This window comes from Neiella holothuriorum (assembly GCF_019457915.1).
Classification (GTDB): domain Bacteria; phylum Pseudomonadota; class Gammaproteobacteria; order Enterobacterales; family Neiellaceae; genus Neiella; species Neiella holothuriorum.
On sequence record NZ_JAHZSS010000007.1, the window covers coordinates 1 to 57671 of the forward strand.

Genomic DNA, 57671 nt, shown 5'->3' on the forward strand with positions numbered 1-57671 from the left:
GTGCGCTTTCTTATTGAAGAAATTCGCTTTTCCATCATAGGTCTCCAATGTGTAAACCTATTTCAGGACGGGACACTGTCTACCTCCTAAAAAGCCACCTCATCAGGTGGCTTTTTTGTTGGAACAACAACTGAGCGCTATTAAGCTGTTGTGCTAGGTTTTCTTTTCCGTATCTATGCCAAAGCTCTTAGCTTACCGATCCGCTAAACATCCCCCCTCAGCGACTCCCCCTTACATCCGCGGATCCCCTTACATCTCAACTCCTGCGCATCCATGCGCCCGTGGCATACCGTCCATCCCTAACATCGCCACTCCTCTGCATCCATGCGCCCGTGGCATACCGTCCATCCCTGGACATAAAAAAAGCCGCTCAGTGAGCGGCTTAACAAGGGAAGTACTACAGCAGATAATTAGAAAGCGTAGCGAGCGCCTACTGCGTAGCGAGCATCGTTTTGTTGAGCGCGTAGCATTTGCTCTTCGTAACGACCGTGGATACGTACGTCTTCTTCCAGTACGTTGATACCTTCGAAGAATACCGACACATTGTCGTTAAACTCGTAGCTTACGCTGAGATCCAACTGACCATAATCTTCAGTGAACTGTGGTGCTGGACCACCCGACTCAGCTTGACCTGTGGCAGACAAGAAGTCATCACGCCAGTTGTAAGCTAAACGAGCTTGCAGACCATCTTTTTCGTAGAACACAGAGAAGTTGGCTGAATCGCTCAAGCCTGGCAGTGCAAACTGCTCTTCTGTGTTTTCAACGTCGTAGTCAGTATCACCGCTAGTGATGGTGGCATTGGCAGAGAAACCGAAGCCGGTATCCCACAACCAGTGTTGCCATGCCAATTCCCAACCGTGAACGCGCAAGTCTTCAACGTTGTTTGGACGAGAAACGGCCCACTCAATGACTGGGTCACCGTCAGATTGCTCGATAAAGCCATCAGCATTGCCGTAGCCTTCTTTGATCATCCAGCTAAAGATGTATTCATCACTGGCAACTTCGCCTTCAGCTGCAGCGGCGGCACGAGCTAAGTCAGCACCTTCGCTGTAGTAAGGGTCGCGTAAGTTGTCGTACTCCAAGTATGACGTGGTGGTCATGGTGAAGTTTTCTACGTCTTTGTTAAACCAACCCACAGACACATAGCTGGCGTCGCCATAGTAGTACTCAAGTGACAAGTCGAGGTTGTCTGAGCTGAATGGTTCCAGTGATGGGTTACCGGCAAAACCAGTACGTGAGCCAACTTTTGGTTGGTTAGTCAGCGAAGTTGTCGCCTTCATGTCACCCAATGATGGACGAGTCAACGTTTTGCTCAAAGATACACGTGCAATCAAGTCATCTACGATTTCCAATTGCAAATCTAAGTTTGGCAAGAATTCGCTGTAATCAGCTTTTTCATTGGTATACGTGAAGTCATCAGATTTTTGCGTTAACCATTCGGTTGCCGTCATCCAGATGACCGACTCAGCTTCTTGTTGCAAGCTGCTGGCAGTAACATCTGTTTCTTCGTAGCGAGCACCTAAAGTAACCGAGAATGGCATTTCAGCAATCTCAGTTTCTGTATTGAACTGCAGGTAAACACTCTTAGTTTCTTCTTGAATGGTGTGGTCATCTGACCAATCGCCAGGCACATACGATTGCTCATAGCGCTCTTCAGCTTTTGCCATTGCGGCAGTTTGATTGTAGGTGTAGTAGTAAGGAATGACCATGTCATTGCCGCCACCAGAGAAATCACCTAAGAAATCATTACCCAACATGACCAGCTCAAGATCATCTTCCCAAATACCTGTTTCAGAATACCAACCGGCACTATATTGGGCGTAGCTTGAGAATGCGCGCGTTTCCATATCGGTGTAAGCCACACCAAAATCAATGCTATCAAGCACATCTGGAATATCTACAAAGTAACTACCGCTCAACTGAACCTGAGTCACATCAGAATCATTTTTACCAGCTACAACACCGGTGAACAGTGATGCATAGTGCTCTGGCAACATGTGAATGTCGCTGTTTGGCGTTTCTTCGGTAAAGTTTGCTGACAACAGTGGAATTTCAGTGCTGCGGGCATCATAAGTTTTATCGGAAACGTTCAGTGCACCTAAGATGAAGAAGGTGCTGCTAGCGCCGTCATCGGTACCTTCAGAAACAGCATTTGAATCGTGAGCGTCAAGCTCAAGCTCAAGGTTGTCTGTTACTTGCCACGCAATATTCAAACCGAGCGACTTGTTCTCGTTCTCAGTTGAACCCTGAGTCATGGTGCCAGAGTAGTCACCACCAACTTCAGTTGCGTAATCAAAAGTACCATTCTCATTGACGTGGGCATTGGTGATGTTACCCAAACCTGAGAACCATAGGCCCCAGCTATCTACGTGAGATTCGTCTTCTAATTTGGAGTAGGTGTAGTCAACGGTAACTTCCATATCGTCCATTGGCGCCCACTGAGCTACCAATTGAGCATTGATACGTTCACGTTCTACATCAGTTGAACCAAAACCAACGTTACGAGCATAAAAGTAGTTGCCGTATGGGTTTTCGTTATTGTCGTCCAGCGTAGCAAAGCCACTTTCAACGTTGCTCATCAACGTTTGGAATTCTGAACTTTCTTCATTGAACTGACGCCAGCCATCAATGGTCGCAGCAGTAATTGTAGTGTGACGTTTCTTATAAGAAGCCGTCAGACCCAAACCAAAAGTCTTGTCCATGAAGGTGTCGCTAACGATGGCTGATAATTCTGGCGTGATGTTATCGCCATCGCCATCAACGCTATTGTCAACACTGGTGTCGTGGTGGGCTTTACCGCTAAATGTTGCAACAAGACCGTCGGCATCAAATGGGCGTGACGTGCGAATGTTAATGGTAGAGCCGATACCACCTGAAGACAGATCTGCTTTACCTGTTTTCGCAACTTCAATACCACTTACACTTTCAGAGGCGATGTTTGCAAAATCAAACGAGCGAGTTGAGGTGCCGCTAACCTGAGCGGTTGGCATGATGCGGTCATTAAAGAGCACCAGGTTATATTCTGGACCAAAACCACGTACGGTGACTTTACTACCTTCACCGTTTTGGCGGTCAATCGATACACCGGTAATACGCTGCAGTGATTCCGCTAAGTTAGAATCTGGGAACTTACCAATATCTTCAGCTGAAATGGCGTCAACCACACCAGCAGAAGTACGTTTTAAATCCATAGCCTTGGCTTGCGAGCTACGAATACCGGTTACTTGAATAACTTCGGTGTCATCAGCTGGTACTTCTTCAGCAGCCTGCACAGGAAAGAGTGCGGCGGCGCCGAGCACCAAAGACAAGCTAGTGGCGAGCTTGGTTTTAGTAAAAATTGTGTGTTTCATGAACGATCTCCGTAATACATTTATTTATTCATGACTGAGCAGAGAAATCTCACTCATGTGTTTTATAACGGGCTAAAAATCCTACTCCCCATGCCAACGCCCAAATTCAAGACTAATTAACCGACTCAAGTAAGCGCTTTCATGATGATGTAAGTCTAATGCCGTAAAACCACACAAATCAACGTACAAACACCTTTCGAGATCACAGAAACAACAAAGACAAAACAAAGTTAAAATAATCTAGTTACAGCACTGCGCCAGCGAATTAACACAAACAACAAAAATGAATCAAAACACATTAAAACAATAACTTAAACTCGAACAAGCCCACATCATAAAACACCTTCGCTGATAATCACGAAGGCAAAACTTGTTAAATAGCAGTGCTAATGTGATCTAGAACACTAAATTTTGTTAGATAAATGAGAGCTAGATCGCTACATGAAAACCAAGTGTAAGCGCTTACCCGAGGCTCATTTGAGCTTGTTAGCTTCGATACCAACACACTAGCAATTAGCGATATCGCTTTAACTAACTCCAGAGATTGACGATCACGTCACGCAACTTGTTAGGCTGGCATGACTTTATCGGCAATAAAAAAGGCCACTGTTACCAGTGGCCAAATAACGGAGTAGCGTTATAAAACGCGGTTAGAAAGTATATCGAGCGCCTACGGCGTAACGAGCACTCGATTCCTCTGCAAGTAGCATTTGCTCTTTGTAACGTCCATGAATACGACGCTCTTCTTCAAGAATGTTAATGCCTTCAGCAAATACGGTTAGTTCTTTGGTTACGTCATAGCTGACGCTGAAATCCCATTGACCGTAAGACTCAGTAAACTGAGGCGCTGGGCCACCAGCTTCGTCCTGACCAGTTGATGACAAGAAATCATCGCGCCAGTTATAAGCAATACGTGCTTGCAAGCCGTCCTTATCATAGAAGGCTGCGAAGTTTGCTGAATCACTTAAACCAGGTAGCGCGAACTGCTCATCGGTTCGTTCAACATCGTATTCGGTATCCCCTGTCACCAAGGTTGCGTTTGCCGACATACCAAAGCCGGTGTCCCAGAACCAATGCTGTGCTGCAATTTCCCAACCGTGGATGTTCAAATCTTCCACATTGTTAGGCTGGCTGATTTGCCATGAAATCACTGGATCATCGGCCGACTGTGGCACGCGGTTATCTGCATCGCCATAGCCATTGTCGACTAACCAACCATGAACGGCTTCATCACTTGGCACACCGCCTTCGGCTGTGATTTCACTGCGAGCTTGTTCTGCCGCAGGGCCAATGTATGGGTCGCGCAGGTGATCAAACTCTTGTTCAACAATGGTATTCATTAAGAAGTTTTCTACTTCTTTGTTAAACCAGCCAGCAGATACGTAACTCGCTTCGCCGTAATAATACTCAACGGAGAAATCGAGGTTGTCGGAGCTATAAGGTTTTAACGCTGGGTTACCCGCAAAGCCAGAGCGGCCACCTACTTTTGGCGTAGCAGTCAACGCCGTGGTTGCGCGCATAGATCCTAACGTCGAGCGTGTGATCGTGTTGCTGTAACTAAAGCGAACTTTCAGATCTTCGATGACTTCGAGATCGATATCTAAGCTAGGTAAAAACTCTTTGTAATCATGAGTTTCATTGCTGTAGGTCGACGTATCCGAGAACTCGGTGATCCATTCGGTAGGGTTTAACCAAACCACACGCTCAGCATCTTGCTGTAAGCTTTTTGCCGTAACATCGGTTTGTTCATAGCGAATACCCGCCAACACGTTAAGCGGCATTTCATTAAATTCGCTTTCGAAGTTGAACTGCACGTATGCCGACTTGGTTTCTTCTTCAATGTTGTGATCATCGGTAAATGGAATCGCTTCATACGCAACGTCATAAAGCTCTTCAGCGCGCGCCATCGCTTCATCTTGATCGTAGGTGTAATAATATGGAATCAACATATCACTACCACCACCCGAGAAGTCGCTCAGGAAGTTATTGCCCAAGCCAACATAAGTCATGTAGTCGGCCCACTCCCCTTTGTTGCCATACCAGCCAGCGTTAATTGGCCCGGTATAACTGCCACCCGCATGGGTTTCCATATTCAAATAAGCAACGCCAAAGTCGATGGAGCCTAGCGAGTCATTGCTGTCATTCATCCAAGTTCCGCTGAACTGAACCTGAGTCACATCAGTTTCGTTCTTTCCGGCCCGAACACCGGCAAACAATGTCGCATAATCTTCAGGCTGCATGTGAGGCTCACCGGCAGGATTCAGATCTACATAGTTAGCGCCCAGTAATGGAATGTCGGTATTGCGCGCGTCATATGTTTTGTCGGCAATGTTCAACGCTCCGGCAATAAAGAATTTGTTATCGGCACTATCACCCAGCGTACCTTCAGCTGTCGCTTCTGAGTCGTGAGCATCAAGGCGAAGCTCAAGCAGATCATTCACCAACCAAACGATATTCAAGCCAAGGGATTTGTTTTCATTCTCGGAGCCGTTTTGGTTCATGGTGCCAGAATAGTCACCACCAACTTCAGTGGCGTAAACGAAGGTGCCGTTTTCATCAACTTCGGCAGCAGTCAGGTTGCCCATACCGGAGAACCATAGGCCGAACGTATCAACTTCACTTTCATCTTCTAGCTTGGAGTAGGTGTAATCAACCGTCACTTCGATGTCATCGGTTGGCGCATACTGCACAACGAGTTGTCCATTCACCCGTTCGCGCTCAGCATTGATAATGCCCCACCCCATGTTACGGGCATAAAAATAGTTACCATATGGATTTTGGTTGTTATCAACTAAATCAACGGTACCTGCGTCGGCACGCGCCTTCAGATCAATGACATCTTGCGATTCATCGTCAAATTGACGCCAACCACTGATCGTGGCCTGTTTGGTTGTGCTATCACGCTTAACATAAGAGCCAGAGAAGCCAACACCCAGCTTGCCATCCATAAAGGTGTTGCTGATCAGGCCGGAGATTTCCGGCGTGTAATCATCGCCGTCTTCAACACCTGTATCGTGATGGACTTTGGCACCGACTGTGGCAACCAGACCATCATTATCAAATGGGCGAGCGGTTTGAATGTTAATAGTGGCGCCAATACCACCAGAAGACACATCTGCCTTACCCGTTTTAAAAACTTCTACACCACTAACGCTGTCTGATGACAGGTTGGCAAATTCAAACGATCGCGTGGACTCACCAGAGACCTGAGCCGTTGGCATGACACGGTTGTTCAGTAAAACCAAGTTAAAGTCGGGACCAAAACCACGAACCGTTACCTTACTTCCTTCACCATTAACTCGGTCGATGGAAACACCGGTAATTCGTTGCAATGACTCGGCTAAGTTAGTATCTGGAAACTTACCGATATCCTCTGCTGAAATGGCATCAACGACACCAGCTGAGGTGCGTTTAACATCCATAGCTTTCGCTTGAGAACTGCGAATACCAGTGACTTGAATAACTTCAGTTTCATCTGCAGGGGCTTCTTCAGCCGCTTGCAGAGGGAAAAATGTTGCTACGCCTAAAACCAAGGATAAGCTGGTGGCCAACTTGGTCTTTGTAAACATAGTGTGTTGCATTGACGTGCTCCGTATTATTTATGTAGTCGCGCAGCCTTGCTTAAATGAGCGGCTGAGCGCTTGAACGGTTTTATTTAAGTGTCACTTCAATGAAAACCCTCCCCCTACCACGTTGCCATCCAATAGCAACGAGACAGCCCAAGAAAGCGCTTTCACAGAGCGCAGTCTAGAGCCAAAAACATCAGCCTATCAATACGCTAACCCTCTGCTGGATCACAGATTTAACAAAGTTAAAATAATTCAATAACATGTGATTCGGAGCACGTAACCCAAAACGGATTATGCAGAAAACGTGGAGAAACAATGCAATCAGACATGATTCTAACTAACTGTATTTAATGCACTTATGCTCGCAACACCATTAGTGAATGCACATTTACATGTGGATTTACAATGACGTAAAATTACAACATATAGAGGGATTAATGCCCCCTAAAGCACAACTTTCCGGCAGCGACGATCAAAAAATTACATCGTAAAAACCATTCATGTAAGGGCTTTCTTTTGAGGTGTTTTTCATTGCCAATGAAAATATTTTCATTATTCGTGTAACTAGTTAGATTCATCACGCTTCGAGGGGGTTAGTTAGGCTCAGATTCGACCTAAATCAACAATGCGTCATTTCGTTGGGATCAATGCTTCATCATCGACCATACTTGTAGCACGTTCGAAATACCTTCAAGCAATAATTTGATTAACTTGGATTTTTTTATAACTTATGCGTTTTAGGAAAACCACATCGCCACAACAGCCGCTCGCTCAATCAGCCCTTGTATTGACCGGTGGTGGTGCCCGAGCCGCTTACCAGGTCGGTGTTGTTAAGGCGATCTCGGAATGGTTTCCGCGTAATAAAGGTATTCCCTTTGACATCATCAGTGGCACATCCGCCGGAGCCATCAACGGAACAGCCCTAGCCTGCTATGCCGCTAATTTCCGTTTAGGGGTAAAAAAAATAGAGTGGGTTTGGCGTCATTTTGAAACGAATAAGGTGTATCAATCTAACCTTTTGCGGATCTGTCAGCAGTTGGCCATCAATCTGCTGCCAAGCCGTTTGACCAATGCATCGCAACTGCCACTAGCCATTCTCGACAACAGCCCGCTGCAGCAACTGTTAGCCAGTCTCTTGGACTTGAGCCGGATAGAACGAAATATTGACCGAGGGTTTATCAAAGCGATGTCGGTTAGTGCATCGAGTTATGCGACGGGCAATTCCGTTTGTTTTTTCCAAGCAGAGCCAGAAATCAGTGATTGGTATCGCGTCAGGAGACGCGGCATAAGAACTAAAATAGGTTTTGAGCATTTGATGGCGTCCAGCGCACTGCCGATGGTCTTCCCCGCTAGCCGAATTGGCAAACGTTTTTACGGTGACGGCTCAATACACCAATTGGCGCCACTGAGCCCAGCCATTCATTTAGGCGCACGGCGGATCTTGGTCATTGGCACCAGCGATTTACCTGCAGCGCCACCAGAGCGTATGCTCGCGCCACCTTCTGCGGCGGATATTGCAGGTCATTTGCTAGACACCATCTTTAGCGACAGTTTAAGAGCCGATTTGGAGCGGCTTCAGCGCATCAACAATACCTTGGCGTTATTGTCCAAAGGTGAGCAGCAAAAAATTGACTTGTACCCGATTCAAACCCATGTCATAAATCCGACAGAAGATTTAAAGCACCTGGCTTCCCCGCACTATCACCGGCTGCCGCGCTCAGTTCGTGGTTTGTTGAAATTAATGGGGGTTAATCCTGCAGCCAATACCGCCCTACTCAGTTACTTGTTGTTTGAAAAGGAATATTGTCAGGAGCTAATCGACTTAGGGTATCGCGACTGTATGCAGCAAAAAGAAGCTATCCTTCAATTTCTTCTAGCCAGCTAACCACCTTGGCATAACATCTGCTTTATCCAGTTTATTGTGACAACTTTACGTCGGAGTGAGCCCGTATTATGGATACCATGCAGATGTCTTCATCAGCGTTCGATGCCAACATGGACCAGGCGCGCGCCCCTGTTTTTAGCGTGTACTACAATGAGCGACCTTCGTCGCTATTGAGTATTCTGCAAACAGAAATTGAGCTAAAACCACTATTACGATTGTACTTAGAGCAAGCTCGTCAACGAGTCAGTCTCGACGGCATCAGTTTGTTCTGGAATAACCAACAATTCCACGTTGGCGATACCTCTAGCAGCTATCGCCTAACGGTTGAGTGGACCATTGACGATCACGAGCCAGTTAAACTGGCCTATAGCAGCCGTCATTCGTTTAGCAATCATAAACACCAGCAATTGGATTGGTTGCAGCGTCAATTGCACTTCCCGCTGCGCAATGCGTTACGTTATGAAAGCATGCGTCAGCAGGCTCGTACCGATCACTTAACGAACCTCGGCAATCGTGCCTCTTTTGATGATCATGCTTGCCGCTACCTGTCGCAGGCTCGCCGCAGCCGGCAACATCTTGCCATTGTGTTGCTCGATTTAGACCGCTTTAAACAAGTGAATGATGATTATGGTCACTTGATGGGTGATCGAGTACTGCAAGCTGCCGCAGAATGCCTGCAAGAAGCCATTCGCGGCTCTGACATCGCATTTCGCTTTGGTGGCGATGAGTATGCAGCATTACTGGTAGATTGCAGCGAAGAAGCTTGTATGCTGGTTCAGAAACGAATTTTGGAGCACTTCCAGCAACACCCGTTACTGAAGAAGCTCGGCGTAGGTGTTAGTGTTGGCGCCGCATTAAGCTCACCAGCTGATAACATCGAGAGTTGGTTAGCCCGAGCTGATGAAGCCATGTACGCCATGAAACGTAACGACGCGTCGCTATCAGCTTAGTCTGTCAGTGATCGAACCTTGCCAGCCTGATTCTCCGGGCTGGCGCCTAAACTCCTTTGACACCCAATACCCTAGCGCTGCCACACATTCATCATTAAAAAACACCAGCGGAATGCGATTGCGCAGCCAAGGTGGTACACCCAACTCTTGCCATACTTTTTTCAACGATCGAGAGCCAGCTCGATCGGCGGGTCTGACGCGTGTTTTGAGTTGACCAAAGCGCACCGACACCACTTCGCTGGCCAATGGCAAGCGAATAGCATCCGAAGCGTCACTCGGTTGCATCGTTAGTTGGCCGATAGTCGCCAACATGACAGGGTCTGGCCAATGCCAAACCTGATCATTTGGCGCTGATTCGTCTAACTGTTTAAACAGCATCAATTGGTCGCGGTAACGTCTCAGTTGCCAATCACCCCAGCACAATTGCGGCTCGCCATCGGCTTGAGCACACGCCACACTCTGCCATGCTTGCAACTGCTGAGCATGGGACCAAAGAGGGGCATGATTTAACCGTAACCAATGACGAAAGACACGATGACGGCGAGCCAGCGTTAAGTCCGTTAACGCGCTAATTGAGAGGTTGTTGTTATGCTGGCAATGCTCATAGTCTTGCGCCGTAATCTCTTCGAGTAATTGCCTATCTTGTGCCACTAACGACATGCTGCGCGCGGCAGTCGCGACAAAGGCAGGCCAACGCTGTTGGCATAGCGGGATCAATTGATGACGAATAAAGTTGCGGTCAAAACCTTCATCCTGATTGCTTTCATCTTCAATCCAATGCAATTGCTCCTGCTCAGCATAAGCTTCTAGCTCAGCACGTGATAACGGGAGCATTGGCCGAGCGAGCCAACCTTTAGCCAATGGCATCACGGCCGGCATACCCGACAGACCATCTAAGCCGCTACCTCGTTTGAGAGACAACAATAACGTTTCGACCTGATCGTCTTGATGGTGCCCCGTTAGCAGGGCATGGCTTGAGTCGGTCAGGTACTTTGCCAGTTCGCCATAGCGAGCTTCACGCGCAACAGCTTCCAAACTTTGGCGAGGCTTAGATTCGATCTGAACCCGAGCGCTGTGAAACGTCACACCAAGCTGATGACATAGCTGTTTGCAATGCGCTTGCCATGCATCGGCATTGTCCGATAAGCCATGATGCACATGACAGGCTTGTAGTGTTAATTGAGAGTATTGTTGACGGTAGCGGACGCAACCATGCAGTAAGGCCGTGGAATCGAGGCCGCCACTAAATCCGATAAGGAAGTGGTTAACACCACGCTGCCGTAAGTCATCAAGCTCAGAGAACAGCGTGGTTAACATCATGATGGGATTAGCAGTAGCCGTAGCCCATTAGGCGCTGATAGCGGCGCTCTTTCAACGCATCACCATCAAGACCTTGCAACTCTTTTAAATCGCTTAAGATTTGTTGCTTCAGTGAATCAGCCATCAACTGAGGATTGCGATGAGCACCACCTAAAGGTTCTTCAACCACATTATCAACGAGCTCTAGTTCTTTCAAACGCGGCGCAGTGATCCCCATGGCTTCAGCTGCAGTCGAGGCTTTTTCTGCGCTCTTCCACAAAATAGATGCACAGCCTTCTGGCGAAATCACCGAGTACGTGCTGTATTGCAGCATGTTGACTTTGTCGCCCACCCCAATCGCCAAGGCACCACCTGAGCCGCCTTCACCAATAACCGTACAAACCACAGGAACGGTTAATTGAGCCATTTCCTTTAGGTTGCGAGCAATGGCTTCACTTTGACCGCGCTCTTCAGCACCAACGCCAGGATATGCACCAGGCGTGTCAATAAACGTGATAATCGGCATGTTGAAACGTTCAGCCATTTTCATCAGGCGCAACGCTTTGCGATAACCTTCTGGCCGTGGCATGCCGAAGTTACGCTTAATTTTTTCTTTTGTCTCACGACCTTTTTGATGACCAATAACCATCACTGGCAGCCCATCTAAACGGGCGGTACCGCCAATCAACGACTGGTCATCGGCATAGGCGCGATCACCACATTGTTCATCAAATTCGGTGAACATGTTGTTGATGTAGTCTTGGGTATACGGGCGCTGTGGGTGGCGCGCCACCTGAGCGACTTGCCAAGAACTCAAATCTGAAAAGATTTTTTTAGTGAGTTCAAAGCTCTTGCCTCTCAAGCGCTCTAATTCTTCGTCTAAGTTCACGTCAACAGCATTCTCGGTTGAGACATGCTGTAGTTCTTCAATTTGAGCTTCGAGCTCCGCAATTGGTTGCTCAAAATCCAGAAAATTCAGGTGCATAGCCATTCAATGCAGTCCTATTTGTAATTTTTATGAGAAGGCCAGAGAGACCTCTTCAGGGCCCATTAAACTTTTCAATTCATTGATCAAGCGATCCGTTGGCGTTACCCGCCATTGAGTGCCTAATTCTAGCTCAGCCTTGGCTGTGCCGGCATCATAACAGATCCTGACCGGAGTCGTCCCATGCTGCCATTCACTAAGTACAGCCTGTAAACGATTAAGCGAATCGCCGCTAACCGATTGTTTTGCCATGTTAATCGTTAAACTATGGCAATGTCTTTCTCGTGCTTGTTCGATATCCAGAATGGAATCGGCCGACATTTTAAGGCCACCGCTGAAGTCATCAAAGCTGACCTCTCCTTCAACAATCAATATCTTATCTTTGACACAGACTTCTTCAAAGCGTTCAACGGAGTCGCCAAACAAGCCAACATCGAGGCGCCCAGAGCGATCATCCAAGCTTAGAATACAGATACGCTTTCCGGACTTTTTACTGACCATCATTCTGACGCCAATCACCAATCCTGCCGCTTTGGACTTTTGGCCACGGTTAGTCGGGGTAATATCTTTCAGGCGATTCGACGTATAGTTTTTCAATTCCGATAGGTACTGGTTGATCGGGTGACCGGTTAAATACAGCCCAAGCGTTTCGCGCTCGTAGTCTAACCAAACAGACTCAGGCCACCGATTAACCGAAGCAAATGCCTGCTGCACCTCTTCTGGCTCGGTGGTAAGCAAACCAAACATATCGCCTTGTCCTAATGCTTCGGCTTTATGATGTTGATCGGCAGCCCGCATTGCTTCTTCTAGTGTGGCCATCAATGCGGCGCGATGCGGGCCTAACTTGTCCATGGCACCTGACTGAATCAATTTTTCCAAGATCCGGCGGTTTACTTTTTTCAAATCGATACGAGCGCAAAAATCAAACAAGTCGCGGAACGGGCCATTTGCCTCACGCTCTTCAATGATGGCTTCCACGGGGCCTTCGCCAACACCTTTGATAGCACCAATGCCGTAGACGATTTCGTCTTGCTCATTAACCGAGAACTTGTAATAGCCGGAATTTAAATCTGGCGGACTCAGCGGCAACTTCATGCGTTGGCATTCATCGACCAAAGTCACGATTTTATCGGTGTTATCCATATCTGCGGACATCACTGCCGCCATAAAATAGGATGGATAGTGAGTTTTTAACCAAAGCGTCTGATAAGACACTAAGGCATACGCTGCTGAGTGCGATTTGTTAAAGCCGTAACCTGCGAACTTTTCCACCAGATCGAAGATTTTCATTGCCAGTTCAGCATCAATCCCGTTGTCCTTGGCTCCTTCAGCAAACACCGTACGCTGCTTGGCCATTTCTTCTGGCTTTTTCTTACCCATCGCACGACGCAACAAATCCGCGCCACCGAGCGAGTAGCCCGCCAAGACCTGGGCAATCTGCATCACCTGCTCTTGGTAGAGGATAACGCCGTAGGTCGGCTCTAGAATTGGCTTTAATGAGTCATGCTGGTATTGCGCATCGGGATAAGACACTTCTTCTCGGCCGTGTTTTCGGTCAATAAAGTTGTCCACCATGCCCGAGCCCAATGGCCCCGGCCGGAACAGCGCTACCAATGCAATAATGTCTTCAAAACAGTCAGGCTGCAGTCGCTTAATGAGCTCTTTCATACCGCGCGATTCAAGCTGGAAGACCGCGGTGGTTTCAGCGCGTTTAAGCAGATCGAAGCTCTTTTTGTCTTCAATTGGAATCGATTCAATAGCAATCGTATTTTTACCCGCTGCTTGCAAACGCGGGTTGAGCATATCCAACGCCCACTGAATAATGGTCAGTGTACGCAAGCCTAAGAAGTCGAATTTAACCAGACCGGCTTCTTCAACATCGTTTTTGTCGAACTGAGTAACTGGGTTGTTACCTTCATCATCACAATACAATGGTGAAAAATCGGTGATCTTGGTTGGTGAGATAACAACACCACCCGCGTGCTTACCGGCGTTTCGCGTAACCCCTTCCAACGTACGCGCCATGTCGATAATTTCGCGAACGTCTTCATCGGCATCATATAGTTCTGGTAACTTCGGCTCGGCTTCAAACGCTTTGCTGAGCGTCATACCAGGATCAGGCGGCACCAACTTAGAGATCCGATCGACAAAGCCATACGGTTGACCCAACACGCGGCCAACATCTCGAATTGCAGCCTTTGCCGCCATGGTGCCGAACGTGATGATCTGACTCACCGCATCGCGACCGTAAAGCTCGGCAACGTGGTCAATCACTTCGTCTCGACGATCCATACAAAAATCAACGTCGAAGTCGGGCATGGAAACCCGCTCGGGGTTGAGGAATCGTTCGAATAGCAGATCAAATTCCAGCGGATCCAGGTCGGTAATCTTTTGTGCATAAGCCACGAGCGAGCCCGCACCCGAGCCACGTCCTGGCCCAACGGGAATACCGTTATCTTTAGACCACTGGATAAACTCCATAACGATCAGGAAGTAACCTGGGAATCCCATTTGGTTAATCACTTCGAGCTCGATTCTCAACCGCTCGTCATACTCTGGCCGCAAACGTGCGCGCTCTTCAGGATCAGGGAAAAGGAATTCCAAACGCTCTTCGAGCCCTTCTTCGGACACTTTGACGAGAAAATCTTCGATCGACAAATCGCCAGTCGGGAAGTTCGGCAAGAAGTATTCGCCTAAGCGCACTGATACGTTACACCGCTTGGCAATTTCAACGGTGTTACTCAGCGCCGACGGAATATCGGCGAAGAGCTCGCACATCTCTTGCTCAGAGCGTAAATATTGTTGTGGCGAATAGCGTTTCGGTCGGCGTTTATCGCCAATGGCATAGCCGTCGTGAATGGCTACGCGTACTTCGTGCGCATCAAAATCATCCGCACTAAGAAAACAGACTTCGTTGGTCGCCACAACTGGCAACTGCTGTTGAGCAGCTAAATCGACCGCTAAGTGAAGATACTTTTCTTCTTGCGGCCGGCCAGTGCGCAGCAGTTCTAGATAATAGCGATTGGGGAAATATTGGTTGTAAAAATCGACCAGCTCCGCCACTAAGTGATGGTTATTGCGCAGCAGCGCAATTCCCATGTCGCCTTCTCGGCCACCGGACAAAATCAACAAACCTTCGTTGAGTTCAGCCAACCATTCTTTTTCTATCACCGGGCGGTGCTGAATATGGCCGCGCTCATAGGCGCGAGAAATAAGCAGGGTAATGTTTTGGTAACCGGTGTTATCAAGGCATAGCACAGTGAGACGCGTGAGCTCATCAGCAAATTCGGCGGACTGCATCCACATGTCCGCACCAATAACCGGCTTGATGCCTGCGCCTTGGGCTTTGCCATAAAACCGCACTAAGCCACAAAGGTTGCCCTGATCGGTAATCGCCATGGCGGGCATTTTGTGGTCTGCAACGGCTTTGGCCAGCGCCGGTATTTTTTTCATACCGTCGACCATGGAAAAATCAGAGTGAATGCGTAGGTGGATGAACTTCGGATCCGTCATGGCTTGGTTAGATTCCTTACCCTTTCAATGTTCTTGCAAAACGCGTTGGACCGGCTTAAAACTGCGGCGATGCTGCGGGCTAGCGCCGTGTTCAAGCAACTTCTCCATGTGGAGCTTGGTTGGATACCCTTTATGACGCGCAAATTGATACTGCGGGTATTGGCTATCGAGCTGCGCCATTTCACCATCGCGGGCAACTTTTGCCAAAATCGATGCGGCACTGATCGCTGGCTCTAGGCCATCACCACCAACAATTGCTTTTGCTGGCATTGGTAAATCGGGGCAACGATTACCATCAATCAATGCCATGCCGGGCTGTGTCGAAAGGCCAGCTACCGCTCGTTGCATTGCTAACATGGTTGCGTGCAGGATGTTGATGTCATCAATTTCATGAGCTTCAGCACGCCCTAACGACCAGCATAGGGCTTTCGATTTTATTTCTTCCGCCAGCAACTGACGCTTTTTTTCCGATAGCTTTTTCGAGTCGTTTAAACCTGCTATGGGCTGCGCGGGATCGAGGATCACTGCGGCTGTGACGACGGCACCAACTAATGGGCCTCGGCCAACTTCATCAACACCAGCAATCAAGGTCATTTCGAAGTCCCTTTTGAGTCTATTTGGTTCGCACGTTTTTTCTTAATTAAAACATCAATGGCATCAGCTGCGCGGACACTCGCATCCTGTCGAATCAACTTATGCAGTTGCTCAAATTGATGTTGCAGTCGGTTGTCCGGTGCGTCGAGTTGGCGCCCTAATTCAGCGGCTAAATTGTCAACCGTCATATCGTATTGTAAAAACTCAGGCACCAGCGGTTTATCGGCGAGCAAGTTCGGCAACGATGCATACTTTACTTTGACCATGCGCCGGGCAATTTGATAGGTCAGCCAGTGAACTTTGTAAGCCACCACCATCGGCCGTTTAACCAACATGGCTTCAAGCGCCACAGTACCGGAAGCCAGCAGCACCACATCAGCCGCGGCCATAGCGTCACGCGCGTTGCCATCGATGACCGTGACAGGCAATTGCGGGAACTGCTCCAACAGGGTTTCAATTTGTTGACGGCGTTTATCATTAGCAGCAGGAATCACAAACTGGAGCTGCGGTCGCTCTTCGTAGAGCCGCGCCGCTGTTTGTAAAAATGTTTCGCCCAATTGGGCAACTTCACCACCACGGCTGCCTGGTAAAATGGCCATCACTTGGTTGGCATTCGCCAAACCAATACGCTGGCGCGCGTCCGATTGAGCCAGTGTTAACGGAATTTCATCGGCCAACGGGTGACCTACAAATTCACACGCTACACGGTGCTGATCGTAGAATTGTTTCTCGAAAGGCAGCAACGCCAGCACTAAATCGGTGGCGCGATCAATTTTGAAAATGCGTTTTTGGCGCCATGCCCATACTGACGGGCTGACATAATGCACCGTGGTAATACCGGCATCTTTTAGTCGCTGCTCGACGCCCAGATTAAAATCCGGAGCATCAATTCCCACGAAGACGTCAGGTTGCCAGTCAATGATTTTAGCCACGACTTCTTTTCGAAGTTTGAGTAACTCTGGCAAGCGACCAAGGACTTCAAACAATCCCATGACCGACAATGTTTCCATATCGAACCAAGAATGGAAGCCGGCCTTGAGCATTTTAGGGCCACCGATGCCGGCAAATTCGACATGGGGGTAACGTTGTTGTAGCGCCTCTAACAACGAAGCCCCCAGCACATCGCCGGAGGCTTCACCTGCTAACAGCGCAACTCGAATCGGTCGTTCGGTAGCGGTCATCAAATAACTCTGTTGTTAACGCACAATACCGCGCGTTGATTTAGCAAGGTAATCAACAATCACCTGCACTTCCGGTGAATCCTGACCCAACTCAGAAAGAACTGGAACGGCCTCTTCGGTTGTCAGGCCATCGCGATACAGCGCTTTATATGCCTTGCGAAGTGCTTGAATAGCCGATTTGTCAAAACCACGCCGTTTTAAGCCTTCGTAGTTCATGCCAAATGGTTCGTTATGGCGAGCCATTACGTACGGCGGAATATCTTTCAGCACAATAGAGCCGGCGGCGGTGAAGCTATGAGCGCCAACACGACAAAACTGGTGATAGCCACTCATGGCGCCAGCGATTGCCCAATCTTCAACGTGAACGTGACCCGCTAAGCCCACGTAATTTGCCAAGATGATATTGCTACCAACCACGCAGTCGTGAGCGATATGGACATAAGCCATAAACAGGTTGTTGGAGCCGATGATGGTTTTGCCTTCATCTTGGGTTGTACCGCGGTGAACCGTGACACATTCGCGAAAAATGTTGTTGTCACCAATAATGGTTTCGGTCGGCTCACCCGCATATTTTTTGTCTTGGTTTTCTTCCCCAATGGAAGTGAATTGGAAAAAGCGATTGCCTTTACCAATTCTGGTGCGTCCTTTAATCACCACATGTGATGCGATATCCGTGTCATCACCAATCTCTACCCCGGCGTCAATATAACTCCAAGGGCCGATGCTAACGTTATTACCAATACGAGCATCTTCATGAACAAACGCTAAAGGACTAATCAAGATCAAGCTTCCCGTTGTGCGCACATAATTTCAGCTGTACAGACGACGGCTCCGTCGACTTTCGCCATTGCATTGAATTTACCCATGCCGCGACGAATTTTAATCAGCTCTACTTCTAATGAAATGGTATCGCCGGGGCCTACTGGACGCTTAAAGCGTGCATTATCAACACTGGCAAAGTAATACAGGGTATTTTTACCCGGCGCTTCTTCGGCAGATTTGTAACTCAAAATACCGGTACATTGAGCTAACGCTTCAAGCATCAAAACGCCTGGGAATACCGGCTTTTGAGGAAAGTGTCCGGTAAAGAAAGGCTCGTTAAAGGTGACGTTTTTAATGGCATGAAGCCATTGGCCTGGTTCATAGTCAGTGACTCTATCAACCAACAGAAATGGGTAACGGTGTGGCAGACAGTTGAGGATTTCCTCAATGTCCATTTGCTTGAGTTCTCTAGTCAAGACTCAATTCCTCTTATTATTTTTAAATCAATCCGGCTCATTGAGGTGCTGCTCAAGGGATTTCACTCGCTTGAACAAGTCACCTAACTGATTGTAGCGGTTTACGCCACGACGCCATTCGCGATTATCGGTGGCCGGAATACCGCTTGAATAGACGCCAGGCTTATCAATGCTTTTGGCGATCATTGAATTCCCTGTGATATGAACACCATCACAGATCTCAATGTGGCCATTCATGCTAACCGCGCCACCAATAATACAGTAGTTACCAACCTTAGTACTGCCAGCAATACCACTAGCACCCGCTATTGCGGTGTAGTCGCCGATCTGACAGTTGTGGCCGATTTGCACTTGATTATCAATAATAGCGCCTTTACCGATAGTCGTATCGTCAAGCGCGCCGCGGTCAATGGTCACACTAGCACCAATGTCGGTACCATCACCTATGACCACTCGGCCAACTTGCGGGATTTTCTCCCAGCAGCCTTTATCATTGGCAAAACCAAAGCCATCACTGCCAATCACCGTATTACTATGAACCGTGACGCCATGCCCTAACACCACATGATGGTAGAGAGTAACGTTTGGCTTAATGGTAACGCCTTTGCCGAGCGAAGAGCCTACGCCTACGTAACTACCTGCACCGATAGAACTGTCATCACCAATAACAACCTCTGCGTCTACCGTAGCGTTCGGGCCAATATGTACATTGGCGCCAATGACGGCGGAGTCATCAACAAAAGCAGTCGGGTGAATCGTAGAAGCCGGAACTGGTGAGTTGTCTAATAACTGTGCAGCTTTGGCATAACCCAAATATGGATTATCCATGATCAACGCACGACCCGATATAAGCGCAGCTTCTTTCGGGCTTACTATCACAGCCAGCGCATTCGTATCGGCTAATTGAGATTTGTATTTCTTATTGGCGAGAAAGCTAACTTGCTGAGCGTTAGCATTTTCCAGGGTATTCAAACCAACAACGACGGCAGAGCCGTCGCAGTCGATGTCCGCACCTATATGTTCAGCAAGAACGGATAGCGTAATAGAAGTCATTCAAACGATTACTTTTTGCTTAAATGTTCAACAACTTTAGCTGAAATATCTGAATTTGGTTTTGCATAAAGGATGGTTTGACGATCAACAACAGCGTCATAACCTTCTTTTTCTGCAATTTCGCTGATGGCACGTTGAATCAAGATAAAGATTTTCTTGTTTTCTTCGGCCTGACGGCGTTGACCATCTTGTTGCAGCGCTTTGGCTTTCAGTTTCAGCGACGCTTCCAATTCTTGCAATTCACGATTTACTTTGATTTTTTGTTCATCAGTAAGTAACGCTTCATTGCGGCGAGCTTCTTCTTGTTTCGACGCCATTTGCTTTTCAACATTCTGAATTTCGACCACACGGTCAGAAAACTCTTTTTGCAGTAAGTCAGCAGTTGCTTCACTTTGCGGAATGTTTTTAACAATACGCCCTAAATCAACCACTGCGATACCCGAGGCTTGCACAACACCTGCAAATAAAGCCAATCCAACGGTAGCAACGGCAACCAATTTTTTCACAATAAACTCCTTAAACTTAGGAAATAACGCGCTTAAAACGTTTGTCCGACGTTAAACGAAAATGTTTCAGTTTTGTCACCCACTTCGTCGGACATAGGTTTAGCAAAACTAAAGATCATTGGCCCCATAGGCGACAACCACTGTACGGTTAAGCCTACAGATGCCCTAAATTTGGTTGGATCAGAATAGTCATAGAGCTGAGCGAGCTGAGTACGGCTCAAATCTTTATAGCTATCATAATCAAATTCAGTGTCCCACAAGTTACCCACATCAACGAACAAGCTGGTACGAACTGAGTTTTTGTATGCTTCGTCGAGGAACGGCGTCGGTACAATTAATTCGGCTGTACCTGTCACCATGGCATTACCACCAATCGAACCCGAACTCACTTCTAGCACATCATATTCAGGCGGCAAGGCGATACTAGTACCACCGCCTGGGCCTGGTGAAGGATCAATACCGGTTTGGGTAATACGACGAACACCACGAGGACCTACACCACGCGATTCGAAGCCACGAAGGCTCGAACTACCACCAGCCCGGTAGTTTTTAAAGAACGGCATAATGTGATCATGACGTCCTTCTGAACCATAACCGTTACCGTAACCCAACGACGCAGAGGTTGATAGAACCCAGTCGTGGCGGCGGTCTAATGGCCAATATTGGCGATAGTTATAGCTCAACGTGAAATAGTTCAAGTCGCTGTTAGGCGTGGTGATCAACGCGTTAGCCGAGTTAGACGAACCACTCGTTGGGAACGTACCACGGTTCAAGGTAATACGAGACCAACCAGCTGTTAAATCGAAGGTTTGGAAGTCCAACGGACCATCCGGGTTGGTTTCATCGCCGTAAATCAAATAGAACTCTCGGATCTGATCGTAATCGTCCAAGTTTGATAGTTCGTTGTAGTTGTAACCAATACCAAAATTCACTCGGTTATATTCATCGAGCGGGAAGCCCAACGATGCCGAAGTACCATAAGTGGTATTGTCATAGTTAATCAGGTTGGCGCTACCGGCGTCGAATTCTGAGTAGAAAATCCGGCCACCGAAGCTAACACCGTCTTTGGTGAAGTACGGGTCGGTATAACTAAAGTCAGCACGGCGGTTATAACGGTTGGTGTTAATTTGCGCACCAATTTTATTACCCGTACCAAGGAAGTTATTTTGCTGCACACCGGCCTGCAAACTCAAGCCTGAATCGGTACCGTAACCAACACCTGCAGTAAACGAGCCTGATGGCTGTTCTTTTACGGTAATTTCGAGATCAACCATGTCATCTTGCGCTGGCAAGCGAATGGTTTCAGATTCAACCGTTTCGAAGAAACCAAGACGGTTCAGGCGGTTTTCCGATAACTCAACCGCAGAATTCGACAACCAAGCCCCTTCGAGCTGACGCATTTCACGACGCAATACTTCATCTTTAGTAATGGTGTTACCAGCGTAGTTAATGCGGCGAACGTAAACACGTTTGCCCGGATTCACACTAACATTTAAGGTGACTTCGTTGGTTTCATCATCAATTTCAGGATAAGTGGTAACTTCTGGGTAGGCATAACCAAAGCGGCCTAAGTATTTGCTAATCCGCTCTTCTGAGAAAGTTACTTCCGCTGCGTTATAGAGGTCGCCTGAGCGCTGGGTAAACAATGCCAGCAGCACTTCTTTTTTGCCCATCAAATCGCCAGACATTTTCACGTCATTAACGTGGTAAGGCTCACCTTCTTTCACGTTAATGGAAATGTAGATGGAGTCTTTGCTTGGCGTCATTGCGACCTGAGTTGATTCCACTTGAAAGCGGATATAACCACGGTCGCGGTAATAACTGGTTAGGGTTTCCAAGTCGCCTTCGAGCGTTTGTTTCTGATAGCGACGGTTGCCCATGATGTCCCACCACGGCAAGGTGTCGCGCAACTCTAAAGTTTCCAGCAATTCCTGATCAGGGTAAATGGTGTTACCCACGATGTTAATTTGGTCAATTTGCGCAGCATCACCTTCGGTGAAGACAAACTGAATGTTGACACGGTTACGTGGCAAAGGCGTCACAATCGCTTGAACCTTAGCGGTGTATTTACCGATGGAATAGTAGAAATCGGCCAAGCCTTTTTCTACATCGGCAATAACACTGCGCTCGAGCGATTCACCCACTTGAATTTTGGAAGAGTCTAAGCTTTCTTGCAGCTGCTCATCTTTAATGTCTTTGTTGCCGCTGAACTCAATACTACTGATGGTTGGTTTTTCTCGAACCTTAATCAGGAGAATGGTTTCGTCTTGATAAACTCGAATATCTTCGAAGTGATTGGAGGCATTGAGGCTTTGCAAAATAATTGCTGCGGTTTCCGCATCGACCGTATCGCCAACTTGAATGGGAACACTCAGTAATGCCGCACCTAAAGCGACTCGCTGCAGCCCCTCAATACGAATATCTTCAACAACAAACGCATCCTGAGCCTGCAATGAGGCACTAGCTAACAGCGCTAATGAAGCGATAAATGCAGATCTAATAGCCATGTTTTCGTAACTTGTCCTTTATACCGCCAAGAGCTTTAAAACCGGGAAAAATCATTGAATAACGCAAGCCCCATCAACATCATCAGGGCTACGGATCCAATCTTGAATCCAACTTCTTGAATCTTTTCCGGTACGGGTCTCCCCGATAGAAGCTCAATAAAGTAATAGAGAAGGTGGCCGCCATCAAGCACTGGTAGAGGTAATAAGTTGATTATTCCAATATTGACCGAAATTAGCGCCACAAATCCCAAAAAATAAACAAAGCCGAATGATGCACTGGTACCAGCCCCCTGTGCAATGGAAATCGGCCCACTTAAGTTCTTAACTGAGACATCACCCGTGATTAGCTTACCAATCATACTGATGCTCAATGTTATCAACTGCCAGGTTTTATCAGCAGCTTTACCTATGGCCTCTAACGGGCCGTAAGTCAGGTTGAACACATAGTGTTCAGGCCATGGTTCTACCGTAGGAGCAATACCGAGGTAGCCGCGACCATTTTTATCACCCGGCGTAGCAGACAGTGTAACAACCTGCTCGTTTCGTTTGACGTCAAAATTGATAACTTGTTCAGGCGATTGTTGAATTATTTTTGCAATATCGTGCCAATCGGGCACAAATTGCCCATTAACAGCAACAATTTCATCACCAACGGCAAAGCCTGCTGCAGCGGCTGGCGTTGATGGTTCAACCTGATCAATGACCAATTGGATGCTTGGACGAAATGGTTCAAAGCCAATACTGCGTACCGCAGTTTGGGTTTCTGGGTCGAATTGCCATTGGCGCAAATCTAATTGGTAACTTTGCGCTCGCCCACTACCTGGCTGCTGTGCCTTGAGAAACAGCGACTCATCACCTATATGAGCAACCAAAGCTAGGTTGACCGCTTCCCAGTCGGGCGTTTCTCGGCCACTTACTTCCACAATCTGTAAGCGCCCATCGAGCCCAGCTTGTGCAGCTGGCGACTCTGGCACAACACCTTCGATAATCGGCTTAACCGTCATTACGCCCGACACAAACATCAGCCAGAAAGCGGCAACCGCCAATAACAAGTTTGCAAGTGGTCCGGCTGCGACAATCGCGATGCGTTGCCATACCGTTTTGTTGTTGAACGACAGGTGAGCTTGCTCAGGAGGAACATCGTCCACCCGCTCATCGAGCATTTTGACATAGCCACCGAGGGGGATTGCCGCTACGACATATTCGGTGCCGGTTTTACCTGTACGACGGAACAAGGGTTTACCAAATCCGATGGAAAAGCGAAGCACCTTGACGCCACAGCGGCGAGCAACCCAATAATGGCCAAATTCATGAAAGGTGATCAGCACACCGAGGGCAACAACAAAAAATAGCAAATTCCAGAAAAAATCAAACATGGTAACCCTTAGCCCTGATTAGCCGTACAACATTGCTGAGCCATCGCTCGACCATGCTGATCAAGTGCCAGCACATCGTCAATAGAGGCAATACGAATATCTGAGCCTCGCATCATTACCTCGCCATTCACTTTGGCAATATCAGTAAAACGAATATGGCCAGCTAAGAACTGTGCCACGCTCACTTCATTCGCCGCGTTCAATAGGGTACAGGCTTCTTGGCTGTCATGGCAGGCATCAATCGCAAGTTTCAAGCATGGATAACGATCGAAATCAGGCGTTAGAAACTCGAGTTTGGCAATACTGGCAAAATCAAGAGGCTCAACGCCGGATGTTCCTCGGTTAGGGAACAGCATGGCATGGGCGATAGGCGTGCGCATGTCAGGTTGACCAAGTTGCGCCAATACCGAACCATCAGTGTATTGCACCATCGAGTGAATGACCGACTGAGGATGCAGCACTACCTCAATTTGTTCGGGCTTGGCATCAAACAACCAACAGGCTTCAATAAATTCCAAGCCTTTGTTCATCATGGTGGCAGAATCGACTGAAATCTTTTGCCCCATCGACCAGTTGGGATGGGCAACGGCTTGTGCCGGAGTTTTATCGGTTAATTCGGCAATCGGGGTTTCGCGAAAAGGGCCGCCCGAGCCGGTCAGCAAAATCTTGCTGATGCCAGACGCAGATAAATCGCCGCGTTGACGTTGCTGCCATTGGGCTGGCAAGCATTGGAAGATGGCATTGTGTTCACTATCGATAGGCAGCAACTCAGCGCCGTGCTCTCGAACCGCATCCATAAACAATTGACCAGCAGACACCAAGGATTCTTTGTTCGCCAGCAAGACCCGCTTTCCGGTTTTAGCGGCAGCCAAGGTTGGCAGCAATCCGGCCGCGCCGACAATGGCTGCCATCACCTGGTCGACTTCTGGTGCAGATGCAATATCCACCAGCGCATCGGCACCGTGAGCAATTTGAGTTGCCGGTGCTAGCTCAGCTAGCTCGCGCTGTAACCACGTCGCTTGTTCGGCAGTTGCAACGACCGCCACTTGTGGTCGGAATTCCAGCACCAATTGGCGCAGCTCCGCTACTCGAGAGTGACTAGATAGTGCATATACTTGAAAATGTTCGGGATGACGGCGAACCACATCAAGGGTGCTGACGCCGATAGAGCCGGTTGCGCCCAAGACCGTGAGTTGCTGTAAAGCCATGGTTAAACCGCCCAGTAAATCGCGCCGAGAGTAAACACCGGAATAGCTGCAGTCAGGCTATCAACACGATCTAAAATACCGCCGTGGCCTGGTAAAATATTGCCGCTGTCTTTAATACCCGCATCACGCTTGAGCATACTTTCAACCAAATCGCCGAGCACGCCAGCAATCACGCTCAAGTAACAAAACGCTAAATAAACACCAAGGTTTTCAGAAGCTGCCGGGAAGTACCACAGACCACCAAGCACAATGAGTGTTGCTAACAGCAGGCCGCCGAGCAGCCCTTCAACCGTTTTGCCAGGGCTGACGCGAGGCAGTAGTTTGTTCTTACCGAATGCGCGACCAAAGATATAACCACCGGTATCAGCCGCCCAAACTAACAATAGCGCCATGAGTAACAGGGCAATACCGGTATAAGACTGCTCTGAGGGAATAGACCGCAATGCGATCATCGCTAGCCCCCACGGGATGAGTGTAAGCCAGCCTATAACCGCCTTTGCTGGCCAACTACGCCACATCGGCTGTGCCGACGGATAGACTAAAACTAAGATCAAGGCGATCGTCCACCAAGCCATCGCCAACCAGAGGGCAATGACGAACCAATCAGCCAAATCAACCCCATGCCAATGGTTACCGGCAAGGCTAGAAGCGAGTACAGCTGCAACAATGGCAACTGATGCAGCACCATAAATGGTGCGCAACCGGCGCTTTAAGCCTCCCATTAGGGTGCCCCACTCCCAAGCCGCCAGCATGAGAATACAACCAATGGCAATTTCAAAACCGGTATCCGACAGTAAGAAAATTCCTGCCAATGCGAGCGGCAACAAAACCAACGCCGTGAGAATTCGAAGTTTTAACATTTATTCTTCCCCGTGTGTCACAGCGTCGGGTTTCTGCACTTGCTCGCCGGTACAGCCAAAGCGGCGTTCGCGTTGCAAAAATGATTGGATCGCTTGTTCAAACACGGTTTCATCAAAGTCGGGCCAGAGGGTATCGGTGAAATAGAATTCAGTATAGGCAGCTTGCCAAATGAGGAAGTTGCTAATGCGATGATCGCCACCGGTACGAATCATCAAGTCAGGATCGGGCACACCGCCCAAACAGGTTTGTTCGGCAAACATGACTTCATCAATGTCATCAATTTGTAATTCGCCAGATTTAACCTGCGCGGCAATTCGCTTGGTGGTATCGACCACATCCCAGCGACCACCGTAATTAGCGGCAATATTAAGTAATAAGCCTTGATTGTTAGCCGTTCGTTCTTCGGCTTCTGTTATTTTTTGCTGCAACTTGTCACTAAAGCGAGAAATATCACCAATGATTTTTAGACGAACTTGGTTCTTATGGAGCCGTTTCACTTCACTCGTTAAAACACTCATGAAGAGCTCCATCAGCACGCCAACTTCCTTTTTAGGTCGGCGCCAGTTTTCACTGCTAAAGGCGTAGAGAGTGAGAGCTTTAATGCCTTTGGAGCCGGCAAATCGGACAGCATTTCGAACAGACTGAACACCTGATTTATGGCCAAAAATCCGCGGCTTATTGCGCTGCTGAGCCCAGCGACCATTACCATCCATAATGATGGCAACGTGCTTAATCGGGTATTGGTTACCAGCTTGCTCCGAGTCTGCCATTCTCAATCCATTAAAAAATCACAAGATATCATACAAATTCTGCTAACGATTCAGTCAAATGCGTCAGTAGAATTGGTATAAAAAAACGCCGCTCCATCGGAGGTGCGGCGTAATCATCAAGTTAACCAAGCGAGCGATTAAATTTCAAGAAGTTCTGCTTCTTTCACTTTAAGCAGCTCATCAACATTTTTGATGAACGTGTCGGTCAGTTTTTGAATGTCGTCAACTGCATTGCGTTCTTCGTCTTCAGAAATTTCTTTTTCTTTCAACAATGATTTGAAATCACTGTTGGCATCACGACGAATGTTACGAATGGCGATACGACCAGATTCAGCTTCACCGCGAACCACTTTGATCAGATCTTTACGACGCTCTTCTGTCAGCGGAGGCAATGGAATACGGATAACCGTACCGGCTGAATTTGGGTTCAAGCCCAAATCAGAGCTCATAATGGCCTTCTCAACAGCTTGAATCATGCTCTTATCGAACACGGTCACAGCTAGGGTACGAGAATCCTGAACCGTTACGTTACCAACTTGGTTGAGAGGAGTGGCAGCGCCATAGTAAGAAACAGAGATGTTATCGAGCAGGCTTGGATGGGCGCGGCCTGTACGAATTTTGGCCATCTGGCCTTTCAGCGATTCAATGCTTTTTTCCATGCGAGTCTTCGCATCAGCTTTAATATCGTCAATCACTTTGTGTCACCTTCTATCCAGTACGATTCGAGCTCACACCATTACTTGGTGTGGCAAATAAGTGTGCCTTCTGGCTCACCCATTACAATTTGTTTCAGCACGCCCGGCTTGTTCATATTAAACACCCGAATAGGCAAGCTGTGGTCGCGGGCTAGCGTAAATGCAGCTAAGTCCATCACCCGAAGTTCTTTGTCCAATACGTCTGAATAATCAAGCGTATGGAATAGTTCAGCGTCTGGGTTGGTCACCGGATCAGCAGAGTAAACGCCATCTACCTTGGTGCCTTTGAGAACCACGTCCGCTTCAATTTCAATACCGCGCAAGCAGGCAGCAGAATCCGTGGTAAAAAATGGGTTGCCGGTACCGGCAGAGAAAATCACCACTCGGCCTTGGCGCAACAAGCTAATCGCTTCTGCCCAATTGTAAGTGTCACACACGCCGTTGAGGGGGATTGCAGACATTAAACGGGTGGTTACATGGTTTCGGGCCAGCGCATCGCGCATTGCCAAACCATTCATCAGTGTTGCCAACATGCCCATGTGATCGCCAACGACACGGTTCATGCCCGCTTTCGCTAGTTTTTCACCGCGGAACAAGTTGCCACCGCCAATCACTAAACCAACCTGAATGCCCATTTCTATCAAGTCTTTGACTTCTAAGGCCATGCGGTCTAACACATGCGGGTCAATACCAAAACCTTCGTCTCCCATTAGTGCTTCACCGGAGAGTTTCAGAAGGATGCGACGATAATTGAATTTAGGGTTGGTGGTCATGTTTGCGTCCTATGCGAAGAATGAAGGTGTACCATCGAGGACCGACGATACACCTGAGCAGCTTAAGTATAAAGACTTCCGAGAGAACCTCGAAACTTTATCTTATTTTTTAGCAGCTTCGATTTGAGCCGCAACTTCAGCAGCAAAATCTTCTTCTTTCTTCTCGATACCTTCACCAACTTCCAAGCGGATGAATGTAGTCACAGAAGCAGACTTCTCTTTCAGCATTTCGCCAACTGATTTCTTAGGCTCCATGATGAAGGCTTGACCAGTAAGAGAGATCTCACCAGTGAACTTCTTCATGCGGCCAGTAACCATTTTTTCAGCGATTTCCTGAGGCTTGCCTTCGTTCATCGCGATTTCAACTTGAATTGCTTTTTCTTTTTCAACAACTTCAGCTGGAACGTCTTCAGGTTTTACGAATTCTGGCTTAGAAGCAGCAACGTGCATAGCAACGTGCTTCAGTGTTTCTGCGTCGCCTTCACCAGCAACAACAACACCGATACGGGCGCCGTGGCGGTATGAAGCTAATACAGCGCCGTCAACGTACGCTAAGCGACGAACGTTGATGTTTTCACCGATTTTTGCAACCAGCTGAATACGCTCTTCTTCGAACTTAGCGGCTAACTCTTCGATAGTGGTTTTTGCTTCTGCTGCAGCTGCAACAACTTTATTAGCAAAAGCCAAGAAATTTTCGTCTTTAGCAACGAAGTCTGTTTGACAGTTAACTTCAACCAGTGCAGCAAAACCTGCACCTTCAGCGATAAGAATTGTACCTTCAGCAGCGATGTTGCCAGCTTTCTTAGCGGCTTTCGCTTGACCGTTCTTACGCATGTTTTCGATTGCTAAATCAATGTCACCGTCAGTTTCAGTTAACGCTTTTTTACAATCCATCATGCCCGCGCCTGTGCGTTCGCGGAGCTCTTTTACCAGGGCAGCAGTAATTGCCATCTCAGTTTTCCTCAGAATTTGGACTTTGCAAGGTGTATGGAAAAGGGGTCAGAACTGACCCCTTTATCCAAAACTATACATCGGCTTGGATCAATAAGGGTTTATCCGGCTTTAATTAAGGCGTCTACTTCGTTGGCCGCGCTTCTTCATACCATCGCTTAGTTACCTAAGCTCAAGGAGCTGAAGAATCTTGCTGCCTCGTATTCACCTTAATTAGCTTGGATAAAGTGTTCCTTACTTACTCCGCGGCTTCTTCTACGAAGTCGCCTTCTTTGGCAGCAACAGTGTTGCTGTCACGACCTTCAACTGCAGCCGCTGCAACAGAGCTGGTGTACAGCTGAATTGCACGGATTGCATCATCGTTGCCAGGAACAACGTAATCAACACCAGCAGGTGAAGAGTTCGTATCAACCACAGCTACAACTGGGATACCCAGGTTGTTGGCTTCTTTAATGGCGATGTGTTCGTGTTCTGCATCGATAACAAAGATCGCATCAGGCAGGCCGCCCATGTCTTTGATACCACCAAGGCTTTTTTCCAGCTTGTCCATTTCGCGAGCACGCATCAGCGCCTCTTTCTTGGTCAGCTTTTCAAAAGTACCGTCTTGGCTTTGCGCTTCAAGGTCTTTTAGACGCTTGATGGACTGACGCACAGTTTTCCAGTTAGTCAGCATGCCACCCAACCAGCGGTGGTTAACATAGAACTGACCCGCACTAACTGCAGACTCTTTGATCGCTTCGCCAGCAGCACGCTTGGTGCCAACGAACAGGATCTTGCCGCGCTTAGATGCAACGTTGGAAATGAAGTTCAATGCGTCATTGAACATTGGAACTGTTTGCTCAAGGTTGATGATATGAACCTTGTTACGAGCACCAAAGATGAAAGGCTTCATCTGTGGGTTCCAGTAGCGAGTTTGGTGACCAAAGTGCACGCCAGCTTTAAGCATGTCGCGCATAGATACGTTTGCCATAATTACCTCTTCAATTCGGGTTAGGCCTCCACGTATCCCATATAACCGACCTCAATGAGGCACCCCGGTATATGTGTCGATACGTGTGTGTTATTTAAAGCCCATTCCGTGACGTTTTGACGACAGCAGAGCGGACCACTCTAGTGATCAATTCATGTGATGCGAATCGCATTTGCGAATTGTCGGCGCGCTTTATAACATAGTCAGCCATTTTGAACAATCTACCGCCGCTGATTTCAGCAAATCGGTCGCTTGTTTTTGTAAAGATACTGAACCAGTCACACCCGGGCATTAAACACCCGATGTTATGTGGCAACGGGCCCGTGAATGAATATTAAGATTAAGACCGCTGAAGAAATCGAAAAAATGCGCATTGCTGGCCGCTTGGCGGCAGACGTGTTGGAAATGATTGAGCCACACATTAAAGCTGGTATCAGTACCGGCGAATTGGATCGCATTTGCCATGATTACATCGTTAACGAGCAACATGCGATTCCTGCGCCTCTCGATTACCATGGCTTTCCAAAATCGATTTGTACCTCGATCAATGAAGTGGTGTGCCACGGGATCCCGGATAACAACCAAATTCTACAAGATGGCGATATCGTAAATATCGACATCACCGTAATCAAAGACGGTTACCACGGCGACACCAGCAAAATGTTCTACATCGGTGAAATATCTCCAGCCGACCGTCGCTTATGTCTCGCCACGCAAGAATTTTTGTACGAAGCCATTCGTAAAGTAAAACCCGGCACCAAGCTCGGTGAAATCGGCACCACCATTGAAAACCTGGTGAAGAAGAAAAAGAAAAGCGGTGCACGATATACCATTGTGGAAGAATACTGTGGCCACGGCATTGGCGCAGCCTTTCATGAAGATCCGCAAATCGTTCATTACAAAAATAATAGTAATGTCGAGCTAAAAGCGGGCATGTGCTTTACCATCGAGCCCATGATCAATGCCGGTCGTAAACAAACCAAGCTCGACAAGGATGACGGTTGGACGGTGTACACCATTGACGGTAAGAAAACTGCGCAATGGGAACACACCATTTTAGTCACCGAAACGGGCTGTGAGATATTAACCTTACGCAGTGACGAGACGATTGAACGCGTGCTCACGAACCGCTAAACGTTCAACGCCAATAAGACAAAGAGAATCACATGCCGCAGTTTGAAGTCGATTTTAGTCAGTATCCTAAAAATGAACGCGTCAAGACCTTTAAGGCGTTGCAAGAGCAGAGCCTAGAATGGCTCGGCTCACAATACCACCGAGGCACATCGGTGATTCACTTGGTCAGAGCTCGCAGCGTTTTTATCGATCAATTATTAAATCAACTGTGGTGGCAACTCGATTTACATGATGTTGCTGATTTAGCACTGGTTGCCGTTGGCGGTTACGGCCGAGGCGAGCTTCACCCGCATTCCGATGTTGATTTGCTGATCTTGAGTCAGCGCCCCATCAGCACCGAAACGGAAGGTAAGCTCAGCCAGTTCATCACCAATTTGTGGGACGTGCGGCTAGAAGTTGGCCATAGCGTGCGCACGGTAAAAGACTGCTTATCACTCGGCAAAGAAGACATCACCATTGCAACCAACCTGATGGAATCACGCTTGGTTGCCGGCGATGAAGCGCCATACCAGCTATTAGCTCACGAAGTGAAATCGCAAAAATTCTGGCCTTCAGACACGTTTTTTAAAGCAAAAATGGCAGAGCAAGTCGCTCGCCATGAGCAATATCATGACACCGCGTACAACTTAGAGCCCAATGTTAAAGCCAACCCCGGTGGTTTACGGGATATTCAAAACATTGGCTGGGTGGTTAAAAACCATTTTGGTGCCGATGAACTGTCGCAATTGGTTGAACACGGCTTTCTAACCGTTGACGAACACGACGAGCTAGAGCAATGCCAGAAGTTTCTTTGGCAAGTTCGCTTTGTGCTGCACATGGTGACCAAGCGAGCCGAAGATCGCTTGCTGTTTGATTATCAAGCAGAGGTCGCGCGTGGATTAGGTTATTGCGACGATGGCAATCTGGCAGTTGAAAAAATGATGAAGCGGTTGTACCAAACCATTCGCCGCGTCATTGAACTTAATCAGATGCTGCTGCAGTTGTTTGCCGATGCATTTCTCGATACTTACTACTCAGCGGAAGTTACCGAATTAGACAACGACTTTTTGATGCGAGGCGATAACATCGGCCTGCGTCATCCGAATGTTTTTCAAACTCCAGCGAATTTCATTCGCCTGTTACTGCATATTGCCGATCACAGAAATGTCACTGGCGTTTCTGCTCACGCCATTCGTCGCTTGCGAGTTAGTCGCCGACAACTGCGAGGCTACTTACAAGACGTCTCGCAATGCCGAGAGCTGTTTGTACGCTTAATGCGCCATCCAAGAGGGCCAGGCCGTCCTATCGCCATCATGCACCGCCATGGCATCCTTGCTGCCTACATGCCCGCATGGGAACACATTGTGGGGCAGATGCAGTTTGACCTTTTCCATGCGTTTACGGTTGACGAACACACCTATCGAGTGACCAAAAACCTGTATCGCACTACCCGCTCTGAATTTGCCGAGCAATTCCCCCATGTGCGGGGTGTAATGGCCCAAATTGAAGAGCCCGATTTACTGTTTTTAGCCGCACTGTTCCATGATATTGCCAAAGGCCGCGGCGGCGATCACTCTGAGTTAGGCGCCGAAGATGCTATCGAATTCTGTAAGCATCACGGCTATAACCAACGCCAATCAGAGCTCGTTGCTTGGTTAGTTAAAAAACACCTGTTGATGTCTGTTACCGCGCAAAAGCGCGACATTCAAGATCCCCAAGTCGTATCATCTTTCGCCCAAAAAATTGGTACGCAGACGCGACTTAAATACTTGTATTGCTTAACCATTGCCGACATCCGAGCTACCAATGACAATCTTTGGAATGGTTGGAAAGGAGCGCTACTGCGCGAACTTTATAAGGGCACTCATCACGCCTTGGTCGAGGGATTCGAGCAAAATGTAGATATTGCCGGCCACATTGAAGACACCCAAAGCAAAGCAATGGCCATGTTGGATGAAAACATGGAACGCGAGCAGGTCGACTTGTTATGGCAGCGCTTCAAGCCTGAATATTTTGTACGCCATACTCCCGAACAAGTTGCTTGGCACACCATGAGGATCATTGCTCACGGTGACAGTAGCGAACCATTATTAGCATTGTCTGAAATTGCCGATCGCGATAGCTCCGAGCTGTTTATTCACACCCGCGATAAATCCGAGCTGTTTTTACACACGGTTCATGTGTTGGATCGCAAAAACCTCGATGTCTATGACGCACAAATCCTCAATACCAAAGACGGCATGACAATGGACACCTTCGTGGTGCTTGAGCGCGACGGCAGCCCTTTGGCCGGCCAAGCTCGTATCAATGAAGTCATCGACGCACTGGCAAAAAGCCTGAAACACGATCTCTCCGACAACAACCCTGCTCCTAAATTGTCGCGTCAGTTGAAGAATTTTAACGTCCAGCCTAAGGTTAAATTCATCCCGAGTGAGAAGCCCAACCGCACTATGCTGGAGCTGATTGCATTAGATCGCCCCGGTTTATTGGCTGATGTTGCCACCTTGTTCCACGACATGAACATCAGTCTGCACTCAGCCAAGATTTCAACCGTGGGTGAACGAGCAGAAGATTTCTTTAGCTTGTCGACCAAGCGAGGCGAAGCGCTTGATGAAGCAACCAAGGCCCAACTTAAATGTCGTCTGACCAAAGAAGCGGCATTAGAAGATGAAACGGTGTGCCAATAAGCACTACGTTAATCACTAAATTGGAGACATGATGACCGAGTTGCAAGTCATCATCGAAGCCGCATTTGAACGGCGACACGAGTTTACCCCCACCTGTTCTGAACAACAGGTGCGTGACGCCGTTAAACAAACCCTTACCCTGCTCTCCCAAGGGCAACTCCGCGTTGCCGAAAAATTTGCCGGTGAATGGGTCGTTCATCAATGGGTCAAAAAAGCCATTCTTTTGTCTGCACCGTTGAATGACACCCTGCGGGCTGACGATAGCAGTCGTCGCCATTTGGATAATACCCCCACAACATTCGCCAACCATAGCCACCAAAGCGCTTATATCGCCCCAAATACCAGTATCCAACCATCGTTCGTGGATGCAGGCGCCTACATTGATGAACACACCCAATTTGGCGCTTGGTCTTCGGTTGGCTCATGTGCGCAAATAGGCAAAAACGTGCACCTCGCAAGCGGCGTTATAATAGGCGGCATGCTGGAGCCTCTGCAGGCCACCCCAACCATAATTGAAGACTCTTGCTATATCGGCTCCCGCTCAGTGATTGAAGATGGCGTCGTAGTTGAACAAGGCTGTGTCATTTCAAGTGGTGTTGTCATCAGCCAAAGCACTCGCATCTTTAATCGAGAAACGAATGAAATCTACCACGGCCGAGTGCCCGCAGGCTCAGTGGTAGTGCCAGGCAGCCTGCTGGCCCCATGCAGTAAATACAGCTTAGATGCTGCAATCATCGTAAAAACTGTAGATGCAGAAACCAAAGCCAAAGTCGGTATTAGCGCCCTTTTGCGTCTAGCCGTCTGATAGCCCAACCTATCGCAACCTAAGCCAGCAGCCATAACAGCGGACTCATGCAGCTCCGGCAGCAACGTTTAGCTCATACCAATCACCTGTTTTCACAAAGAATATTCGTCGATATCACACAAAACCGTCAATTTTTTGTTGGCATCTTATTTGCTTATGCCAAGCGCTCGTCTTTTTTCCCTATTTGTAGTAAGGATACCTAATGCGCCTATTAAGCAGCACCTTCATTGCGCTACCACTGCTTTTCCTATTCGGCTGTGGAGGGGGCTCTTCTAGCTCCAGTGGAACAGAAACCTCTCCTCCTAGCACCGAACCAACTATTTATACCCTTACAGTTCAAGGCATTGCGGCTGACTCCATATTAAGCGATGCAGACGTTACCCTCTTTATCGATAATGACAAATTCGTCACAACAACCATTTCCGACGGTTCATTTTCTCTTGAAATTGAATATGAAGAGGGTGATTACGATGGCGATGAATTTATGACACTGCATGTTGAAGGCAGTGGCTCTCAGTCCCATATTGAGCGTTATAGCCACCTTGGAACGCTTGCCACCCTGAATTCTCTAGCAGGTAGCGACGATTTGTTGCAACAAGAGCAATTAAGTCGCCTCGCACCAACAAACGTAACAACAGCTCTATACCTGCTGAGCTTGGAAAGCGGAGTTACCATTACCGATGATGACTCACTCGCTGCGGCAGAAGCCTCGATCAATGCCCAAACCCTTGCCAATATCGCTTCATTTATCAAAGTATTGAGTGACAACATTGATTACATTCCAAGCAATAAAACAGCTGTCGATAAGCTATCTGGAAATGATGGTGTTCAAAGCGCTATGGCAGAATATCTAGCCGATATTGATGAATTAGACAGCGACGGACAAATCACAGAAAATTTCGCAGATGCAATGAATCAAGCACTTGCCGATACCATTAGTTCATCCTATGTCATTCAACCTATTACAGAGGCGGAAGCTGTTGGCACTCATGTCAGTACTCTGCCGGTAACCGAGGGCTGGGTTGCGAAATCACAAGGTAGCGACGTATTCACGCTCAACAGTGATGGCAGCGGCTCAATCAACGTTCAGTATTACGAAGACGATGCCATTGATAGTGCAGCAACAAATCAATTGGTGCAGTGGAGTATTAGCGAAAACGGCGTCTTAGCCTTAAACAGTTATAGCGATGTCATATCAACAGCCGTGGAATACCACGACACGTTGTCAATTGGCTATTACTGGGGCTCCGATGTCGTAAACCAATTGTTTAACGACAACTTTGAAGGTGGCAATTTTAATGTCACAACCCAATATGCTGATCCGCAAATCATTAAGCTGGCGGACGGAAAAGTAGTCATTCACTACAGTGTCGAAAAGATCCTCGACCCGACGTCTTATGACGCCGATTGGGAAGGAGAGTACCCGACATATGACGAAAGCTATATGGAAGTGCGCACATGGCACCAAGGTATTGAGCCCGCCGAACTCTGGGCGAGTGAGCCAATCGGTAGCTGGGTGCTACCAACTGTCTCTGAATACAAAGACTGGAAAGCTACAGAATCAGCATCCTTCCTTGTCCCCCAAGTCGTTGAGCTGTCGGATAATTATAGCGTGCTCGATAGCGATGGAAGCTCAATTGGTAAGTGGAGCTACGATAATGGTTCCGTTTTACTGGAGCTTAAAAGTGACTGGGATATAACAATACAGCCATTCGCACAAGCCGATGGCCTATTCAGTGCAGTATTAACGGTCACCAAGAATGATTACCAGTTGTCTCAGGTGCAGTGGATCGCTGAGAACTTACCCGGCAGCGCGTCACTCGCAGACGATTTAGTCCAAGAGTTACCCATGACACTCGCGGTTTGGACCGAAACCTGGTTAGCATCAACAACGGATGATGCCGAATCATTCTTTGAATCTATCTCAGGGTATGAATTGACCGAGGGCGGCACAGTTAGCCAAATAGCTGGCTACAGTGACTATTCGGTAGAGTCTGGTACCGAAGAGGCGATCTACCTGAAAACATCGCCGCGCATGGCAAACTGGCAAGCGCTTGATGACAATAGCTGGTTGCTGTTTGGCGATACAGATTTCTCAGACGAGCTAAATTTAAGCCAAGAGCGTAGCTGGCAGCAAGTTGCCACACGTTCTGATGGCAGTCATATCGTGCTCGAACACGGCTATTATCAGTACTCTGGGGATGATGCGGACCAATACCAAAGTGGCTACTACATCCTGCCTCGGTTGAATGTGGTTAGCCCTTATGACCTGTCGACCTATGAAGAAGAGTACCAATACAGCATCGAGCAAGGTTACCTTTGGTAGCAACTTGCTCATTGCTTGATGGCGAAACATAACACCATGAAAGTGGGTATTAACAATACCACTTGACGATATAACGCTGGTGACTGATCAAAAACGGATCATTCACCAGCGCCATCTATTCAGATACAGCCATACGCGATTCAATGCTTGTTTAAGTAGCCCCGCAATTGAAAATTGCTTACCTTTTAGCGATGAACACGCCGTTGGTATCATGGCTAAAAGAGCCTCTCCCGATAATAAAAATTACTGTGTGAACAAAAAAATCGCCTCCAAAGGAAGCGATTTTATCAACGATCGAAAGTTGCAATAATGCGAACGGTTAATCGTTGCTATGCAGGGCTGAATTCAATCCACCCCAAGAGTTTCCATCAGTGGTCACCGCTTGCACTTCACCGGTTTGACTATGGCGACGGAACAACAATTTAGATTCGCCCGTTAGTTCGCGAGCAGACACAATCGAGCCATCAGGCAGTTTCACTTTAGTTCCGGCGGTCAGGTAAAGCCCAGACTCCACAATACAATCGTCGCCCAAAGAAATACCTAAACCAGCATTGGCACCTAACAGGTTACGTTGCCCCATAGAAATTACTTGCTTACCACCACCCGAAAGCGTGCCCATAATGGAAGCGCCACCACCGATGTCAGTATCTTCAGCAACCACAACACCGGCACTAATACGGCCTTCAACCATGGAGTTGCCCAGGGTGCCCGCATTGAAGTTGACAAAACCTTCATGCATGACGGTTGTACCAGAAGCAAGGTGCGCGCCTAAGCGAACACGATCCGCATCACCGATACGAACCCCTTCTGGGATCACGTAGTCAGTCATGCGTGGAAATTTATCAATAGACGTAACACTAAATTGCAGTGCTTCTTCGGCAATGGCTTCGCGTAAGTTCTCTACTTCGGCTGGCAACACGGGCCCGGCAGAGGTCCAAGCAACGTTGGTTAGCAAACCAAACACGCCGTCTAAGTTAATTTCGTGCGGACGATACGCGCACTCAGAGATAAGATGCAGGCGCAGGTAAGCTTCTTCTGCAGATTGAGGCGCATCGTCAACTGAAGCAATCTCTACCGTGACAAAATCACCTTTGATGATGCCTGCTTTTGCCGCTAAACAGTTACGTGCAATTTCTTTGTTTGATTTTGGGAACCACACATCCAAAGTTGCACCGGTTTTAGCATCGCTATAACGGTGACCAATACGCTTGATTGTCATAATGCTACTCTTCTATCCATCAGTTTGAAAAATCAGCGCAGTAGTATAACGCCTAATCGCTAAGTTTTAATCGAAACTTTACGAAACTAGCCCTATCGAACGAGAAAATTGAACTCCCCTGCTTGCGTTAATGCAATGCAGACGCTTCATCAAACTTTTGATGAGGCAACAGTAAAATCATCAACGGCCAACAACGTAAAGATGATCCTGCACCCACGCAAGCAAGTTACCGATTCATCACCATAATGTTGCCAACTCGCTAAAGTCGACTAACGTTTGGTCACGAAAACTATTTTGAATCAATATTGGATTATTTACTCTAACTATTTGAATGCGCAGCGGCGAACAGTCGCTACACTCGTTCGTTTCACATCACACACTTGAGGTATCTCATGTTCAACGCGTTAGTCATTTTGCAAGAGAATGAACAACAACGGGTAGCCATTGAACAATTGTCAGAAGAGCAGTTGCCAGAGGGCGATGTAACGGTTCAAGTCAGCTATAGCTCCATCAACTACAAAGATGGTTTGGCCATTACCGGTACAGGTAAAATTGTTCGCTCATTCCCTATGGTACCGGGTATTGATTTTGTCGGTACGGTACTTGAATCCGACTCAGCAGATTACCAACCTGGCGATCAAGTCATTTTAACTGGCTGGGGAGTTGGTGAGCGCCACTGGGGTGGACTTGCAGAAAAAGCCCGCGTGAAAAGTAAATGGCTGGTGCCGTTGCCAGCGAACTTAACGCCAGAACAAACCATGATCATCGGTACTGCGGGTCTCACCGCGATGCTATGTGTGATGGCCCTAGAGCATAACCAAGTGGATAAAAGCATCGGCGATATTCTTGTAACCGGAGCTTCAGGTGGTGTTGGCTCAACTGCGGTGGCATTGCTCAGTGCATTAGGCTATTCCGTTGCCGCCGTGACCGGTCGTCCTGAAAATGCCGACTACCTGACCAAACTGGGCGCAAGCCAAATCGTTGACCGAAGCGAATTAGCCGAGCGCGCAAAACCTTTAGATCAACAACGTTGGGCCGGTGTAATTGATACCGCAGGCGGCAATATTCTAGCCAATGCACTATCGCAAACCCACTACAATGGCACTGTAGCAGCCTGCGGTTTAGCGGCAGATTACAAATTGCCGACGTCGGTCATGCCGTTTATTTTGCGTAACGTAACGCTTGCGGGGGTGGATTCTGTCATGTGCCCAACAGCAAAGCGTCAGGAAGCGTGGCGCCGACTTGCAGAGCTATTACCAGCAGAATTTTATCAGCAAGCCAGCGAGCAAATTAGCTTAGCGCAAGTACCACAATGGGCCGACAAGATTGTTGCTGGCAAAGTGACCGGGCGCACTTTAGTCAAGTTGAACTAACGGCAGCAGTAGCCATTACGGCTTGCTTGGCGATGCCAGATCGGCCGAAACAAACTGGGCCAGAGCATCGAGCGTGGGCCGGTTTGGCCAACAAAACAACTGTCGGCCTTCACGCCGCTGGGTTAGCAACCCAGCGGTAACCAATACTGATATATGATGTGATAACGACGAGTCAGCTACTTTGAATTGTTTCGCCAAAGTACCAACGGCAACACCTTGCTGATTTTGCAGCAGGTATTTCACAATATCGAGCCGAAGCGGATGACCTAGCTCTTTTAACAGCTTGGCTGCTGCGTACGTATTCACCGCCAGTTCTCGCCCTTAATTAAATCTGGCGGCATCATAACATGCTCAAAGCATTGCGTTTAATCCTCAAGCGTAAAGCCAACCTTAATGGTGACTTGCCAATGCGCCACTTGCCCTTCATCAATATGGCCACGAACTTCCTTCACTTCAAACCAGCGCATATTACGAATACTTTTGCTCGCGCGGGCAAGTGCATTATTAACGGCAGATTCGACGCCATCGGGCGATGATCCCACCAGCTCGGTAAGTTTATAAGTATGATCTGACACGGCTTCACCTCTTCGCTTGGTCATTTGACGGCAATTGGCTCAATGGCCAACCTACCTAAGTTTTAGTCGTCATTGTTGAACCGAGCAAGGCTCGCATTTGCACCTTACGTGGCCATCAGTAACAAGTGCCGGGCTCCATAAGGCAACTCGGTGAATTACACACATCACGTTGCTTTTTAGCTACAAAGCACCGATTTGTTACTGGGTTGCTATCAGCTCTTGGTAGAGATCCGCTTTAACAACAAACCCCAAATTAATTGGAACTAAATCCACCGAGCCAAGCGCCTCAAACAATCGAAACGCGCAACTCACACAACGCTCACCACAACACACCACCAAACTAACAACACAAACACCTTTGAAACATTTTCAAAACAACCAAAACAAACCTTTAACATATTGTTTTTTAACGCTTTTTACGCTTGTGATCTTAGCAACAGTTTTCCCTCAACAATCTATTTAAAGTTCAATCACTCGATGTAAGCGCTTTCTTGGTGGTGTTTTAGTGAACAGACAGGCCACCGATTTATCCAGCGTTCACGTTCACCCGCTGGCATTGAGGATGTATACAATTAATGGAGTTGTTCGATGAAGCACACTAAATTTAAACCCACAAAACTAGCCGCAAGTTTATCGTTACTGCTAGGTGCATCGGCTGCATTTGCCGCGCACTCAGCCGACACAGTTCTCCCTGCAGATGACACTGAAGTCATTCAAGTGACCGGCATTCGAAGTTCCCAGGCTAAAGCCATGGATACCAAACGCAGCTCTTCAGGCGTTGTGGATGCTATTTCCGCCGAAGACATTGGTAAGTTCCCTGACACCAACCTTGCAGAGTCACTACAACGTATTACCGGTGTTTCGATTAGCCGAGAAAATGGTGAAGGCAGCCAGGTAACCGTGCGCGGTTTTGGCCCTGACTATAACCTGGTTCTGTTTAACAATCGGGTCATGCCGACTGCCCAAGCGAGTGGTTCATCAACGCGCTCATTCGATTTTGCCAACATTGCATCCGAGAGCGTCAGTGGCATTGAAGTCTCTAAAACTGGCCGCGCAAACGTAGCATCTGGTGGCATTGGCTCGACCATCAATATCACCACGGCACGTCCATTCGATACCGATGAACTTGTCGCGTCGATCTCAGCAAAAGCCCACCACGACACGTCTGTTGACAGTAGCGTCGATGGCGCAGGCGATGATATTACACCGGAGCTATCGGCCATTTTCAGCGACACCTACCTCGACAAAACCTTTGGGTTAGGGCTGACAGCGTCATACAAAGAGCGCAACACCACTATTAACGCGGCGACTATCGATGGCTGGCGTCAGTTCAATGAAGAAGATACCGAATTTCAACAACTCATGACCAATGTTGAAAATGGTACAGCTACATTGGTTGATGAAAACGAAAACCCGTATGGCAACTACTTCTACGCACGAAATGTTGGCTACAGTACAACCGACGTAGAACGTAAACGATTCAATGCTCAGCTCGTTGCTCAATGGGCGCCGAATGACAATATTGAAGTGACTACCGACTACACCTACTCCAAACTCGAAGACGAAAGTTACGTCGACAGCTGGGGATTATGGTTTTCCGGTTTAGGTAACATCACCAACGCGCATGTGAACGAAAACGGTACCTTTGATTACGCGACCGAGGTGGATGGTGATTACTCCAGCACCATGACCACCAATGCAACGGAAAACATCAATAAATCCCTTGGCCTGAATATCAAATGGCAAGTTAATGACGACCTTGAACTTGAATTTGATGCCCATGATTCCAATGCAATTTCGCGCGGAACCGATGATGGTGCCAGCAGCACGTTCTTTATCTTGGGTGGCTTGAACGTTACCGACAAAACTTATGATGCCACCAGTGGCGACATTCCAATCCTCTCCGCCACATTTACGGAAGAAAGTGACGATGGCATTCACCTTCAACCAGAGCACTATGCATCACTGTTTACCGGTGTAGTTGCTGGTCGCAACGATACCGATGTGACGCAAGCTCAGCTGAATGGTAGCTACTTTGTTGATATGCCAGATGTACTCGACAGCATCGATTTTGGTATTGCCTACGTCAACATGGAAACAAGAGCACTTGGCAGCTACGCCCAATATAGTGCCGGTTGGTATTCAGAAACCGGGATCTGGGAAGATGATTTAGAGTTAGTGCAACTCGACAACGGTTTCCTAGGCGATTTTTCCGGTGGCGGTAATGATATGGCCATCCCGTATTACTACACCTACGATCAAGCTGCGGCCATGGCGAAAGCTGAAGAACGCTATGGCGAGACCTATGCCGCCGGCGATTGGACCGATGATCACACCATTGAGGAAGAAACAAAGAGCATTTACGTTCAGTTCAACACTGAAACTGAAATCGCTGAGATGCCATTTAATGTCACCTTAGGCGCACGCTACGAGCAAACAGATGTAACCGCCAGTAGCCTGCAACAAGAAGCCGAAAGCGTCGTCTGGATGAGTGCGACGGAGTGGTATACAGAAACCGCCTCGGAGTTCACTTATAGTCACGAAACGCATGACTACTCAGAGTTCTTACCGAACCTAGATTTACAGCTGGAAATCGTGGATGACTTGATTGCCCGCGTATCGCTTAGCAAAACCCTAACTCGGCCAACATTGAGTGATATGAAGGCCACCACATCTCTAACTAGCCAACCCAAAGTTGGCTCGCGTACAGGTTCGGCGGGTAACCCGGCATTGAAACCATTTAGTGCCGACAATATCGATTTATCGCTTGAGTATTACTACGACGAAGCAAGTTATGTGTCTGTCGGGTGGTTTAATAAGGACGTGGAAAACTTCACCATGACCACCACCACCTATGAAACTTACGATCACTTGCGCGACCCGTATTACAGTGCCGGCGCAGATGAAGCTCGTGCAGCCGCCGCTGCAGATGGGGTCACCGCCAGTGACGAATACATTTTCAATTATTTGGTGGATAACGGTTACGCCAATAGTGAAGGATTTATTGAGCAATCCGATGACGATCCAGTGATCACATGGGCGATCTCGACACCGAAAAACGTGGAAGACCTTAATGTGCATGGGTGGGAAATTGCTTGGCAACACTGGTTATGGGATACCGGATTTGGTTTTGCAGCTAACGCAACCTTAGTGAGCGGCGACACTGAATACGATGTTGAAAATACCGAAGAGCAATTTGCGCTACCCGGCTTAAGTGACTCAGCAAACTTTTCTGTGTTCTACGAGAAGTTTGGTTGGCAGGCTCGCCTAGCCTACAATTGGCGTGACGAGTTCTTGTCAGCCACAGGCCAAGCAGAAGCTGGCGGGCCAGCACCTCAATTCACCGAAGCCTATGGTCAGCTCGATATGAGCCTGAGCTATGAGTTTGATGAAAACTTGTCGGTATTCTTTGAAGGAATCAACATTCTAGAAGAGGATATGCGCATCCACGGCCGCTACGATGAGCAGCTGATACGAGCCCAACAAAATGATGCTCGCTACGCCATTGGCGCCCGTTACGCCTTTTAAGCAAGTTTAATCGGTGATGACACCCAACAGGCCCGGCTATTTTACTGGGCCTGTTTCTTTTTCCGGGCTGATAAGACTGATGATCACACTATCAGGCTTCAGTTTTATCTCACTATCTTGGGCAAAAAACTGACATATACCACTATCGCTGACCGCACATAACTTAAGCGCCCTGTCGCCGTATTGTTCAAGGTAATCATCTTCAGAAAACTCATCTGATAACCGAGTCGCTTTGATCACTGATCCGCGACTAACGAGTCCGGCTAACTGGCCATAACTAAGTCCCTGCTGAAACAGGCCTAAGGTTCTAGCGTAACTGTCAGAGACTTGGTGGCTGGGCCGACTTTCTTGCTCAACACTACTTAGGCCTCTGACTCTCCCCTGTCCCAGCACATACTCAAAATGATAAGTGACCAGCGGGTTCAGTTGCCTATATGGCGATAAGACCAACACTTCACCAAATAGAGCCATATCTAAATTACGCTCAGCATGTTCAGACATAGGATTGCCGTAGTAAGTGGGAATATTGTCCATGCGTGCTCGCCGAATGCCATCCCAGTTGGTGTCGGCAATTTGCGCAGGGATATCGTTGGCAATTAATTCACCTGCCAGCATGCGAGAAAAGGTACTACCGCCAAAGATTAAAACGCCTCGCGGCTTTGGCGCTCTCACACCAAGCCAGCTTGCAACATGGACAGAGGTAAGGCTTTGAAAAACCACCGTGGCAATGATCACCAAAAACACCATCGGGACGAGTAAGTGCGCTTCGGCATAACCTAATTTTTCAAGCTTTAACGCAAATAATGCAGAAACGGCAGCTGCAACAATTCCCCGGGGCGCAATCCAGCTAAGCAGCACTTTTTCGCGCCAATTTAAATCGGTACCAATAGCTGACAGCCAAATCGATAGTGGCCGCGCGATCAACATGATACCGCCGACGACAAACACGGCGCCGACGCCAAGTTGCTGGATTGACCCAAGCTCTAACCGAGCCGCCAACAAAATAAATAGAGCCGAAATAAGCAGAACGCTTAACGTCTCTTTGAACTCAAGGATATCTTCTACGTCAACACCTCTCATGTTGGCCAGTAACATCCCCATAACGGTCACTGTCAGCAGGCCAGACTCATGAGCAATTTCGTTGGATGCAGCAAACGCACCCAACATAATGGTAAGTACAGCGGTATTTTTTAAATAGTGTGGCACCCAGCGATTGCGCAACATAATGCCGAGTAGATATCCCACAACCAAACCAATGCCAAAACCAGCAGCCAAAGTCAGGCCAAACGCGGCTAAGGTATGCATCACTGCATTTTGAGTGGAGATCAGGTACTCGTAAACCAAAACGGCAGCTAGAGCGCCGATGGGGTCGATGATGATACCTTCCCACCGAAGAATGTTCGAAAGCTTGCTAGAGGGGCGTACAGAGCGCAGCATTGGGACTATCACGGTCGGCCCAGTAACCGTCACAATGGCGCCAAACAAAAAAGCCATGGGCCAACTCATGCCTAAAGCAAAGTGAGCAATTGGAGACGATACCGCCCATGTCACCAACGCGCCCAACGAGCACATGTTACGCACCATAGCGCCATGGCCTGCCAAATCATTTAAGCGCAGCGTTAACGAGCCTTCAAACAAGATAATCGCCACCGACAGCGACACGATAGGGAAAAGTAATTCGCCAAATAATGCATCGGGATTAAGCACGCCAAACGCGGGCCCTAAAAGCAAGCCAGCAATCAACAAGGGCAGAATGGCTGGGATATGGATTCGGTATGCAATGTATTGGCAAGCAATGGACAACAAGCCCACACCAACGAGCATTAAAGACGGGTCAAACACCATGGGTAAGACGACTCAAAAACAGTAGTAGTCTTCTCAGTCTATGTCATTTTTACAAACCTGCTGCGTTAGTTAGCTGGTTTAGAAATGTACGCTAAACCGTTAAGTTACAGACAAAAAAAAGCCCTGCAAAGCAGGGCTTTTTTATTCGCTAAGTTAGCAATTACAGCTTAACGCCTTGTTGCTGAGCTTTACTCTTAATGTAGCTAGCCCAACCTTTGGCAGTTTTTGCCGTAGAGCGATCTTTGGTCGCACGAACAGCATAAGCATGAGCTTGTTTGAGGTTTTTCTTATTCAGATATGCCTCAGCAATCATCATGTTGACAGAGCCAGTTTTCTCCACGCCACTCTTAATAGCGTTTTGACCGGCTTTAATCGCCAGATTGTACTCTTCCATCATCAGATACATGCTAGCTTGCTTACGGTAAGATTCGCCATCACCGCTCAACTTCGCCGCTTCACCATAGTATTTAGCGGCTTTGTCGTAGTTTTTAGAACCACGGTAAGCATTCGCTACCTGGGAAAGCATCTTGTCATCACGTTTTACATCGCCTTTGTCCATGTGCTTTTCAAGCACAACAGCAGCTTTGTAAGGGATACCTTGGTTGTAGAACAACTGAGATAACGCTTTGTAATGGTTTTGCTTGGTGAACAAACCTTTCTTGTACGCCAAGTCCATCGTTGCCAGAGCTTTCTCGTAGTCATCAATAAGCATGTAGAATTGGCCGAGCTGAGCCCACCATTTCTGATCTTCTGGGAACAAGCTAACAAGTTGCTCAAGAACCTTTACAGAGTTCTTGTATTGCTTGCGCTCGTAGTAAGAAGTTAGCTTTAAGATGTACAAGTTTTTATCTGGCTTAGGCGAAATCGCAATACCACGGTCAGCCAACGGAATCATTTCAGCATAGTTACCCGTTTCGTATTGAGCTTGCGCCATACGAAGGTAAATATCTTTATGTTCCGTACCGGTGTAGTCCATCCAAGACTGGTAGCTAGCGATAGCGTCTTTGTACATGCGCTCTTGCATCTGCAAGTCACCCAACAACTTAAGACCGTCCGCTTGTTCCCGAGGGTTCAAGATGGCTGGTGCTACAGCGCCTTTGATGTACTGAATAGCTTCTTTCGCTTTACCGTCTTCGCCGGCCATCAGGCTACCAATGAAGCGATCAACATAGGCTTTGTCGAAATCAGTTTTAGCATTGATATCTTTCAAAACCGCTAATGCTTCTTTGACCTGATCAGCAGAGTAGAGGTCGTAAGCTTCAAAAACCTTTTTACCGACTTTTGGCGAAGCAACTTTGGTCTTGTGACCTTTGTACTTCGTCTGCAGCGCTTTGGTTAATGAATCTACTTCTTCCGTCTGTTTCTTGGCAGCGTGTGCTGGAGCAGCCGTGAATAACTGAGAAGACAGCGCGACAACGGCGCATAGTACACCCGTCAACACAATGTTCTTACGTTTCATTGTTTTGTCTCCTTAGTTACCCAGTTTGAACTCTAGAACAACCTGTTGGTTGAACTGCTTCATGGCTTTACCATCTTCAACTTTAGGCTTGTACTTCCACTTACGCAGAGCACGTTTAGCTTCTTTGTCGAATACACGCTTAGGATCAGCATCTACAACGGTTACGTCTTCAACACCACCTAATTCGTTGATGGTGAAGCTCATTTTAACCCAGCCTTCTTTACCATCACGAGCAGCCTTGATCGGATATTTTGGCTCAATCCGAACGATTGGCTGAGCATCACCGTCACGGCTCAATGCCGTTGGAGCGGTGAAGCCACCTGAACCAGAGCTTTGAATTCGTGGCGCGTCCAAACTAATGGATGGCGCTGAATTGTCCACTGGATCTGGCTCTACCGGAGGCGTCTTAGGCGGCGTCTTCGGTGGCGGTGGTGGTGGCGGCGGCCGTTTCCGAGTCATCGGTTTGGCTTGTTTCTCCGCAACCAAAATATCGATTACAACTGGCCCACTACCCTTTTCAGGGGGACGAGCACTGTTAGCAATCAGCTCAGCCATGAATACAAACAAGCCAAAGGTAACCGCGATGCCCACCAACATTGATACGAGCAATCGCAACATATTAACCTCCAGCTGCAGCAGCAATAGAGATTTTATCGATACCGGCTTCTTTGATCTGGTCCATGACCTTCACAACAATGCCATGCTTGGCTTCTTTATCAGCCTGGACAACAACTGTGTCGGTTGGCTGCTCAGCTAGCATGCGCTCGATATTAGCGGTTACACGTTCAACATCGATCATACGACGGTCCATATGGACTTCACCGTTTTCTTTGATCGCGATGAAAATGTTAGCGCTAGGCTCTTTACTGGTGTTATTAGCCTTAGGCTTGTTCACCTGAATACCTGCCTCTTTCACGAAAGAGGTGGTAACAATGAAGAAGATCAACATGATGAATACGATGTCGAGCATCGGCGTCATATCAATTGTTGCTTCTTCGTCTTCACGTCTTGTTTTACGTGCCATTTTCAATCTCTCTTAGTGATGTGGCAGGCTGTCAACCAATTTGGCCTTCGCCAGTTTCACTTTTGCTTCGAGGCGTGAGCTAAAGAACACACCAGACAAAGCAGCTACCATTCCCGCCATAGTCGGAATTGTGGCCATGGAGATACCTGAGGCCATCAGACGAGGGTTACCGGTGCCTTGTGTAGCCATGGTTGAGAAAACCTCAATCATGCCGGTCACCGTACCAAGTAGTCCAATTAATGGACACATGGCAACTAACGTTCTGATAACAATCATACGAGCAGAGATACGTCCAGTAGCATCCGCAATCCAATAATCTCGGATTCGGTGTGCGGTCCAGGAGGTGGTATCAACTCGTTCATCCCAGCGAGCAATAATATCTTTATGCTCTTTTGGGAAGACCCAGGTTAAAAACCAGTAGCGCTCGATCATTAAAATCCACATGAGGCCGAGCGCGAATGCAACAACGTATAGTACGTCACCGCCGGTCGCCACAAAATCCCTGACGGTTTCCCAAAGGCCCATCAGGAATAACATTAGGCTTTCTCCTGCTCAGCGTGCTGAGCAACAATACCTACGCTTTGCTCGTCAATAATTGACAGGATAGCTTTAGCTCGGCCAGCAGCAAGACTGTGGGCAAGAATCAGAGGCAGAGCCGCGATCAAACCTTCAGCAGTTGTAACCAGTGCCATTGAGATTGAGCCAGCCATGATCTTCGGATCACCAGTACCGAACAGAGTAATCGATTGGAAGGTACCGATCATACCAACAACCGTACCCAACAGACCTAATAGCGGGGCAATTGCAGCGAAGATCTTAATCAATGAAATGCCGCGTTCAATTTTTGGCAACTCACGAAGAACAGCTTCGTCTAACTTAAGCTCAAGTGTTTCAAGGTCAACGTTTTTGTTTTGCTGACCAACCATCATGATACGACCCAATGGATTGTTAGAGCTTGGGTTAGCAAGGTTCTTCTGCTGTGCACGGATTTTACCGCCAACCAGAGTCAGAACAATAATACGCTCAAGTGCGATCAACAAGCCGATTGCTAGTACACAAGTAATGATGTAACCAACAACACCACCTTGGTGGTAACGCTCAACCAAAGTCGCTTTCTGCATCAACAGACCCAAGATTTGACCACGTGATGGGTCAATGAATACTGGCGCGATACCAGATTCAACATCCATGAAGTCTTGGATAGCAGCAACCATGTGGCTACCAGGCTGACGGCCTAAAGGCTGAACTTCACCTTTAGCTGCGTCGAAACGCATGTAACCTTCTTCACCAACAATGCCGAATGAACCGATACGAATCAGTTCTGCATTAACAACGTCACCGTTTAGCATGGTTACGTCTTTGTTAAAGCGAACGACTTTACCTGATTCAGTCATTTCAGTTTGCAGAGCAAACCATAGCTCTTCTAGCTCTTCCAATTTTGGAAGTGCTTTCGCTTCTGCTAGCTCTTCGAGCAATGCAGTACGATCTGGGTATTGAGCACTAACTACAGAAGTAGAGATACGACCAACAGCTTCACCAGCAGAGGCACGTACAACACCGAACATTTCACCTAGGTTACCCTTGGCATTTTCTAGTTCAGTTTCTTTTTCTGCAATCAGGTCTTGATTGTCAGCAAATGATTGCTTCAATTCTTCGCCGCGTTGCACAGAAGCTGCTAAGTCAGCTTTTGCTTTAGCAACACGAGATTTCATGCTAGAGCGATCTGCTAAGAACTCAGCTTCACGTTTTTTGTTCAGCTTAGCTTCAGAGATGCGCTCGCTTTTAACTTGCTGCAACAATTGATCTAACGTTGCAGAAGCATCAGCAGCAGACGCTGGCAGCACTGCAGAAGCAGAAACAGCTACGGCTGCAGCGAACAGGATAGATTTAGTTAGTTGCTTCATTTCACAGTCTCCGCAGCACGAATTGGCAATGTAACCAGATCAAATGGGGCTTGCTTGCGGGCCATACGAATTGCAGTCGTAATTGGGCTCAAGAACTCATCACCCAGTTGTACCCACTCACGTGCACTGTTATCCCATGCCCAAACATTTTTTTGGTCAAGAGACTGTGCAACAAAGGCGATACGGCCTAAGTGGAAGTAATCAACAGAGATGTCAGTACCTTGGTAGTTAAGCTTACCTTCGTAGGCGCGAATCTTCGTGCCGTACTCATTTTCTACCATGTACGCTTCGATAACTAAGCGGAATTGCTCAGAAACAGAAACGTTAGACATTGTCATGGCGTCGCGTAATTTAGTAACTCGATCGTTACGCTCGTCCATGTTGATTGGCACATCCAAAGCAACGAATTGCTCTAATGTATCAATCATGCGGTACATCAATGGCACAACGCCACGAGCTGTTTTATCGATGCTATCAATTTGATCTTGCAACGAAGAAACAGCTTCTTCCTGGTCTTTAACCAGAACAGAAACGTGGTTGTTGTAAATAGTTTGATTTTCAATCTCGTCCAGAGTAGTACGGTACTCATCGAGAAGAATTTGAGTTTGGTCTACGACGTTATCAATTTTAGCTTGTGATTTTGCTGCATCTTTGTGAATTGCAGTACTAGCTTTTTGCACGTCGGTAAGAGGCTCTGAGATAGCCGTGCCTGACACGACCATAGCACCTGCAAGCGCAGTAGCTATCAGGCTTCTCTTGATCAATTTGGACATAGTTCCCAACCAACAATCGAATTGAACGGCCCCATAATTAATTCACTGAATTAAAGCGGGGTATGAAGCTTTCATTAGTTTTTTATCACCACATCTATTTATGGTGATAATGGCGAAGAATATTCTACCATTTACCCCATCATGTCAACGCGCTGAAGCGTCCGTCACAGGGCTAAACTGTTGTTTATTGACAACAGTCAAATAAACCGGTTTCGCATTTTTTGTAAAGACAGCTTTGTTCTTATAAAACAAAAAGATAAGACTAAAAATATTTAGTAAGTTGTTGATGTTTGGGGCGTTTTTTGGACTAATTTGTTAACGGAGTGAGGTTGTCTTTTACGTAAAAGCTGCGACGCCATACTGAATTAGATCCAATTATGTGATCGCACTCTCATTACAGCTTTGTTTCATATTTCTTTCATAACTAAAAGAAGTCCTCACTTTTGTTTGAAAAAAACAACAGGAAGTCGACTCTGGTCAAATATCAACCAACAAAGTTGTAAGAATCATTCAATAAATGAGAGGAAGCGCCAGCAACTGCTAAAAATTGGCTGGCGAGGTTAAGTGACGGGCACTGCGAGGTTTAATACAAAGACAAAAATCGCAAAAATTTACTTTTGCCACAGTTGACCAATAGCGACAACTTGGCCTTCAACAGATATTTCTTTATGTAAACTAAGACTTGCGCCTTTGGCCTCTAACAACTTGCACAGTCTGTCGATGCGCTGCTCTGTCAGCGCCGCGGCAACCATGTCTTCCATTCGTGCATAATAATCAACAAAACAACGTTCAATTGAGCCAACCAGGCCTTGTCGCTGTGCCTTATTGATCTTTAAAGCCTGTGCAAAAAAAGCGTTAGCCGCTTCGAACATGCCGGCTAGCGCGAGCTCGCGTTTGATCTGGTCCGGCGTATTCGCCATAAACGCATTAAAACTGTCTTTATATTCTTGCCGCTGAGGCTCGTTGCTTAATCGTTTTAAGATAGCAATCAGCTCCATAGCGCTATCTTTCGCAACAAGCGCTTGTTGATGCTCGGTAATTAGACGGGAGCTCGCTGGGTGCGCAATAAATGCAAATATTCCACCTTCAACAAGTACACGGAGAGCTTCTAGAAAGGCATTATCATTTGCGTATTCGATTCCGAATTGCGATACCACAACGTCATAAGTTTCATCCTCGAACGGCAGCTTCTCGGCGTTTACTTTTCCTTGGATCTTGAGGCGTGAGTCACTCGCACTGACCGCAAAATTAGCTTTATTTAAGCTACTGTAATCCGTTGCATGCCAGTGACCTTGTTGCAGCATCGGTTGCGTTAGCAACAAGTTAGGCAGCGCACCATTGCCACAGCAGACTTCTAAAATGGCGTTTTTAGGCGGTACAAGTGGCGCTGAGAAAACCTCCCCCCAAAACCCTTTAAGCGTCAGGCCATAAATATCTTTTACATCATTTGGAATCGACGAATGCTGACCACTATTCCAATATGACTGCCAATGCTTCATTTGCTTTCCTTTACCTAAAAAAGAAGCGAGCTCTAAGGCTCGCTTCTTTATTTAACAACTAAATTAGGATTTCTCCAGATTTAGAACTTCTGCGTGTAAGTCGCGAAGTAAGTACGACCATAGATGCTGTACAGATCTGAATCATATTGAAGATTTGAGTCAAGGATTGGATCTCGGTCAGTCAAGTTACGCACACCCATTGTTGCTGTTGCGTTCCAAGGGGTTGCATAGCTGTATGATGCATCCCAAGTTGTCTGAGAACCCAAGTGACCTATTTGCTCATACGTTTCTGGGTCTTCAGTTTCTGCTTGGCTGTCAATGTATTGCGCAGAAATATATGCGCTGTGGTTGTTCATTTCCCAGTCTACTTTCCAAGTGAAGCGCATTTCTGGCAGACCGTTACGACCGATTTTGTCGTTAACTGGGCCATCATAATACTCTTCATCATCGTAGTTCAGAACGTAGGTCAGGTCTAAGTTAGAACCAAACTCACCAAAGCTTGTTGCCAAACCATGGTAGTTCAACGTCAGATCTAAACCAGAAGTTTCGAATTTATTACCGTTAACCTGAGGGGTAGTCGCTTCAAGAATTTTGCCATCCGGATTGTCATTCAAACGAAGAACTTCTCCCAGAGCCAAATTTCCGTAACCAACTTCAGCTTCTTCTTTCAGTAAAGCATCTAAGCTTACGAAGGTAATAACGTCTTCAACTTCCAAGTTGTAATATTCAAGACCAGCGTTAAAGTTTTCGGTAACGTCCCAAACAACACCAATATTGTAGAAAGAAGAGTCTTCAGCATCTAAATCTTCATTTGATTGACGTGTTACATCATATTGTTCTTCATCACAGTCACTTGCTGAAGTACCCTGAACTTCACAGTAGTGATAATCCGTTGCATCGTCAGCACTGAACGAATCAGCAGCATACAAGTCAGACAGTGCCGGAGCACGGAAGCCTTCACCGTAAGACGCACGGACAATCAGACCATCCATAGGCTCATAACGAGCAGCAACTTTAGGAGCTACGTTGTCACCGAAGTCAGAGTAGTCATCGTAACGAAGCGCGATGCTCAACTCTAAGTTTTCCAATACAGGAACAGCAGCTTCGCCAAAGAATGCAGTTACGTCACGTGAACCACCAGAACCGTTACCAGAAGAACCGATAATTTCGCCAGCAGCAGACTCAGCATCTACAGTAGAAGTGTAATCGTAGTCGATGTACTCAGCACCGAAGTACCAACCAACAGTACCAGCAGGCAAGTCAAACGCTTCAAAGCTCACTCCGGCATTCCACATGTGGAAATCCATCACGTTATCAGCAGTCGTTTGGTGAGCAATAGAAGCTACCGTAGCTTCGTCATTGCCTTCAGGGCCAAAGTTCCATTCACCATCAGCAACTAACGTTTCGATCGTTGGGCGGTGAACATAGCCAGTACCGGTGCTTTGGTTGTCCTGCTTGTTGTAGTGGTAAGACACATCCCACGTGTAACCTTCTAGTTCGCCAGTAAAGCCAACTTGAATATCTGTGGTGTAGTCAACTACGGTAGTATCACGCGTACCAACGTCGGTGAAACGGTAGTAAACACGACCTGCATTCAGGTTATTTCCATTTTCATCTGTTGGTGCATTATAACCAGGAGTTAGCGCCACTTGACCTGCACCAACATTAAACCAACCCGCAGCAGGAGCGTAACGACCGAATGTTTCGTTACGAGTGAACATGGCCATCACGTTCATAGAAACATCGCTAGAAATTTCGTAATCAGCGCTCAAATAACCGGCAGTGTAATCACGATCGGCGTGGTCAGCAGCTTCAGACGTATAGTCATATCCGCAGACGAAATCACCATCACCCCAATCATAGATATTACCGCCACCGGCCATCGCTTCATTGTCACAAGCGGCCATTGGTGCAAATTGACCAGCTGTGAAATCTAAAAAGTTACGAGCATAAACAGAAATACCGGTGGTATCTCCATAATCTGTCGCGTCATGACCTGTTGCTCGAGAATACCAACGATCACGTTGATAAATGATGTCACGGCTCAGGTGCTCAATAGAAACAGTAGCGCTACCTTTATCACCAGTAATACCGGCTACTGCGTGAGCTTTCCACTCATCGCCGCCTTCTTGGTCTGGAGAAGTCAATGTTGCTGAAATCTCAGCGCCATCGTAATCGCGTTTAGTGATGATGTTTACAACACCAGCAACGGCGTCAGAACCATATACAGCTGATGCACCATCAGTCAGAACTTCAATGCGCTCAATTGCAGCAGTAGGAATGGTGTTCAAGTTTACTGCGGTACCACCCATAGTAGGTGAACCTGGCAAACGACGGCCATTGATCAGTACCAGAGTACGCTCAGCACCAGCACCACGTAAGTTGATGTTGGACTGGCTCTGCCAAGTACTACCAGAGCTTTCAGAGAAAGAACCGAAGGTGTTCAGGTTGCTGTTACGCAGCATGTCGGCGATAGAAAACTCACCCGCTTTAGCAACTTCACCCATGTCGATAATGGAAACAGGTGATGAACCTTCCATATCAGTACGTTTAATACGAGAGCCTGTTACCTGGATGCGCTCGGCATCATCAGCACCTGCATCTTCTGCATAAGCAGGAATGGCAGCGGCAGTAGAAGCAGCGGCGGCACCGAACACGGCATAGCGCACTGCTGCAGCAAGTTTATTGCTAGCAAACATGATTTATTTTCTCCCTGGACCACGTTTAGACGCGGTTTATTGTTTATTTACCAGTTAGCCTGGTTATATCTCACCAAGTCGTAAGCGACCTGATCTGTCGCGTCTGATATAACCACAGTCAGAAATGTGACGTCAACAACTTTTTTAACCTTGATTAACAAAAGGCAGGCATTTCGAAACAAAAGCGATTCAACATTAACTTTTGCTATGTATACAATTTATTAATCATAACTATCAAATAGTTAACACAAGTGAAATATGATGATTTCACACTCTGAAACAAAATAAATATATTGAAATAATGAATAGTTATTCACGAATAAAGTGAAGCTATCGGTTTGTCATAGAAAAAAAAGATCCCATTCTGGTGCGACTAGGCAAACAGGTCTTTGATAGAATGACGGCTTCTTTCGCGTTGAGGCACAATGTTGGACTTAGTTTCTACTGATATTTGGGTGATGCTCAGCCTTGCGGCTTTGCTTGCGGGTTTCATCGATGCGATTGCTGGCGGCGGTGGTTTGTTGACCATTCCAGCCCTACTCTTTACCGGTATGCCCCCTCATCTAGCATTAGGTACCAATAAACTGGCTGCCACCTTTGGCAGTTGCACTGCTAGCATTACCTTTTATCGCAAACGTTTATTTTTTCCTCAACGTTGGCGTTGGGCAATGGTATGTACAGCAATTGGAGCCATGCTCGGCACGATTGCAGCCTACAACATCAGTTCACAAGCATTAGAAAAAGCATTGCCTGCTATCGTATTGTGCACAGCTATCTACACCTTAATCACCAAGCTTAAAGATGAATCAAACGGCAATGAATTTGCCGCCGAAGCAAGTCCGCTAAAACAGGGCTTACAAGGTGTCGGGCTGGGGTTTTACGATGGCATTGCAGGTCCTGGAACCGGCGCGTTTTGGACACTTTCGACACTAAAGCTCCACAAATTGAACCTGCTTTTCTCTTCTGGTGTTGCTCGCACCATGAACTTCATCAGCAATGCGGTAAGCCTTGTCACATTCGTTATATTGGGGCAAGTCAACTGGTTGGTGGGACTCAGTATGGGCTTGTGTATTATGACAGGAGCATACCTTGGTGCTCATTCAGCAATTCGCTTTGGCGCTAATTTGATACGGCCAGTGTTCATCCTTGGCGTGTCAGCAATGGCCATCAAATTATGCTGGGACGCCTGGTTATGAGTACGTCCGCTCTGATTGATACCTTGCTCGCAAAGGTAACGCAAACGAAGCAGTTATTAGCGCCATCCTTGGCGTTAGCAAAGCAAGAACACGTCTTGGATATCACGCCCATTAGCCAAGCGTCGTTTGAGTCGTTAAGTCACACTTCATCGGTCCATGAGTTGTCCCGAGCATTGATTTTCATCGAGCAACAATTGGCGCAACTGAATGCTTCACTAAGCAATAATAAGGATTCCGGCAACATTTCGTTACATCGTGTTAACATAATTGGCGATAATTTAGTAAAAGTTTGGCGTGCCATAAGTATAAAAAACAAGCAAGCAAAGCCTATTCGTCGTAAAAGCGGCAACTTTCACAAGAATTATGAAATCGACTGGCGCAACCCTAGTGCTGAATTGGCAAAATTAAAGCAGTTTGAAATTCGCCTCCAGCAACAGCTAACCCAATTAATCGATGAACGAGCCAGTGCCCACAAAACCGACTATGCTCGAGAGCGTTTACAACGCTGTCGCGATACCATCACTCAATTGCAAAACACCATTAAGAAATAAACGCCATGAAAAAATTAAATGCCCTTGTTGCGAGCTGCTTGTTCTTTTTCCTGTTGGCCAATGTTGCCCATGCCGCCAATTTATCGGTGCCTGAACACTTGCAAATTGTCACCATCAATGGCGAAAAGCAACAATGGTACTTACTGATGGATAAAGACGACTATCCATTAAATGAAGGCATTAACACCATATCTGTTCGGTATCGTGATTTAATCGAATCGGACTATGACGACACGCATCAAACCGTTACATCAGAGCCAGTTCAACTAACGTTCAACGCAGTATCGGGTCAAACGTATACGTTAACGGCAGCGCGCCCCGAAAGCGAAGACGCCGCCAGTGCTTTTGCCAAAAAACCAAAAATTGACGTTACTCAACAAGGCCAGCACATAGAGCTCCTAAAGCCTATCTATACTGCCGCGTCAAGAGCTGCTCCCATCACGGCTACAGAACATCCCGTGAGTCGCCAAATACAACAAACGCAAGCCACTCCGCCCCCAAACACGGCGGCAACTGCAGCCAAAATGTTGCGTTATTGGTGGCAGCAGGCCGATCCTGCAACACAACAAGCATTCCTAAACGAAGTTGAAAGCCAGGCTAACTAATTCACACTTGCACCCTTTGAGTTATGACGACTTCACCTAAGTGTGTTAAACATGAAGGGCTGCAGAAAAGAGGACTTGATGCCATATGATTTTCGATAATTTGTACAACTATAACGAACGCCTGATCGCCGATTACATCAGCAAGTTGCCGCTGCTCGAGGATAAAGATCCTGAGTATTTAGCAGACTTATGCTGTTTAGCCCTAAACCAGCTACCGGCACGCTATATTCGTCACGAAGTCGATATGGCTTTTTAC

The 57671-nt window shown here is 47.4% G+C and carries 44 protein-coding genes (1 of these 44 running past the window's edge); 12 read left to right on the top strand and 32 right to left on the bottom strand.

Annotation, left to right across the window (positions count from 1 at the left end; all coding sequences use genetic code 11):
* Positions 1–410: 410 nt before the first annotated feature.
* Together K0504_RS07485 and K0504_RS07490 are read right to left on the bottom strand one after the other, a co-directional pair.
* Positions 411–3350, bottom strand: coding sequence for a TonB-dependent receptor (locus K0504_RS07485; protein ID WP_220103563.1), 2940 nt, complete (start codon positions 3348–3350; stop codon positions 411–413).
* 650 nt (positions 3351–4000) lie between these two features.
* Positions 4001–6931, bottom strand: coding sequence for a TonB-dependent receptor (locus K0504_RS07490; RefSeq protein ID WP_225918036.1), 2931 nt, complete (start codon positions 6929–6931; stop codon positions 4001–4003).
* A gap of 718 nt (positions 6932–7649) precedes the next feature.
* Between K0504_RS07490 and K0504_RS07495 the strand changes: the two genes are divergently transcribed.
* Both K0504_RS07495 and K0504_RS07500 read left to right on the top strand, forming a co-directional pair.
* Complete coding sequence (locus K0504_RS07495; protein ID WP_220103564.1) at positions 7650–8804, top strand: patatin-like phospholipase family protein; 1155 nt, start codon at positions 7650–7652, stop codon at positions 8802–8804.
* Between the two features lie 68 nt (positions 8805–8872).
* The gene (locus K0504_RS07500; protein ID WP_220103565.1) at positions 8873–9754 is read left to right on the top strand and encodes a GGDEF domain-containing protein; all 882 of its coding nucleotides are present in this window, start codon (positions 8873–8875) and stop codon (positions 9752–9754) included.
* Here K0504_RS07500 and tilS read toward each other — a convergent pair.
* The 18 genes from tilS to rpsB all read right to left on the bottom strand — a co-directional run bounded on the left by tilS (position 9746) and on the right by rpsB (position 30234).
* Entirely contained in the window at positions 9746–11074 is a 1329-nt protein-coding gene (tilS, locus tag K0504_RS07505; RefSeq protein WP_220103566.1) for a tRNA lysidine(34) synthetase TilS, read from the bottom strand. The two genes, K0504_RS07500 and tilS, sit on opposite strands and share 9 nt — an antisense overlap.
* A 7-nt stretch (positions 11075–11081) precedes the next feature.
* Entirely contained in the window at positions 11082–12038 is a 957-nt protein-coding gene (accA, locus tag K0504_RS07510) for an acetyl-CoA carboxylase carboxyl transferase subunit alpha (RefSeq protein WP_220103699.1), read from the bottom strand.
* A gap of 30 nt (positions 12039–12068) precedes the next feature.
* Positions 12069–15551 (bottom strand): DNA polymerase III subunit alpha, encoded by a 3483-nt coding sequence (gene dnaE, locus K0504_RS07515; RefSeq protein ID WP_220103567.1) that lies wholly within the window; start codon positions 15549–15551, stop codon positions 12069–12071.
* 24 nt (positions 15552–15575) lie between these two features.
* Entirely contained in the window at positions 15576–16145 is a 570-nt protein-coding gene (gene rnhB / locus K0504_RS07520; RefSeq protein ID WP_220103568.1) for a ribonuclease HII, read from the bottom strand.
* Entirely contained in the window at positions 16142–17326 is a 1185-nt protein-coding gene (lpxB, locus tag K0504_RS07525; RefSeq protein WP_220103569.1) for a lipid-A-disaccharide synthase, read from the bottom strand. Before lpxB ends, rnhB begins: the two co-directional genes overlap by 4 nt.
* Before the next feature lie 15 nt (positions 17327–17341).
* Complete coding sequence (lpxA, locus tag K0504_RS07530; protein WP_220103570.1) at positions 17342–18106, bottom strand: acyl-ACP--UDP-N-acetylglucosamine O-acyltransferase; 765 nt, start codon at positions 18104–18106, stop codon at positions 17342–17344.
* A gap of 2 nt (positions 18107–18108) precedes the next feature.
* Positions 18109–18543: a 3-hydroxyacyl-ACP dehydratase FabZ gene (gene fabZ, locus K0504_RS07535; RefSeq protein WP_404822996.1), complete on the bottom strand. Its 435-nt coding sequence runs from the start codon at positions 18541–18543 to the stop codon at positions 18109–18111.
* Positions 18544–18591: 48 nt separating this feature from the next.
* Positions 18592–19617, bottom strand: coding sequence for a UDP-3-O-(3-hydroxymyristoyl)glucosamine N-acyltransferase (gene lpxD, locus K0504_RS07540; protein ID WP_220103572.1), 1026 nt, complete (start codon positions 19615–19617; stop codon positions 18592–18594).
* An 8-nt stretch (positions 19618–19625) separates the two neighbouring features.
* Complete coding sequence (locus tag K0504_RS07545; protein WP_220103573.1) at positions 19626–20123, bottom strand: OmpH family outer membrane protein; 498 nt, start codon at positions 20121–20123, stop codon at positions 19626–19628.
* Positions 20124–20155: 32 nt separating this feature from the next.
* On the bottom strand, positions 20156–22630 hold the full coding sequence (bamA, locus tag K0504_RS07550; RefSeq protein ID WP_220103574.1) for an outer membrane protein assembly factor BamA: 2475 nt from the start codon (positions 22628–22630) through the stop codon (positions 20156–20158).
* 35 nt (positions 22631–22665) lie between these two features.
* Positions 22666–24006 (bottom strand): sigma E protease regulator RseP, encoded by a 1341-nt coding sequence (gene rseP, locus K0504_RS07555; RefSeq protein ID WP_220103575.1) that lies wholly within the window; start codon positions 24004–24006, stop codon positions 22666–22668.
* 8 nt (positions 24007–24014) lie between these two features.
* On the bottom strand, positions 24015–25214 hold the full coding sequence (gene ispC, locus K0504_RS07560; RefSeq protein WP_220103576.1) for a 1-deoxy-D-xylulose-5-phosphate reductoisomerase: 1200 nt from the start codon (positions 25212–25214) through the stop codon (positions 24015–24017).
* Between the two features lie 2 nt (positions 25215–25216).
* Entirely contained in the window at positions 25217–26074 is an 858-nt protein-coding gene (locus K0504_RS07565; protein WP_220103577.1) for a phosphatidate cytidylyltransferase, read from the bottom strand.
* Positions 26075–26845 (bottom strand): polyprenyl diphosphate synthase, encoded by a 771-nt coding sequence (gene uppS / locus K0504_RS07570; RefSeq protein ID WP_220103578.1) that lies wholly within the window; start codon positions 26843–26845, stop codon positions 26075–26077.
* Positions 26846–26982: 137 nt separating this feature from the next.
* Positions 26983–27540: a ribosome recycling factor gene (frr, locus tag K0504_RS07575; RefSeq protein ID WP_220103579.1), complete on the bottom strand. Its 558-nt coding sequence runs from the start codon at positions 27538–27540 to the stop codon at positions 26983–26985.
* A gap of 41 nt (positions 27541–27581) precedes the next feature.
* On the bottom strand, positions 27582–28313 hold the full coding sequence (gene pyrH / locus K0504_RS07580) for a UMP kinase (RefSeq protein ID WP_220103580.1): 732 nt from the start codon (positions 28311–28313) through the stop codon (positions 27582–27584).
* 102 nt (positions 28314–28415) lie between these two features.
* Positions 28416–29264 (bottom strand): translation elongation factor Ts, encoded by an 849-nt coding sequence (tsf, locus tag K0504_RS07585; protein ID WP_220103581.1) that lies wholly within the window; start codon positions 29262–29264, stop codon positions 28416–28418.
* Between the two features lie 238 nt (positions 29265–29502).
* Positions 29503–30234 (bottom strand): 30S ribosomal protein S2, encoded by a 732-nt coding sequence (gene rpsB, locus K0504_RS07590; protein ID WP_220103582.1) that lies wholly within the window; start codon positions 30232–30234, stop codon positions 29503–29505.
* Positions 30235–30561: 327 nt separating this feature from the next.
* Between rpsB and map the strand changes: the two genes are divergently transcribed.
* The 4 genes from map to K0504_RS07610 all read left to right on the top strand — a co-directional run bounded on the left by map (position 30562) and on the right by K0504_RS07610 (position 37165).
* Positions 30562–31368, top strand: coding sequence for a type I methionyl aminopeptidase (map, locus tag K0504_RS07595; protein ID WP_220103583.1), 807 nt, complete (start codon positions 30562–30564; stop codon positions 31366–31368).
* A gap of 32 nt (positions 31369–31400) precedes the next feature.
* Entirely contained in the window at positions 31401–34034 is a 2634-nt protein-coding gene (gene glnD, locus K0504_RS07600; RefSeq protein WP_220103584.1) for a [protein-PII] uridylyltransferase, read from the top strand.
* Between the two features lie 31 nt (positions 34035–34065).
* Entirely contained in the window at positions 34066–34839 is a 774-nt protein-coding gene (locus K0504_RS07605; RefSeq protein ID WP_220103585.1) for a 2,3,4,5-tetrahydropyridine-2,6-dicarboxylate N-succinyltransferase, read from the top strand.
* 202 nt (positions 34840–35041) lie between these two features.
* Positions 35042–37165, top strand: a complete 2124-nt coding sequence (locus tag K0504_RS07610) for a hypothetical protein (protein WP_220103586.1) — start codon at positions 35042–35044, stop codon at positions 37163–37165.
* A 319-nt stretch (positions 37166–37484) separates the two neighbouring features.
* Here the strand turns inward: K0504_RS07610 and K0504_RS07615 are convergent, their stop codons facing one another.
* Complete coding sequence (locus tag K0504_RS07615; RefSeq protein WP_220103587.1) at positions 37485–38384, bottom strand: DapH/DapD/GlmU-related protein; 900 nt, start codon at positions 38382–38384, stop codon at positions 37485–37487.
* A gap of 392 nt (positions 38385–38776) precedes the next feature.
* Here K0504_RS07615 and acuI point away from each other — a divergent pair, with 392 nt between their 5' ends.
* On the top strand, positions 38777–39757 hold the full coding sequence (gene acuI / locus K0504_RS07620; RefSeq protein WP_220103588.1) for an acrylyl-CoA reductase (NADPH): 981 nt from the start codon (positions 38777–38779) through the stop codon (positions 39755–39757).
* Positions 39758–39772: 15 nt separating this feature from the next.
* Here acuI and K0504_RS07625 read toward each other — a convergent pair whose 3' ends face one another.
* Both K0504_RS07625 and K0504_RS07630 read right to left on the bottom strand, forming a co-directional pair.
* A complete protein-coding gene (locus K0504_RS07625) occupies positions 39773–40063 on the bottom strand; it encodes an ArsR/SmtB family transcription factor (RefSeq protein WP_220103589.1) in 291 nt (96 codons plus the stop codon).
* A 59-nt stretch (positions 40064–40122) separates the two neighbouring features.
* Positions 40123–40332 (bottom strand): dodecin, encoded by a 210-nt coding sequence (locus K0504_RS07630; protein WP_449867075.1) that lies wholly within the window; start codon positions 40330–40332, stop codon positions 40123–40125.
* Positions 40333–40920: 588 nt separating this feature from the next.
* Between K0504_RS07630 and K0504_RS07635 the strand changes: the two genes are divergently transcribed.
* The gene (locus K0504_RS07635; RefSeq protein ID WP_220103591.1) at positions 40921–43860 is read left to right on the top strand and encodes a TonB-dependent receptor; all 2940 of its coding nucleotides are present in this window, start codon (positions 40921–40923) and stop codon (positions 43858–43860) included.
* Between the two features lie 36 nt (positions 43861–43896).
* Here K0504_RS07635 and K0504_RS07640 read toward each other — a convergent pair whose 3' ends face one another.
* The 9 genes from K0504_RS07640 to K0504_RS07680 all read right to left on the bottom strand — a co-directional run bounded on the left by K0504_RS07640 (position 43897) and on the right by K0504_RS07680 (position 55063).
* A complete protein-coding gene (locus tag K0504_RS07640; RefSeq protein WP_225918037.1) occupies positions 43897–45705 on the bottom strand; it encodes a cation:proton antiporter in 1809 nt (602 codons plus the stop codon).
* 160 nt (positions 45706–45865) lie between these two features.
* Entirely contained in the window at positions 45866–47164 is a 1299-nt protein-coding gene (locus K0504_RS07645) for a tetratricopeptide repeat protein (protein ID WP_220103592.1), read from the bottom strand.
* Positions 47165–47176: 12 nt separating this feature from the next.
* The gene (locus K0504_RS07650) at positions 47177–47782 is read right to left on the bottom strand and encodes an energy transducer TonB (protein ID WP_220103593.1); all 606 of its coding nucleotides are present in this window, start codon (positions 47780–47782) and stop codon (positions 47177–47179) included.
* Position 47783: 1 nt separating this feature from the next.
* Positions 47784–48188, bottom strand: a complete 405-nt coding sequence (locus K0504_RS07655) for an ExbD/TolR family protein (protein ID WP_220103594.1) — start codon at positions 48186–48188, stop codon at positions 47784–47786.
* 12 nt (positions 48189–48200) lie between these two features.
* Positions 48201–48725, bottom strand: coding sequence for a MotA/TolQ/ExbB proton channel family protein (locus K0504_RS07660; RefSeq protein ID WP_220103595.1), 525 nt, complete (start codon positions 48723–48725; stop codon positions 48201–48203).
* On the bottom strand, positions 48725–50092 hold the full coding sequence (locus K0504_RS07665; RefSeq protein ID WP_220103596.1) for a MotA/TolQ/ExbB proton channel family protein: 1368 nt from the start codon (positions 50090–50092) through the stop codon (positions 48725–48727). Before K0504_RS07665 ends, K0504_RS07660 begins: the two co-directional genes overlap by 1 nt.
* Positions 50089–50856 (bottom strand): DUF3450 domain-containing protein, encoded by a 768-nt coding sequence (locus tag K0504_RS07670; RefSeq protein WP_220103701.1) that lies wholly within the window; start codon positions 50854–50856, stop codon positions 50089–50091. Before K0504_RS07670 ends, K0504_RS07665 begins: the two co-directional genes overlap by 4 nt.
* Before the next feature lie 620 nt (positions 50857–51476).
* Positions 51477–52364, bottom strand: a complete 888-nt coding sequence (locus K0504_RS07675; protein ID WP_220103597.1) for a class I SAM-dependent methyltransferase — start codon at positions 52362–52364, stop codon at positions 51477–51479.
* 80 nt (positions 52365–52444) lie between these two features.
* Positions 52445–55063 (bottom strand): TonB-dependent receptor, encoded by a 2619-nt coding sequence (locus K0504_RS07680; RefSeq protein WP_220103598.1) that lies wholly within the window; start codon positions 55061–55063, stop codon positions 52445–52447.
* Positions 55064–55488: 425 nt separating this feature from the next.
* Between K0504_RS07680 and K0504_RS07685 the strand changes: the two genes are divergently transcribed.
* From K0504_RS07685 to K0504_RS07700, 4 genes are all read left to right on the top strand, one after another.
* Positions 55489–56259, top strand: coding sequence for a TSUP family transporter (locus K0504_RS07685; protein ID WP_220103599.1), 771 nt, complete (start codon positions 55489–55491; stop codon positions 56257–56259).
* Positions 56256–56810: a hypothetical protein gene (locus K0504_RS07690; RefSeq protein WP_220103600.1), complete on the top strand. Its 555-nt coding sequence runs from the start codon at positions 56256–56258 to the stop codon at positions 56808–56810. Before K0504_RS07685 ends, K0504_RS07690 begins: the two co-directional genes overlap by 4 nt.
* A 5-nt stretch (positions 56811–56815) precedes the next feature.
* Positions 56816–57415: a YccT family protein gene (locus K0504_RS07695; protein WP_220103601.1), complete on the top strand. Its 600-nt coding sequence runs from the start codon at positions 56816–56818 to the stop codon at positions 57413–57415.
* Between the two features lie 85 nt (positions 57416–57500).
* On the top strand, positions 57501–57671 hold the 5' portion of the coding sequence (locus tag K0504_RS07700; protein ID WP_220103602.1) for a late competence development ComFB family protein. It continues 99 nt past the right edge of the window; 171 of the gene's 270 nt are visible here — the first part of the coding sequence; it begins with the start codon at positions 57501–57503; its stop codon lies off the right edge, out of view.

What these genes read in the sequence shown, in the direction of transcription:
- lpxD (WP_220103572.1), bottom strand. Translation starts at nt 19,617, where the DNA reads ATGACTTCTATTACGCTATCCGTTCTTGCTGAACATATAGGTGCGGAC.
- K0504_RS07660 (WP_220103595.1), bottom strand. Translation starts at nt 48,725, where the DNA reads ATGTTATTCCTGATGGGCCTTTGGGAAACCGTCAGGGATTTTGTGGCG.
- tsf (WP_220103581.1), bottom strand. Translation starts at nt 29,264, where the DNA reads ATGGCAATTACTGCTGCCCTGGTAAAAGAGCTCCGCGAACGCACAGGC.
- K0504_RS07495 (WP_220103564.1), top strand. Translation starts at nt 7,650, where the DNA reads ATGCGTTTTAGGAAAACCACATCGCCACAACAGCCGCTCGCTCAATCA.
- tilS (WP_220103566.1), bottom strand. Translation starts at nt 11,074, where the DNA reads ATGATGTTAACCACGCTGTTCTCTGAGCTTGATGACTTACGGCAGCGT.
- K0504_RS07605 (WP_220103585.1), top strand. Translation starts at nt 34,066, where the DNA reads ATGACCGAGTTGCAAGTCATCATCGAAGCCGCATTTGAACGGCGACAC.
- K0504_RS07610 (WP_220103586.1), top strand. Translation starts at nt 35,042, where the DNA reads ATGCGCCTATTAAGCAGCACCTTCATTGCGCTACCACTGCTTTTCCTA.
- lpxB (WP_220103569.1), bottom strand. Translation starts at nt 17,326, where the DNA reads ATGACCGCTACCGAACGACCGATTCGAGTTGCGCTGTTAGCAGGTGAA.
- K0504_RS07635 (WP_220103591.1), top strand. Translation starts at nt 40,921, where the DNA reads ATGAAGCACACTAAATTTAAACCCACAAAACTAGCCGCAAGTTTATCG.
- rseP (WP_220103575.1), bottom strand. Translation starts at nt 24,006, where the DNA reads ATGTTTGATTTTTTCTGGAATTTGCTATTTTTTGTTGTTGCCCTCGGT.
- map (WP_220103583.1), top strand. Translation starts at nt 30,562, where the DNA reads ATGAATATTAAGATTAAGACCGCTGAAGAAATCGAAAAAATGCGCATT.
- bamA (WP_220103574.1), bottom strand. Translation starts at nt 22,630, where the DNA reads ATGGCTATTAGATCTGCATTTATCGCTTCATTAGCGCTGTTAGCTAGT.
- K0504_RS07485 (WP_220103563.1), bottom strand. Translation starts at nt 3,350, where the DNA reads ATGAAACACACAATTTTTACTAAAACCAAGCTCGCCACTAGCTTGTCT.
- K0504_RS07650 (WP_220103593.1), bottom strand. Translation starts at nt 47,782, where the DNA reads ATGTTGCGATTGCTCGTATCAATGTTGGTGGGCATCGCGGTTACCTTT.
- fabZ (WP_404822996.1), bottom strand. Translation starts at nt 18,543, where the DNA reads ATGGACATTGAGGAAATCCTCAACTGTCTGCCACACCGTTACCCATTT.
- K0504_RS07690 (WP_220103600.1), top strand. Translation starts at nt 56,256, where the DNA reads ATGAGTACGTCCGCTCTGATTGATACCTTGCTCGCAAAGGTAACGCAA.
- K0504_RS07500 (WP_220103565.1), top strand. Translation starts at nt 8,873, where the DNA reads ATGGATACCATGCAGATGTCTTCATCAGCGTTCGATGCCAACATGGAC.
- K0504_RS07640 (WP_225918037.1), bottom strand. Translation starts at nt 45,705, where the DNA reads ATGGTGTTTGACCCGTCTTTAATGCTCGTTGGTGTGGGCTTGTTGTCC.
- pyrH (WP_220103580.1), bottom strand. Translation starts at nt 28,313, where the DNA reads ATGACCACCAACCCTAAATTCAATTATCGTCGCATCCTTCTGAAACTC.
- K0504_RS07490 (WP_225918036.1), bottom strand. Translation starts at nt 6,931, where the DNA reads ATGCAACACACTATGTTTACAAAGACCAAGTTGGCCACCAGCTTATCC.
- ispC (WP_220103576.1), bottom strand. Translation starts at nt 25,214, where the DNA reads ATGGCTTTACAGCAACTCACGGTCTTGGGCGCAACCGGCTCTATCGGC.
- K0504_RS07665 (WP_220103596.1), bottom strand. Translation starts at nt 50,092, where the DNA reads ATGAAGCAACTAACTAAATCTATCCTGTTCGCTGCAGCCGTAGCTGTT.
- rnhB (WP_220103568.1), bottom strand. Translation starts at nt 16,145, where the DNA reads ATGACCTTGATTGCTGGTGTTGATGAAGTTGGCCGAGGCCCATTAGTT.
- glnD (WP_220103584.1), top strand. Translation starts at nt 31,401, where the DNA reads ATGCCGCAGTTTGAAGTCGATTTTAGTCAGTATCCTAAAAATGAACGC.
- accA (WP_220103699.1), bottom strand. Translation starts at nt 12,038, where the DNA reads ATGCACCTGAATTTTCTGGATTTTGAGCAACCAATTGCGGAGCTCGAA.
- K0504_RS07680 (WP_220103598.1), bottom strand. Translation starts at nt 55,063, where the DNA reads ATGTTTGCTAGCAATAAACTTGCTGCAGCAGTGCGCTATGCCGTGTTC.
- acuI (WP_220103588.1), top strand. Translation starts at nt 38,777, where the DNA reads ATGTTCAACGCGTTAGTCATTTTGCAAGAGAATGAACAACAACGGGTA.
- uppS (WP_220103578.1), bottom strand. Translation starts at nt 26,845, where the DNA reads ATGGCAGACTCGGAGCAAGCTGGTAACCAATACCCGATTAAGCACGTT.
- K0504_RS07685 (WP_220103599.1), top strand. Translation starts at nt 55,489, where the DNA reads ATGTTGGACTTAGTTTCTACTGATATTTGGGTGATGCTCAGCCTTGCG.
- rpsB (WP_220103582.1), bottom strand. Translation starts at nt 30,234, where the DNA reads ATGGCAAACGTATCTATGCGCGACATGCTTAAAGCTGGCGTGCACTTT.
- K0504_RS07565 (WP_220103577.1), bottom strand. Translation starts at nt 26,074, where the DNA reads ATGTTAAAACTTCGAATTCTCACGGCGTTGGTTTTGTTGCCGCTCGCA.
- K0504_RS07695 (WP_220103601.1), top strand. Translation starts at nt 56,816, where the DNA reads ATGAAAAAATTAAATGCCCTTGTTGCGAGCTGCTTGTTCTTTTTCCTG.
- K0504_RS07645 (WP_220103592.1), bottom strand. Translation starts at nt 47,164, where the DNA reads ATGAAACGTAAGAACATTGTGTTGACGGGTGTACTATGCGCCGTTGTC.
- K0504_RS07675 (WP_220103597.1), bottom strand. Translation starts at nt 52,364, where the DNA reads ATGAAGCATTGGCAGTCATATTGGAATAGTGGTCAGCATTCGTCGATT.
- K0504_RS07655 (WP_220103594.1), bottom strand. Translation starts at nt 48,188, where the DNA reads ATGGCACGTAAAACAAGACGTGAAGACGAAGAAGCAACAATTGATATG.
- K0504_RS07615 (WP_220103587.1), bottom strand. Translation starts at nt 38,384, where the DNA reads ATGACAATCAAGCGTATTGGTCACCGTTATAGCGATGCTAAAACCGGT.
- dnaE (WP_220103567.1), bottom strand. Translation starts at nt 15,551, where the DNA reads ATGACGGATCCGAAGTTCATCCACCTACGCATTCACTCTGATTTTTCC.